This window comes from Streptomyces sp. NPDC006711 (assembly GCF_042869775.1).
Taxonomy (GTDB): Bacteria; Actinomycetota; Actinomycetes; order Streptomycetales; family Streptomycetaceae; genus Streptomyces.
Genome location: NZ_JBIAGO010000010.1, coordinates 163,462 through 219,559, shown reverse-complemented (window position 1 = coordinate 219,559; position 56,098 = coordinate 163,462). Strand labels below are relative to the sequence as shown.

Below are 56,098 nucleotides of genomic sequence, written 5' to 3'. Positions count from 1 at the left end.
GGTGCGGGACTGTGGACGGCGCAGGGGGTGCTGCGACTTCCGTACGCCACGCGGGCCAACCCGTGCGCGGTGCACGAGCTGGCCGCGCCGGCCGACCCCGCGCCGGCCCCGCCCGCGCCGCCGCCTGCGGCCCACACCAAGCCCGTACCCCTCGGTCAGGCGCCCCTGACCGGCCGTCGGCCCCCGTCAGGAGATCGTTAGAATCGGCGCCCTGTACGAGCGATACGTGTGAAGACGACTACGGGGTGACCACAGCTCATGTCCAACCAGACCGACATCCGTCCGCAGGAGACGGGGAACGACCACGGGGGCCGGCACCGGGGGGGTGCGGCGTCCACCGAGGATTCGGTGACGCCGCCCCACGGGCGCCACCGGCGCGAGGAAAACGCGCCCAGCACCGCCTGACCCACCACGGAGCCCGGGCCCTCGCCGGTCCCACACCCACCCCGGGCTCCGCCCCAGACCCTGATCGGCCTGAACCGCCTCGTCCTCAAACGCCGGACGGGCTGAGGTTGCCGATGCGGGCCAGCACCGACCCCGCCAGGGGCTGAGGTTTCCCACGCGGGCCAACACCAACCCCGCCAGGGGCGCGGGGAACTGCGCGAGGAGCGACCACGGCCCGCACCCGAGCCCCCTGGGGCTCCGCCCCAGACCCCGTATCGCGCCTGAAGGGCGCTCGTCCTCAATCGCCGGACGGGCTGACTATGCCGCTGCGGGCCAGCACAGCCCCTGCCAGGGGCTGAGGTTTCCCACGCGAACCAACACCGACCCCACCAGGGCGCGGGGAACTGCGCGAGGAGCGACCACGGCCCGCAGCCAAGCTCCCTGGGGCTCCGCCCCAGACCACGATCGGCCTGAACGGCCTCGTCCTCAAACGCCGGACGGGCTGAGGATGCCTGGCTGGGCCGGCATGAACCCTGCCCCGGGTCGCCCACGGGGGCCAGCACCAGCCCCGCCAAGGGGCGCGGGGAACTGCGCGCCGAGCCACCCACGGCCCGCACCCGAAAGCGCACGGGGCCGGGCCTTAAGGGGCGCGGGGAACTGCGCACCCGGGCGTGCGCCGGGGCCGCGCACGGGTGGGAACCCCGGCGCCACCTCACCCGTGGCGCAGCCCCAGTACCTCCGTCGCCGCGAACGTCTCGTCCTTGGGACGGCCCGCGTAGTACGGAGAGATCAGCTCGTCCAGCTCCTCGTACGAGAAGACCTCCTTCGCCGTGTCGAACCGCGCGGCCACCCGCGGCCGCTCCATGACCGCGACCATCCCGCCGTGCACCACCAGGAGCTGCCCGTTGACCCGGGCGGCCGCGGGTGAGGCCAGGTAGCCGACCAGGGGCGAGACGTGCTCCGGCGCCAGCGGGTCGAGTTCGCCCTCACCCGGTTCCGCGAACCCCGCGAACACGTCCTCGGTCATCCGCGTCCTGGCCCGCGGACAGATCGCGTTGGCCGTCACCCCGTACTTGCCCAGCGCGAGCGCCGTTGAGGTGGTGAGGCCGACGATGCCGCCCTTGGCCGCCGCGTAGTTGGGCTGGCCGGCCGAGCCCGCCAGGAAGGCCTCCGAGGAGGTGTTCACGACGCGGCCGTAGACCGGGCCGCCCGCCGCCTTGGCGCGCTCGCGCCAGTGCGCGGCGGCGAAGTGGGTGGTGTTGTAGTGCCCCTTGAGGTGCACCTGGATCACCGAGTCCCACTCGGCCTCGCTCATCGAGAAGATCATCCGGTCCCGCAGGATGCCCGCGTTGTTGACCAGGATGTCCAGCTTGCCGTAGGTCTCGATCGCCAAGTCGACCATGGCGCGCGCCTGTTGGTGATCGGCCACGTCACCGGTGTGGGCCGTCGCCCGGCCGCCCGCCGCGCGGATCTCGGCGGCGACCTCCTCGGCGGGGCCCGCCGAGGCCTGCCCAGAACCGTCGCGGCCCGGCTGTCCGAAGTCGTTGACGACGACGGCCGCGCCGAGCCGGGCGAGTTCGACCGCCTCGGCCCGGCCGAGCCCGCGCCCGGCGCCGGTGACGATCGCGGAAAGCCCTTCAAGTGGCAGTGCTGGTGCTGTCATGCCGGTTGGGTCCTCTCACAGAGGGGAAAAGGGGGCGGGCGCCGGAGAGCGACCCGTGCCGGACGGCGACCCGTGCCGGACGGCCACCGGCATCGGGCGGCGACGGGTTCAGAGCTCCACGCACGTCCGCAGCGCCTCGCCGCTGCGCATCTGGTCGAGCGCGTCGTTGATCTCGGCCAGCCGTACCCGGTGGGTGATCAGGCCCTCCAGGTCGATGCGGCCCGCCCGCCACAGCGCGATGGCCCGTTCGTAGGAGCGCAGCACGTCGCCGCCGCCGTACATCGACGGCAGGATGCGCTTCTCGTCGAAGAACAGCTCGAACATGTTGACCTGGAAGAAGTCGTCAAGGGCGCCGGCGCCGACCACGCACAGGGTCCCGCCGCGCCGGGTGTTCTCGTACGCGGTGCGCGCGGTCGCCGAGCGGCCGACCACTTCGAAGACGTAGTCGAAACCCTCGCCCGCGGTGATCCGCTGCTTGGCGTCGGCGAACTCCTCGGGCGAGACCGCCTCGGTGGCGCCGAACCGGAGCGCCGCCTCGCGCCGCGAGGCGACCGGGTCGACGGCCACGATCTGGGCCGCGCCCTGCACCCGGGCGCCCTGGACGGCGCTGATGCCGACCCCGCCGCACCCGATGACGGCGACCGACGAACCCGCCTCCACCCGCGCGGTGTTGATGGCGGCCCCGAGTCCGGTGGTGACCCCGCAGCCGATGAGCGCGGCGATCTCGTACGGCACGTCGTCGGGGATCGGCACCGCGCAGCCGGCCGCGACCACGACCTCCTCGGCGAAGGTGCCGGTGCCGGCGAAGCCGAACACGTCGCCGCCGGGGCGGCGGAAGTTGGGGGTCCCGGCGTTCATGAACCCGGCCAGGCAGAGCTGGGTCTGGCCGCGCTTGCAGGACGGGCACGCCCCGCACGCCGGCAGCCAGCACATCAGGACCCGGTCGCCCGGCGCGATGCCGCTCACGCCGTCACCGACGTCGACGACCTCGCCCGCCCCCTCGTGGCCGGGCACGAACGGCGCGGGCTGGGGCAGCACCCCGCTCATCGCCGACAGGTCGGAGTGGCACAGGCCGGTGGCGCGGACGCGGAGCTTGACCTTGCCCGGCCCGAACCCGGTGGCCTCCATGTCGTCGACCACGTCCAGCTTGTCCTGGCCGATCTCGTGCAGTACGGCTGCGCGCATGGTGCGGCTCCCCTCGGGTTCCCTCACGTGCCGGAACAAGTCCTTGACCACTTACGGGACAGGCGGGCCCGGTTGCGGGCGGGCTCAGTTGAGTGCTACGACCGTGTCGGCCAGTACCGGCGCGTCGTCCCGCTCGACGGCCGTCACCGTCACCTGGACGCGGCCGGGCGCCGGCCACATCCGGATGCGCAGGGTCTCGCCCGGGAAGACGATCCCGGTGAAGCGGGTGGCGTAGGACCGCACCCGGGTCACGTCGCCGTCGAGCAGGGTGTCCACGACGGCCTTGAGCGTCATCCCGTACGTGCACAGGCCGTGCAGAATGGGCCGCTCGAAGCCGGCGAGCTTGGCGAAGTCTGGATCGGCGTGCAGCGGGTTCCAGTCCCCGGACAGGCGGTAGAGCAGGGCCTGTTCCTCGCGCACCGGGCGCTCCACCACGTGGTCGGGGTCCCGGTCGGGCAGCTCGGCGCGGGTGGAGGGCCCTCGCTCGCCGCCGAAGCCGCCCTCGCCGCGTACGTAGATCTGCGCGTCGCTCGTCCACAGGGGTCCGTCCGCGTCGGCGGCCTCGGTGCGCAGGACCAGGACGGCGGCCTTGCCCTTGTCGTGGACGGCGGCGACCTTGGAGGTCGAGGTGGCCTCGCCGCGCACCGGCACGGGCCGGTGCACGGTGATGGACTGGCCGCCGTGGAGCACCGCCGCGAGGTCGACGTCGATGCCGGGCGCGGAGAGGCCCCCGACCACGCCCATGCCGGCGCCCGCCACGGTCGCGAAGGAGGGCAGCACGTGCAGCTTGGACTCCAGGGTGTAGCGCAGTTCGTCGGGGTCGGTGGCGGGCCGGCCCGCGCCGAGCCCCAGGTGGTAGAGCTGTACGTCCTTGTGGTCCCAGGTGATGGTGGTGGACCGGGGCTCGGCGGCGAGCGCCTTCGCGGCATCGATGGGCATCGGGATGCTGCTCCTTGAGCGTGGTGCGGGCACGGGGCGAAGACCTCGGCGCGGCCGTCCGCACCGTCGGCCCCACCGAGGTCGTCCTGGACCGGACCGAGGACGCGCTCCGGGCCGGTCCGCCCGGTGCGGGACCCGTTCTAGAACGCGTTCTAGGCCGACGGCCCCCAGGTATAGCGCACGCCCCGGCCGTTGGGAAGGCTTCTGACGCCGCGTCAGCTCCCTTGCCCGTACGGCCTCCTCGCCCTCCTCGCCGGGGGCACCCAGGACATTTGTCCCGCCCAGCTCCGTACAAGCGCATCTGGGGCGGCCCCCCGGAGGCTCCGTAGCGTTCGGGACATGACGCAGACGACGACACAGAGCGCCACCGCGGTCCGCTTCAGCGGGGTGGTGAAGTCCTACGGGGCGGTGCGGGCCGTGGACGGGGCCGAGCTGGCCATCGGGCGCGGCGAGACCGTGGCGCTGCTCGGCCGCAACGGCGCCGGCAAGTCCACCACCATCGGCCTCCTGCTCGGCCTGAACGAGCCCGACGCCGGCGAGGTGCGGGTCTTCGGCCGGACCCCGGAGCGGGCGGTGCGGGACGGGCTCGTCGGGGCGATGCTCCAGGAGGGCAGCCCGATTCCCCGGGTGACCGTGCGCGAGCTGGTGTTCTTCATCGCCAGCATGTATCCGAAGCCGATGCCGGTCGCCGAGGCGCTGGCCCTCGCCGGGCTCACCGAGTTCGCCGGGCGCCGGGTCGACAAGCTCTCCGGTGGCCAGACCCAGCGGGTGCGGTTCGCGATGGCGCTTGCGGGCAACCCGGAACTGCTGCTCCTGGACGAGCCGACCGCCGCCCTCGACGTGGAGGCGCGCCGCGCGTTCTGGGAGTCGATGCGCGTCTACGCCGGCCGGGGCAACACCGTCATGTTCTCCACGCACTACCTCGAGGAGGCCGACGACAACGCGGACCGCGTCGTCGTCATCGACCGGGGCCGCGTCGTCGCCGACGGGCCCGGCGAGCAGATCAAGCAGGCGGCCGGCGGCAGCCTGGTCTCCTTCGACCTCGCCGGCGCCTCCAGCGCCGGCCTCGCGCTGCTGCCCGGCGTGGTCGGTGTCGAGACCGACGGCGACCGGGCCCGGCTGCGCACCTCCGACTCCGACGCCACCGTCATGGCGCTGGCGTCCATGGGCGCCGTACGCCGCCTCGAAGTGGCCCCCGCGAGCCTGGAGGACGCCTTCCTCTCCCTCACCGCGCACGAAAGCGAGACCGTCCGATGATCGAGTACATCAAGCTGGAGATGCGGCGCACCCTGCGGGACGCCTCATTCGTGATCTTCGGCATCGGGATGCCCGTCCTGATGTATCTGCTCTTCACCAACATCGGCGGGGCCGGCAACGGCGACGACTGGAAGGTCCAGTCGATGATCGGCATGGCGGCCTACGGCGCGCTGGGCGCCGCCCTCGGCGTCGGGACCGGGGTCGCGTCCGACAAGTCGATCGGGTGGCTGCGCCAGCTGCGGATCGCCCCGCTCTCCCCGGCGAAGGTGGTGACCGGGCGGGCCATCAGCGGCTCGGTGACCGTACTGCCCGGCATCCTCGCCGTGTTCCTGGCCGGCGCGCTGGTCGACGGGGTGCGCCTGGACGCCTGGCAGTGGGCCGCGCTCACGCTGCTGCTCTGGCTCGGGGCGCTGCCCTTCACGATGTTGGGCCTCGGCAACGGCTACCGGCTCTCCGCGCAGGCCACCGGGGTCGTCAACGTGGCCTGTCTGATGGGCCTGGCGATCCTCGGCGGCCTGTGGTTCCCCGTCACCGCCTTCCCCGGCTGGCTGCGTAGGATCGCCGAGTACACTCCGACCCACCGCTTCGCCGACCTCGGCTGGGCCACCTCGCGGGGCCACGCCCCGGGGGTCGCCACCATCGCCCTGATGGCGGCCTGGCTGGTGGTCTTCGGTTCGTACGCCGTGGTCTCCTACCGCCGGTCCGCCCGGACCGTGTGAGCGCCGGGACCGGGTGACCTCATGTGCCTTCGGGCCGTCGGACCGTCGGACCGTAAAAACGGGGAGAACGCGATGCCATCACTGCTGCCGAAGCTGCCCGCGCGGGGAGCCAAGCCCGACGAGTTCCCCGGTCCGCCGGCCAACGCCCACACCTTCCTGCCGTGGCTCCTGATGGGCACCGGCGCCGCGATCGACGTGGTCAGGGGCGATGTGGCTCACCCGGTCCTCGGCGGCCTCGGCATCGTCGCCTTCGTCGTCCTGTACGCGCTGGTCGCCTACCGGGCCTTCGACAAGCCGCGCCGCGAGGAGCGGGCCACCCTGGTCCTGCTCGGCGCGCTCGGCGCCGTCACCTACGCCCTCGGTCTCGGCTACGGCGGGAGCTGGCTGCTCTTCTTCCCGCTGTTCTCCCTGACCTGCGGGGCGGTGCTGCGCGACCGGCGCCTGGGCGTCGTGATCCTCACGCTCGCGGGTTCGGTCGGTGTCATCTCCGGCATCAAGACCGGCGACCCGTGGGACAACATGACCATCGCGTACGGGACGTTCCTGTCCGGCATGGTGATCGCGGCCCTCCTCTCGCTGTCCGAGACCGTGCGCGAACTGCGCGACACCCGCCAGGAGTTGGCGCGTACCGCCGTGGAGAAGGAGCGCCTGCGTTTCTCCCGCGACCTGCACGACCTGCTCGGCCACACCCTCTCGGTCATCGTGGTGAAGTCGGAGGCCGCCCGCCGGATCGCGCCGCGCGACCTGGACGCGGCGCTCGGCCAGGTCGCCGACATCGAGTCGGTCGGCCGCCAGGCGCTCACCGAGATCCGCGAGGCCGTCACCGGTTACCGCGAGGGCAGCCTCGCCACCGAACTCGACCGGGCCCGCTCGGCGTTGGGCGCCGCCGAAGTGGAGCCGCTGGTACGCCAGTCGGGCCCGCCGCTGCCCGCGCAGGCCGAGGCGCTGCTGGGCTGGGTGATCCGCGAGGCCGTCACCAATGTCGTACGCCACAGCGCCGCGACGCGCTGCGAGATCGTGATCGAGGGCACGCCGGAGCGGGTGCTCCTGACGGTCACCGACAACGGAAGGGGCGTCCCGGCCGCGCCCGCCCCGTCGCCCCGGACCGGCGGCAACGGGCTGAAGGGCCTGACCGAACGGCTGGCCTCGGCGGGCGGCTCCCTGCGGTCGGGCCCCGCGCCCCGCGCCGGTTTCCAGGTCAGCGCCGAACTCCCGGTGGACCCGCAGGACACGGCACTGGACGCCGAACTGAGTACGGCGCAGGAGTACGGGGTGGAGCGGGCGGCGGGCTGACGCGGCGGCCGGCGTGCCGCCCCCTCGGCCGTGCGGGGTGGGTCCGGCCGTGCGGGGTGGGCTCAGCCGTGCAGGGTGGGGCGGTAGACGAGTTCCTGGATGCGGCCGTCGAGCGTACGGCTCTCGATCAGTTCGAGGTCGAAGTCGGCCGCGCCCCGGAAGACGGGGGCGTCCCCGGTCCGGCCGGTGATCACCGGGAAGAGCGTCACCTGGACGCGGTCGACCAGGCCGGCGGCCATCAGCGCCCGGTTCAGGGACAGGCTGCCGTGCGAGCGCAGCGGCACCGCGGACTCGCGCTTGAGCCGGGCGACGGCCTCGACGGCGTCGCCGCGCACGACCGTCGCGTCCGGCCAGTCCAGCGGTTCGCTCAGCGTGCTGGAGACCACCGTGGCCGGCATGTTCCGCATCCGCGCCACCCACGGGTCACGCACCCCGGACTCCTCGGTGCTCTCGGCCAGCATCCGCGCGAACTGCCGGTAGGTGGTCGCCCCGAACACCATCCGCTGCTCCTGGCCGAACAGGGCGAGCCGGTGCGCCAGCAGTTCGGGCCCCTGCTTGCCCCAGTACCCGCCCCAGTCGGCGCTGGTGACGCCGCCGAAGCCGTCGAGGCTGGAAAAGACGTCGAAGGTGTAGGTGACGGTCATGACGCGCGCTCCTTGATCGGGTGGGTGGTTGCCCCCCCACGACCAGACAGACCCCGCGCCGTCCCCAAACTCATCGCCGCCACGCCACGAGCCCCCGGGCGCGGCCCGGACCGGGCGGCGATGGCGACCGCGCCCGTGGCCGTAACCTGAGCCCATGGACGAGATGCCCCAGGACCACCGACCCGCCGCATCCGTGCGCGTTCTGCTCGCCGAGGACCAGGGCATGATGCGCGGCGCGCTCGCGCTGCTGCTCGGTCTTGAGGAGGACATGGAGGTCGTCGCACAGGTCTCGGCCGGCGACCAAATCGTCCCGCAGGCCCTGGTGTCGCGGCCGGACGTCGCGCTGCTCGACATCGAACTGCCGGGCAAGAGCGGTCTTGACGCGGCCGCCGAGCTGCGCGAGGAAGTGCCGGACTGCCGGGTGCTGATCCTCACCACGTTCGGCCGGCCCGGCTATCTGCGCCGGGCCATGGAGGCGGGCGCCGCGGGGTTCCTCGTGAAGGACGGGCCGGTGGAGGAACTGGCCGAGGCCATCCGCCGGGTGCTGCGCGGCGAGACCGTCATCGACCCGGCGCTCGCGGCCGCCGCCCTCAGCGCGGGCCCCAGCCCGCTGACCGCGCGCGAACGCGACGTCCTGAACGCGGCGGTGGACGGGGCGACGGTCAGCGACATCGCGGGCAAGCTGCACCTGTCGGAGTCGACGGTCCGCAACTACCTGTCCTCCGCCATCGGCAAGACCGGCACCCGCAACCGCATGGAGGCGGTACGGTCCGCCCGTCAGCAGGGCTGGCTCTGAGGCCCCGGCGTCAATCCGGCCTCAGCCCCGCCGGGCCGGGCCCGTCGCCCTCGGCAGCCACACCAGGCCGAGCGCCACGCTCGCCAGCAGGACGAAACCGCCGACCCGGAAGGCCAGGGCGTACCCGGCGGTCAGGTTCTCCGCGCTCTGGACCGCGCCGGTCCGGGACGCCGCGACCGTGGACAGCACCGCGAGGCCCAACGCGCCGCCCATCGTCCGGGACGTGTTGATCAGGCCCGACACCAGGCCCGCCTCACCCGGCGCCGCCCCCGAAGTGGCCAGTGAGGCAAGGGGAGTTGTGGCCAGTCCCGCGCCGGTCATCATCAGTACGCCCGGCACCAGGATGGAGAGCCAGTAGGGATCGTCGGCGCGCATCGTGGACTGCCAGCCGAACCCGGCCGCCGTCACCAGCATGCCGAGCACGGCCAGGTTCCGCGCCCCGGTCCACGGCATGAGGCGCGGGGCCAGCTTCGAGCCGAGGACGACGCTGAGCGAGCTGGGGATGAAGGCGAGGCCCGCGTCCAGGGGGGTGTAGCCGAGCACGTTCTGGGCGTACAGGGTCATCAGGAACCAGGTGCAGAACATCGCCGAACCGCACACGAACATCACGGCGTTGGCGCCCGAGACGGCCCGTAGCCCAAAGAGCCGCAGCGGCATCAGGGGCGCGGCGGTCCTGCGCTCCACGACGAGGAACGCGAGCAGCAGGCCGAGGCCGCCGAGCAGCGGGACCAGCGTCGCGGGCGCGCCCCAGCCCGACTCCTCGGTCTGCACGATGCCGTACGAGAGCGTCGCGAGCCCCGCCGTCACGAGGACCGCGCCCGGCAGGTCGAGCCGGTGGCGCTCGCGGGCCCGCGACTCGGTGACCCAGAGCACGGCGCCGAGCAGCACCAGCGCGCCGACGGGCACGTTGATGAGCAGCACCCAGCGCCAGGACAGGGCGTCGGTGAGCACGCCGCCCACGAGGCCGCCCGCCGCGCCGCCGCCCGCGCCGACCGCCGCCCAGGTGCCGATCGCCCGGGTGCGGGCGGCGCCCTCGGGGACGGCGGCGGTCAGGATGGTCAGGGTGGCCGGCGCGAGGACCGCCGCCCCGAGCCCCTGCGCGGCCCGCGCCGCGAGCAGCTGCCAGCCCTCCTGGGCGAGGCCGCCGCCGAGGCTGGCCAGCGTGAACAGGCCCAGGCCCACGAGGAACATCCGCTTGCGTCCGTACAGGTCGCCCGCGCGGCCGCCGAGCAGCATGAACCCGGCGAAGGCGATGGCGTACGCGTTGACCACCCATTGCAGGCCGCCCGCGCTCATGCCGAGGCCGGTGCGCATCGAGGGCAGGGCGACGTTGACGACGGACACGTCGAGCACGACGAGGAACTGCCCCGCACACGCGGCCGCGACGACCGGCCAGGTGCGGGGGGTTTTGGCGGGGGCGGCTATGTGGGTGTCACTGGAGGCGTGGGCCATGCGAGTCATGGTCGCACGGGGTTTCCCGTCCCGAAGGCTGCCCCGACCCCGCGCCTGGCAGGCTCCGCGCTGGCCCGCATGCGCATACCCAGCCAGTCCCTCGCGCCCCTGGCGGGGGCCGCGCTGGCCCGCAGCGGCAACCTCAGCCTGTCATGGGGGTCCCCCCTGGCCCTTAAGGCCTTGGGGGAGATTGAGGACGAGGCCGTTCAGGCCGAACGGGGTCTGGGGCGGAGCCCCAGGGACTCCGGCTGCCGACCGTGCGTGGCTGAGCGCGCAGTTCCCCGCGCCCCTGGCGGGGTCGGTACTGGCCCGCATGGGCATACCCAGCCTGCCCCCGCGCCCCTGGCGGGGTCGGTACTGGCCCGCATGGGCACACCCCGCCTGCCCCCGCGCCCCTGGCCGGGTCGTGCCGGCCCGCGTGGAAACCTTCGCCCGCACGTGGGGGTCAGCGGCGCAGGAGCGTGACCACTGCCGCGCCGCCGAGGCCTATGTTGTGCGCGAGACCCACCCGCGCGCCCTCGACCTGCCGCGCCCCCGCGACCCCCCGCAGCTGCCACACCAGCTCCGCCACCTGCGCGAGTCCCGTCGCCCCCAGCGGGTGGCCCTTGGAGATCAGGCCGCCGGACGGGTTGACCACCCACCGGCCGCCGTACGTCGTCGCCCCGGACTCCACCAGCTTCCCCGACTCCCCCGGCGCGCACATCCCCAACGCCTCGTACGTCAAGAGCTCGTTGATCGAGAAGCAGTCGTGCAGCTCGATGACGTCGACGTCGTCGATCCCGAGCCCCGCCCGCTCCAGCGCCCTCCGCCCCGCCTCCCGCGACATCGGCGCCCCCACCGCGTCGACGCAGCTGCCCGACGCGAACGACTCCTCGGTGTCGGTCGTCATGGCCTGGCCGGCCAGCTCGACCGCCCTGTCGCCGAGCCCGCGCCGCTCCACGAACCGCTCCGACACGACGACCGCCGCCGCCGCGCCGTCGGACGTCGGGGAGCACTGGAGCTTGGTCAGCGGCCGGTGGATGGTCTTCGCGGCCAGCACCTCCTCGACCGTGTACGCGTCCTGGAACTGCGCGTTGGGGTTGTGCACGGAGTGGCGGTGGTTCTTGGCGCCCACCGCGGCGAGCTGCGCCGGGGTCGTCCCGTACCGCTCCATGTGCTCGCGCGCCGCGTTGCCGAAGATCTGCGCGGTGGGCGGCGTCGTCTCGAAGCCGTGGCGGGCCGCCATGACCCCGTAGTGCCGGGCCACCGGCGAGGTCGCGAAGTCGCCGCCGTCGGAGCCCCCGCCGAGCGCGCCCCGCTTCATCTTCTCGAAGCCGATCGCGAGGACGCAGTCGCTGACGCCGCCCTCGACGAACTGCCGCGCCAGCATCAGCGCGCTCGCCCCGGTCGCGCAGTTGTTGTTGACGTTGTAGACGGGCACGCCGGTCAACCCCAGTTCGTACACGGCCCGTTGACCGGCCGTCGAGGCCTGGAAGCAGTAGCCGACGGGGACCTGTTCCACCGCGCCGTAGTCGATCCCCGCGTCCGCGAGCGCCGCGCCCCCCGCCTCCTTCACCATGTCCCAGTACTGCCAGTCGCGGGACTGCGGCTTCTCGAACCTGGTCATGCCGACACCGACGACGTAACTCTTCATCGCCCTCTTCATCGCACTGTTCACGGCAGCGGGACCCTTCAGTCTCGGGGGCGGGCCGAGGACGCCCTCGGCGACGGCATGGAGCTGGATCCGGAACGGCGCAAGAGTAGAACACGTTTCAATCTGATGGAAGGTCAGGTGACCGGAAGCCCGGCACCCCGGCGCGGTCCGCCCCGCCCGCCCCGCCCGCCCGGCGCCCCCCGCCCGCCGGGCAACCCCCGCGCGGCGTACGGCACCATGGAGCGCCCATACACCCCACACCCCAAGGAGCCCGGCCGTGGCCACTCCCAAGCCGCAGATCCTGGCCGCCTTCGAGGCGGCCAAGGGCTTCATGCCCGTACGGGAAGGACTGGCGCTGTACGCGGCCGCGACCGCCGCCGGGGCGCTCGGCCTTCCCCTCCTGGAGGTCGGCACCTACTGCGGGCGCTCCACGATCCTGCTCGCCGAGGCGGCCCGCGAGTGCGGCACGCTCGCCGTCACCGTCGACCACCACCGAGGCAGCGAGGAGCAGCAGCCGGGCTGGGACTACCACGACCCGACCGTGGTGGACCCCGAGGTGGGCCGGATGGACACGCTGCCCACCTTCCGGCGGACCCTGCACGCGGCGGGCCTCGAGGACCACGTGATCGCGGTGGTCGGGCACTCCCCGCAGGCGGCCCGGGTGTGGGGCGGGCGGCTCGGCCTCGTCTTCATCGACGGCGGCCACACCGACGAGCACGCGAGCGCCGACTACGAGGGCTGGGCGCCCAAGCTCGCCGAGGGCGGCCTGCTTGTCATCCACGACGTCTTCCCCGACCCGGTGGACGAGTTCACCGGCCAGGCCCCCTACCGCGTCTATCTGCGGGCCCTGGAGTCCGGCGCGTTCACCGAGGTCTCGGCGACCGACTCGCTGCGGGTCCTGCGCCGGACGTCCGCCGCGCTGTGACACGGGGCCCGCGACGGCGCGGGCGGGCGTGACACTTCGGGGTGTCGCGTGCCCGGGCCGGGCGGGGTGGCCCGGCTAGCATCGCGTGCGTGTCGTACGACAGCGAGTCATCGAATCCGGACAGCCGGTCGCGCCGCGTGCGCCGCCGGGCCCTCATCGCCCTCGCGGCGTTCGCGCCGGCCGCCCTGGCGGGCTGGCTCGGGTGGCAGGCGATCGGCGCCGCCGGCGGCCGGGACGACAAGCCCGCCAGGGCGCTGCCCCTGCCCAGCCGCACCGAGCAGTCCGCGCGCCCCGGGACCGGCACCGCGACCCTGACGGTCACGGGCACCCCGCGCCCCGCCTCCCCAAGCCCCTCCGCCCCGCCGCAGGGCGGACCGGGCGCCGGGCCGCTCGCCGGGAAGACGGTCGTCATCGACCCCGGTCACAATCCGAATAATTTCCGGCATACAAAAGAGATCAATGAGCCGGTGGACATCGGAACGAACAAGAAGGAATGCGACACCACCGGCACCGAGACCAACGACGGTTATACGGAAGCCGAGTTCACCCTCGATGTGGCGCACCGGATCAGGACGATCCTCGAAAAGCAGGGCGCGAAGGTCGTGTTCACCTACGACAACGACCGGACATTCGGGCCGTGTGTGGACGAGCGGGCCAGGATCGGCAATCAGGCCAAGGCGGACGCCGCCGTATCGGTGCACGCGGACGGCGCGGCCGAGGGCCAGCGCGGCTTTCACGTCATCCTGCCCGCGAAGGTGAAGGGCGGGGCCGCCGACACCGCGCCCATCGTGGGTCCCTCGCGTGAACTCGGTGTGCGGATCGCGGGGAAGTTCGCCCAGGACACGGGCATGAACGCCTCCAACTACGTGGGCGACGGCACCGCTCTCGACGTGCGCAGCGACCTCGGCGGGCTCAACTTGTCGACCGTTCCGAAGGTGTTCATCGAGTGCGGCAACATGCGTGATTCCCGGGATTCGGCGCTTCTCAAGAGCGCGGACTGGCACCAGAAGGCCGCGCAGGGGATCGCCGACGGCATTATGGCGTTCCTGGCCGGGTAGGCTCCCGACCCGCCGTACGGCCCGCGGATCCAGACGATAGATTCTTCCGCACAGGGGGAACCACCTAGAGCTTCACGCCGTGTGCACGTACACCGGCGGCAGCGATGACCGCCCCGACGAGACGACACAAAAGAGGACTTTTACGTGAACATCCGCTCCCTCACACGAGGCGACGGCGTGGTGATCGGTGCAGCGGTGTTGCTGTTCATCGCCTCGTTCCTGCATCTTTCGTCCGCGTCGAGTTGCAACGAGCTGTCCTGCGCGCGCGTCGACGAGGCGAATGCTTGGGATGCGCTCCCGCAGTTGATGAGCATCTTCCTCGCGGGCATCATCGGCGCGGTGCTGGTCGTCGTCGGCCGCTCGCTGCCGCAGCCCAAGAAGGTCGCCGGCCTGGACCTCACGCAGTTCGGCGTGGCGTTCACCGTCTTCGCCGCGTGGACCACGTTCTGGACGATCATCGACGCGCGCGACTCGGGCGCCGGCATGATCCTCGGCCTCATCGCCACGCTGGTGCTCGCTGCGGCCGCCGTGGCCTCGCCGCTGGTCGGCGCCCTGAAGGCGCCGCTCATGGGCACCCCGAGCCCGGCCGCCCCGCAGGGGTACGGATACCCGGGCGCGGCCCAGCCCGCAGGCGGCTACGGCTACCCCGGCGCCGCCCAGCAGCCCTACGGCGCCCACCCCGGCGACCCGAGCCTCGGCGGCCAGCCGGGTGCCCAGGCCCAGCCGTACGGCGCGCAGACCCCGGCCGCCGAACCGGCCAAGGACACCCAGGCACAGCCCGCCGCCGCCGGCGCCCCGGCCGGTGACTTCGCCCCGTTCTGGTTCGCGGTCCCCGTCGCCCGCCCGCTGTACGCGGAGGACGGCTCGCCGACCCCGATCGCCGAGCTCGCCCCCGGCACCTGGTACCTGGCGGTCGACCAGCGCGGTCCCGGCCTGGTCGCCCAGACGCAGGACGGCCGCCGCGGCGTCCTTCAGGACACCACCGGCATCCAGCGCGGCTGATCCGCCCGCACCGCTCCACGACGGCCCCCCGCCCCTTCCGGGCGGGGGGCCGTTGCCCTACAGTCCCCTGACGGCCCGTCAGGTTCGGGCGCCCGGACACGGGAGGGGACGCGCATGCGCCTGGGACTCGCACTGGGCTACTGGGGGCGCGGGCCCAACCCCGCCCACCTCGAACTGGCCCGCGCGGCCGAGGAGTTGGGCTACCACTCGGTGTGGACGGCGGAGGCCTGGGGCTCGGACGCCTTCACCCCGCTGACCTGGATCGCCGCGCACACCTCCCGCATCCGCCTCGGCACCGCCGTCGCGCAGATGGCGGCCCGCACCCCCACCGCGACCGCCATGCACGCCCTGACCCTCGACCACCTCTCGGGCGGCCGGATGATGCTGGGCCTCGGGCTCTCGGGGCCACAGGTCGTCGAGGGCTGGTACGGGCGCCCCTTCCCCGCGAGCCCGCTCACCGCGACCCGCGAGTACGTCGACATCGTCCGCCAGGTGCTGCGCCGCGAGGGGCCGGTGGAGCTGGCGGGCCGCTTCCACACCCACCCCTACGCCGGCGCGAACGGCACGGGCCTCGGCAGGCCCCTGCGGGCCATCACCCACCCCCTGCGCCCGGACCTGCCCGTACTCCTGGGCGCCGAGGGCCCCAAGAACGTCGCCCAGACCACCCGCATCGCGGACGGCTGGCTCCCGCTGTACTGGTCGCCGACCCGCACCGAGGCGTACGCCGACGCCCTCGCGGGGCTGCGCGAGGGCTTCATGGTGGCCCCTCTGGTGCGGGCCCAGGTGTGCGACGACATCGCCGACGGGCTGCTCCCGGTCAAGGCGATGCTGGGTTTCTACATCGGCGGCATGGGCCACGCCACCCGCAACTTCCACGCCGATCTGATGGCGCGCATGGGGTACGAGGAGGCGGCGCGCCGCGTGCGGGAGCTGTTCCTCGCCGGCCGCCGCGAGGAAGCGGTCGCGGCCGTGCCGGACGCGTTCGCCGACGAGATCTCCCTGGTGGGGCCCCGTCAACGCATAGCGGAGCGGCTGGAGTTGTGGCGCCAGGGCCCGGTGACGGACCTCCTGGTCACCTCACCGGACCCCTTGACGCTCCGCACGCTCGCGGAGCTGAACGCCTAGCCGCGCCGCTCAGCGGCCGCTCAGCCGCCGCTGAGCTGACCGGCCGACGGCACCTGGTCCTTGACCGGCGCGCCCGCCTTCTGGCCCGCGCCCTTGACGCTGTCGATCACGTTCTGGAACATGCCGACGTCCTGGTCGTTCGCGTCGCCCTTGCGCAGCTTGCCGCCCAGGTTCTTGAGCGAGTCGATGCCCGAGCTGAGGGGCGCGACGGCCTTGGAGAGCAGCGGGTCGCCCTTGGCGTTCTCGGACGCGGCCTTCAGCCGGTTGTACGTGAACGCGCCGGCCAGGCCCGCCTTGACGAGGGCGAACGTACGGCCCTTGGCGCCCTTCTTGAACTTGCCGGCCTTGTACGGCTTGACGATCCACTGGTAGGCGGCGCCCGCCGCGAGTCCGGCGTTGGCGACGAAGCGCGTCTTGGCGAGCTTCTGCCGCTCGGCCGACGCGCTCGGCGACGGGGCGCTCTCGGCCGCGGCGAGCGCGGCGCTCTGGGTGGAGCTGGTCGCTCCGCCGCAGGCGGTCGTCGGCACCAGAACGGCGCAGGACAGGACGACCGCCACGATTATGCGGCGGATGGGGAAGGTAGTGGGCACGATGACCTCCGGGGATGTTCGGCCTCCCCGGCAGCCTCACCCGCACCGCCGCACTGCGCCACCCGGGCGACTCCGTACGGGTCGTCCCAGACACCCCCTAGACGCAGCAGGACGGCGCCAGGCCCCTGGGGAGCCGGTCGCCGCCGAAGACGGCTCCGGTCGCCTCGTCGCCGCCGAGCGCCGCCACCGCGAGCAGCAGCGACCCCGCCGTCCACGTCGTCAGCTCCTCCGGCCACACCGCGCGGTCGCCCTCGAAGACGTACCCCGTCCAGTACATGCCCGTCGCCCCGTCCCGCAGGTGCTGGATGGACTGGAGGACGTCCAGGGCGCGGTCGGACTCCCCCATCGCCCACAGCGCGAGCGCCAGTTCGCAGCTCTCGCCGCCGGTGACCCAGGGGTTGGGCAGCACACAGCGCACGCCGAGCCCCGGCACCACGAAGTCGTCCCACAGCGACTCGATGCGGGCCTTGGCGTCGGCGCCGGTGAGCGCGCCGCCGAGGACGGGGTAGTACCAGTCCATCGAGTAGCGGGACTTGTCGAGGAAGCGCTCGGGGTGGCGCTGGATGGCGTGGGCGAGCGCGCCGGTGGCCAACTCCCAGTCGGGCTGCGGCTCTTCGAGCTGGTCGGCGATGGCCAGCGCGCAGCGCAGCGCGTGGTGCACGGAGGAGCTGCCGGTGAGCAGCGCGTCGGTGACGGCGCTGCCGTCCTCCTCGCGCTTCCAGCCGATCTGTCCGCCGCTCTGCTGAAGGGCCAGGACCCACTCGACGGCGCCCAGCACGACGGGCCACATCCGGTCGAGGAAGGCGTCGTCGCCGGTGGCGAGGTAGTGGTGCCAGACGCCGACGGCGATGTAGGCGACGAAGTTGGACTCACGGCCGTGGTCGGTGACCTTGTCGTGGGCGCCGTCGTGGTAGGCGGCGTACCAGGAGCCGTCCGCGTTCTGGTGGCGGGCCAGCCAGTCGTAGGCGCGCTCGGCGGCGGCGTGTTCGCCCGCCGCGTCCAGCGCCATCGCGGCCTCGGTGTGGTCCCAGGGGTCCAGGTGGTGGCCGCGGAACCAGGGGATGGCGCCGTCGGCGCGCTGCGCCGCGAGCAGCGCCGCGACCGTCTGGCGCGCCTCGGCCGCGGTGAGCACCCCGGGCAGCACGAGGTGTTCGGTGCGCTCCGGAGAGGTCACTTGGCGGCGCTCTCTTCCGCGAGCACGGGCAGGTGCGGCTTGGTCGCGTACGCCACGAAGCTCTTGCCGACGACCGGGTTGAGCGCCCGCTCGGCGAGCCGGGTCAGGGTGCTGATGCCCGGGGTCTTCATGATGTCCCAGACCAGGAGCTGGTGGTACGCCTTGACCGGCAGCGCCTTGTCGTTGTCCACGCCGAAGGCGCACTTGAGCCACCAGTAGGGCGAGTGCAGCGCGTGCGCGTGGTGGCTGCCGTACGGCTTGAGACCGGCCTGCTTCATCTTGGCGACGAGCTCGTCGGCCTTGTAGATGCGGATGTGGCCGCCCTCGACCTCGTGGTAGGCGTCGGACAGCGCCCAGCACACCTTCTCGGGCCCGTAGCGCGGCACGGTCACCGCGATGCGGCCGCCGGGCCTGAGGACGCGGACCATCTCGGCGAGCACGCCCTTGTCGTCGGGGATGTGCTCCATGACCTCGGAGATGATCACGACGTCGAAGGACTCGTCGGGGAAGGGCAGGTTCAGCGCGTCGCCCTCCATCGCGGTGGCGGTGGCGCCCTGGGGTGCCTCGCCCGCCTCCTTCATCGCCGCGAACCACTTGGCGACCTCGCGGATCTCCTCGCCGTTCTGGTCGAGGGCCACGACCTGGGCGCCGCGCCGGTAGCACTCGAAGGCGTGCCGGCCCGCGCCGCAGCCCAGGTCGAGCACGCGGTCGCCCGGGGCGAGCGGGAAGCGGGAGAAGTCGACGGTCAGCACGGATGCCTGCTTTCGCGGACGGGGGGATGGGGTCGGGCGTGGTCTTGGGGGCGCCGCGTCACCAGGCACCCCCCTGGGCCGCGGCGGCCGGACGCCGGGCGTCCGGCGCTCGCGCTCCGGGTCACCTGGCCGCCTTCCGGGCCGGGCGGCCCTGGGCGGCGATGGCCTCGCGGTAGAGCCGGGCCGTGCCCTCGGCGGCGCGGGCCCAGGTGAACCGCTCCAGGACGCGTTCGCGGCCCGCCGCGCCGAGCCTGGCCCGCAGCTCCGCGTCGCCGAGCAGCCGCGTGAGTCCGGCGGCCAGCGCGCCGGCATCGCCGGGCGGCACCGCGAGGCAGGTCTCGCCGTCGGGGCCCGCGACCTCGGGGATGGCGCCGCCGGTCGTGGCGAGCAGCGGGGTGGCGGTGGCCATGGCCTCGGCGGCGGGCAGCGAGAAGCCCTCGTACAGCGACGGTACGCAGGCGACCTGCGCCGAGCGTACGAGGTCGACGAGTTCGGCGTCGGTGATGCCCTTGACGAACGCGACGGCGTCGGCGAGCCCGTACTTCTCGATGGCCTGGGCGACCGGTCCGTCCTCGGCGCGTTTGCCGACGACGACGAGGTGGGCGTCAAGGCGCTCGGCGCGCACCTTGGCCAGGGCTTCGACGAGGAAGACCAGGCCCTTGAGGGGGACGTCCGCGCTCGATGTGGTCACGATGCGGCCGGGCACCTCGGCGACGGCGGGATCGGGCGACCACAGGGTGGTGTCCGCGCCGATGTGCACGACCTCGATGCGGTCCTCGCGGACCCCGAGGTGGTCGACGATCTCACCCTTGGAGGTGCCGGAGACGGTGAGCACGGAGGGCAGCCGGCGGGCGACCCGCTTCTGCATGTGCGTGAAGCCGTACCAGCGGCGCACCGAGGCGCGGCGCTTCCAGTCGGGGGCCGCGTCCAGTTCGAGCCTGCGGTCGACGGTGATGGGGTGGTGGATCGTGGTGACCAGGGGCGCGCCGAGGTCGCCGAGCAGGCCGTAGCCGAGGGTCTGGTTGTCGTGCACGACGTCGAACTCGCCCCGGCGTCCGGCCAGATGGCGCCGGGCGCGCAGCGAGAACGTCAGCGGCTCGGGAAAGCCGCCGGTGCGCATGGTGGCGACTTCCAGGTGGTCGATCCAGTCCCGGTACTCCTCCCGCGCCGGGGTGCGGAAGGGGTCGGGCGAGCGGTAGAGGTCCATGCTGGCGAGCTCGGTGAGCCGGACGCCCTCGTCGAGCACGGGGTAGGGCTGGGCGCCGATGACCTCGACGTGGTGGCCGAGCCGGGCCAGTTCGCGCGAGAGGTGACGCACGTAGACGCCCTGGCCGCCGCAGAACGGGTTCCCCTTGTAGGTCAGGAGCGCGATGCGCAGCGGGCGTTCGTCCGCGCGGTCGGCGTCCCCGGTGCGGGGGCTTGCTTCTATGGCCTCAGCGGTCACTCGCGGCCCCCTTCATCACTGCGTTTCGCCGGAGCGTAACCGCTCGCGCTAATCTAGAACAAGTTCCAGACTTGATCCTTCTTGAGCGTGCTTTGATCACTCAAGGAGCATCGAATCTACCGGCAGGTAGTGCGACTGTAAGGGCCGGATCAGGTGATTCGCGCCACCACGGGGCCCCTGCCATGCTGGGCCGCCGAAGACCGTGGCAGAGAACGCCGGAGAAGCCGGAGAAGCCGGAGAAGCCGACAAACGGAACGGTACATATGACAGCGGAAGTCAAGGCGGCCACCTCGGCCTCCCCTGCCCTGACCGAACGCCAGGAGGCCCGGCGCCGCCGCATCCTGCACGCGAGCGCCCAGCTGGCCGGCCGGGGCGGCTTCGACGCGGTGCAGATGCGCGAGGTGGCCGAGGCCGCGGGGGTCGCGCTCGGCACCTTGTACCGCTACTTCCCTTCCAAGATCCACCTGCTGGTCGCCACGATGCAGGACCAGTTGCAGCACCTGCACGGCACGCTGCGCAAGCATCCGCCGTCCGGTGCCGGTTCGGCCGAGCGGGTGGCCGAAACCCTCATGCGGGCCTTCCGCGCGCTCCAGCGCGAGCCGCATCTGGCGGACGCGATGGTGCGGGCGCTCACCTTCGCGGACCGCTCGGTCAGCCCCGAGGTGGACACGGTCTCGCGACAGACCACGGCGATCATCCTCGACGCGATGGGGCTCGACCGGCCGAGCCCGGAGCAGCTTTCCGCCGTCCGGGTCATCGAGCACACCTGGCACTCGGCCCTGATCACCTGGCTCTCGGGCCGGGCCTCCATCGCACAAGTCAAGATCGACATCGAAACGGTCTGCAAACTGATCGACATCACCGCCCCGCCGAGCCCCTGACCGGCTGCCGGAGCCGCCCGGGGTCGCCGGGACTCACTCCTCGGGCGGGAAGACGCTCGCGCCGGTGCCGAGCAGAGTGACCGAAATGGCCTCCACCGGGCAGCCCTCGGCGGCGGCCAGGACGTGCTCGTCGGCGTCGGAGTCGGGCGTACGGGGATGGGACTGGCGCGCGGCGTCGAGCCGGAAGCCGTCCGGGGCGTGATGGAGGCACATGCCGGAGCCGATGCACACGCTCCGGTCGACCTCGACGTGCCAACGGTCGCCCATCACGCGCCCCCGTGCCCGGCCGGCAGATGGATCATCTTGTGCTCCAGGTACTCCCCGAAGCCCTCGGGCCCGAACTCCCGCCCCAGACCTGAGGACTTGTAGCCGCCGAAGGGGCCGAGCATGTCGAGGCTGAAGGTGTTGACGTTGAAGGTGCCGGTGCGCACCCGGCGCCCGAAGTCGATGCCGTGCTCCACGTCGGCGGTCCACACGCTGCCGCTGAGCCCGTACGCGGAATCGTTGGCGATCCGCAGCGCCTCGGCCTCGTCCTCGTACGGCAGCAGACAGATCACCGGCCCGAAGATCTCCTCGCGGGCCACGCGCATCGTGTTGTCGACCTCGCCGAAGAGCGTCGGCTCGACGTACCAGCCCCGGTCGAGCCCGGCGGGGCGGCCGCCGCCCGCGAGGATCTTGGCGCCCTCCTCCTGGCCGATGCGGATGTAGTCGAGCGAGCGGCGGCGCTGGCGCTCGGCGACCAGCGGCCCGACCTGGGTGGCCGGGTCCATCGGGTCCCCGACGACCAGCGCGTTCGCGGCGGCGGCGAATGCCTCGGCGTACTCGTCGTAGCGGGCGCGCGGCGCGAGGACGCGCGTCTGGGCCACGCAGGCCTGCCCGTTGTTCATCCAGGCGGCGGGGACGACACCGGCGACGGCCGCCTCCGGATCCGCGTCCGGCAGGATCACCGCGGCCGACTTGCCGCCGAGCTCCAGGGTGACCCGGGTCAGGTGGCGCGCGGCCACCTCCATCACGCGCTTGCCGGCGGCGACGGACCCGGTGAAGGCCACCTTGTCGACGCCGGGGTGCCCGACCAGGTACTCGCTGACCTCGCGGTCGGCGGGCAGGATGGACAGGACGCCCTCGGGCAGCCCGGCCCCGGCGGCGATCTCGCCCAGGATGTAGGCGTCCAGCGGCGTCTCGGGCGACGGCTTGAGGATCACCGAGCAGCCGGTGAGCAGCGCCGGGGCGAGCTTGGCGGCGGCCACGAACTGGGGCACGTTCCACGGCACCACGGCCGCCACGACACCGACCGGCTCACGCCGCACCAGGAGCGGGCCGAGCGCGCCCGTTCGCCTTTCCTCGTACGGGAATTGACGGGCGACGGTGATGGCCGAGTCCCACACCATCATCGCGCCGAGCGCCTGGGCGAGCACGCTCCAGGAGTACGGCGAGCCGTTCTGCGCGCTGATCGTCCGGGCGATCTCCTCGTGCCGCGCGAGGATCGCGTCCTTGATCCGCGCCACCACCTCGATGCGCTCCTCGGGTGTGGCCCGCGCCCAGGGTCCCGACTCGAACGCCGTGCGCGCGGCGGCGACGGCCCGGTCCACGTCGGCCGGCGAGGCGTGCGGGACGCGGCCGATGACCTCCTCGGTGTGCGGCGAAATGACCTCGATGACGCCGGAGCCGAGGGGGTCGGTCAACTCCCCGCCGATGAAGAGCTGTCGGTGTTCCACGAGTTCGGTCATGACCTGGTGCCTCCCGGGACCTGACGCTGTTTCAGAACTGATACCAGTTCCTGTTGCAGGAGTCCACGGCGGGGGCGGGGGCGCGGGGCGTTTGCGGATGTTTCGGCGTCGGCGGGCTGACGATGCGTCAGTTCTCGTTATAGTGACGGCGGGACGGCGAGATGTTGAGGCGTTGAGGCGTTGAGGCGTTGAGGCGTTGAGGCGTTGAGAGCGTGATACGTGCGGTCGGCCGTACGTCCGCAGGACACCGAGGAGACGAGGACTCCATGTCGCAGGAGCCGGCCGCGCCTCAGGTGACCGACCACGGGGGCGGCGTCCACTCCATCAAGGTGCCGATACCGGACAACCCGCTGGGCCACACCCTGGTCCACCTCCTCGACACCGACCGGGGTCCGGTCCTTGTCGACACCGGGTGGGACGATCCCACGTCCTGGGACACCCTCACGGCCGGGCTGCGCGCGCTCGGTACGGAGGTCGGCGACGTCCACGGCGTGGTCATCACCCATCACCACCCCGACCACCACGGGCTCTCCGGCCGGGTCAGGGAGGCGTCCGGGGCCTGGATCGCGATGCACGCCGCCGACGCGGCCGTCGTACGCCGCACCCGGGCGTCCGAACCCGGGCTCTGGCTCACCTATCTCTGCGCCAAGCTCGCGGCCGCCGGGGCGCCCGAGGAACACCTCGCTCCCCTGCGGGAGGCCCGCGCGTCCGGGCGCACGGGGACCCTGCCGGGGCTGCGGGCGGCGCTGCCCGACCGCGAGATCGCGCCCGGCGAGCTGCTGCCGCTGGCCGGGCGCCGGCTCCGCGCGATCTGGACGCCCGGGCACACGCCCGGTCACGTCTGCCTCCACCTGGAGGAGGCGCATCCGTCCCAACTCCCCGGTAACGGCCGCTTGTTCAGCGGCGACCACCTGCTCCCCGGCATCACGCCGCACATCGGTCTGTACGAGGACCCCGACGACGCCGCCTGCACCGATCCGCTGGGCGACTATCTCGACTCCCTCGAACGGGTCGGGCGGCTCGGGGTCGCGGAGGTGCTGCCCGCGCACCAGCATCCCTTCACGGGCGCGCGGGCTCGGGTGGCCGAGTTGCTGGCCCACCACGAGGACCGCCTCAACGGGCTGCTCGCCCTGCTGTCCACGCCGCTCACGCCGTGGCAACTGGCCGAGCGCATGGAGTGGAACCGGCCCTGGGAGCAGATTCCGTACGGGTCGCGCACGATTGCCGTCTCCGAGGCGGAGGCGCATGTGCGGCGGCTGGAGAAAACGGGCCGCATCGAACGACTCGCCCCCCTGGATGCGAGTCCCATCCAGTACCGGTCCCTGTAGCCCGTCCCGCACCCGTCCCCCTGGGGCTCCGCCCCAGACCCCGTTCGCGCTGAACGCGCTCGTCCTCAATCGCCGGACGGGCTGGGTATGTGCACACGGGCCAGCACGGACCCCGCCACGGGCACGGCGACAGGCCGAGGATGCCCGCGCCGGCCAGCACCGGACACTCAGGGGCGCGGGGAACTGCGCGACCAGCCACCCACGGCCCGCAGCCGGGACTCCTGGGGCTCCGCCCCAGACCCCGCGCGCGCCTAAAGGGCGCTCGTCCTCAAACGCCGGACGGGCTGGGGTATGCGTATGCGGGCCAGCACGGCCCCCGCCAGGGGCGCGGAGACACGCTGAGGTTGCCTGTGCGGGCCAGCACGGACCCCGCCACGGGCACGGCGACAGGCCGAGGATGCCCGCGCCGGCCAGCACCGGATACTCAGGGGCGCGGGGAACTGCGCGACCAGCCACCCACGGCCCGCAGCCGTGAGCGGGCCGGGTTTCGGTCAGGGGCCCGGGCCCCTGAACCCCCGCTACTGAACCCCACCGGTAAGGTGGACGCGTCGTCGTCATGCCCGTACGGGGGGAACCCGGCGCGACCCCGGCGCCGCCCCTTCCCCAGGGCTCTCGGCTCCGTGAACCACCCCCACCGGGGGCAGGCCGGAATGCCCCGTCACCGCATGACCGGCTCACCGTCACCCGCACACCGCAGGTGACCCGCACCGTCGAGGTACACGGAGCCGGAGCCGGGTGCAGCGTGCGCCCGTGCCCGTGCTCCCCCGCAGGAGAGGCACCGCCCGCCATGACCGTACGCCGCCGCGCCACAGCAGTCGCCGCAGCATTCGCCGCAGCCACCGCCGCCATCGGCGCAGCCGCCCCGGCCGCCTTCGCCGACGGCACGCCGCCCCCCGCCGCGATCCCGCCGGGCCTGTACGGCACGAAGGACCCCCAGTTCGACGGGGTCTTCCGGCAGTCACTCGCCTTCCTGGCCCAGGAGAAGGCCGCCGTCACCCCCGCCGACCAGGCCATCGCCTGGCTCGCCGGGCAGCAGTGCGCCGACGGCTCCTTCATGTCCTTCCGCGCCGACCCCGCCAAGGCGTGCGACCCGGCCAAGCTGGACACCAACGCCACCTCCGCCGCCGTGCAGGCACTCGTCGCGGTCGGCGGCCACACCGACGCCGTCAAGAAGAGCGTCACCTGGCTGAAGTCCGTGCAGCAGGACGACGGTGGCTGGCCGTACACGCCCGGCATGGGCGGCAGCGACGCCAACTCCACCGCGATCGTGATCGGCGCCCTCGCCGCCGCCGGCGAGAAGCCCGCCGACGTGAAGTCCGCCAAGGGCGGCAAGTCCCCCTTCGACGCGCTGCTCACCTTCGCGCTGCCCTGCGACGACCCCACCGGCGCGGGCGCCTTCGCCTTCCAGCCCGACCCCAAGACGCAGAAGCTGTACGCCAACGCCGACGCGACCGCCGCAGCCGTGACCGGCTCGCTCGGCAAGGGCCTCGCCGCCACCGCCGGCGCCGCCGACACCAAGGGCGCCGCCTGCGAGAAGGCCGCCACCCCCGAGCAGGGCGCGCACAACGGCGCCGCCTACCTCGCCAGGACGCTGGCACCCACCGGATTCCTGAAGTCCGCGATGCCGGGCGCCACCGACCAGCCCGACTACGGCAACACCGCCGACGCGGTCGTCGCCCTCGCCGCCGCCGGCCTGCCCGACCAGGCCAAGAAGTCCGCCGACTGGCTCGCCAAGAACGCCACCGCCTGGGCCAAGGACAACGGCCCGGCCGCCTACGCCCAGCTCGTCTTCGCCGCCGACGCGGCCGGCGCCGACCCGAAGAACTTCGGCGGCACCGACCTCGTCAAGGCCCTCAACGCCACCGGCCCCGCGCCCAAGGCGGCCGCGTCCTCCTCGGCCCCGGCCGACGAGACCAAGAAGAAGGACGACGAGAAGAAGGACGACGGCATCTCCATCTGGTGGATCGTGGGCGTCGGCCTGCTCGCCGGCATCGGCGTCGGCTTCCTGATCAGCGGCCGCAAGAAGAACCAGCGACTCTGATGCGTACGCGACTCGCTTCCCTGGCCGCGCTGCTCCTCACGCTGGTGGCGCTGACCGCCGGCACGGGCCAGGCTCAGGCCGCCGGGTACCGGTACTGGTCCTACTGGGACCTGGCGGGCGACGCCTGGACGTACGCCACCCAGGGCCCGGCGTCCGCGCACCCCGGCGACGGCGCGGTGGAGGGTTTCCGCTTCGCGGTGAGCGCGGACTCCCAGGACGCCACCAAGCCGCGTTCCGCGCCGTCCTTCGAGGCGGTGTGCGGCTCGACGCCGACCAAGGACAACACCAAGCGGGTCGCGCTCGTCATCGACTTCGGTACGCCGCAGGACGCCGCGCGGGGCGAGACCCCGCCCGCGCCGCGCACCGCCTGCGCCCAGGTCGCCCCGGACGCCACCACGGCGGACGCGCTCGCGGCCGTCGCCAAGCCGCTGCGCTACAACAGCGCGGCCCTGCTGTGCGCGATCAACGGCTACCCGCGCGCGGGCTGCGGCGAGCAGGTGGGCGACACGGCCCCCGCGCCAAAACCCGCCGCGAAGGACAACGCCGGCGGCGGCCCCTCGGTCGGCCTGCTCACCGGCGCGGCCGCGGTCGTGGCCCTGGCGGGCGCGGCGATCTGGCAGTCCCGCCGCCGCCGCGGGAACTGACGCGGCATGCCCCCCAACCCCCCGGGCCTCCCCCATCCCGCCGTCCCCCCGCCGGCCTCGGACGACCAGTCGCAGGCGCCGACGGTGAGCGCGCCCCACGGGGCAGGCGGCGACGAGGGCCCGCCCGGGACCCGGCCGCTGACCACCCCGGCCGGGACCCGGCCCTCGACCACCCCGGCCAGGACGCGGCCCCTGACCACCCCGGCCGGGCCCCGACGCGTACCCAAGGTCCCGGCCCTGGGGCTCGCCCCGCCCTCCGCGTCCCGGAGCAACGCCGTGCACCCCGGCGCCTGGTGGCTCTGGGCGCTCGGTCTCGCCACCGCCGCGTCCCGCACGAACAACCCCCTCCTGCTCGGCCTCCTCGTCGGCGTCGCCGGCTACGTCGTGGCCGCCCGCAAGACCGACGCCCCCTGGGCCCGCTCCTACACCGCGTTCCTCAAGATCGGCCTGTTCGTCGTCGGCGTACGCCTCGCCTTCAACCTGGTCCTCGGCTCGCCGGTCCCCGGCAGCCACACCCTGTTCACGCTGCCCGAACTCCCGCTCCCCGCCTGGGCTAAGGGCATCCGCGTCGGCGGCCGGGTCACCGCCGAGGGCATGCTCTTCGCCCTGTACGACGGCGTACGCCTGGCCACTCTGCTGATCTGCGTCGGCGCGGCGAACGCCCTCGCCAACCCCGCCCGCCTCCTCAAGTCACTGCCCGGCGCCCTGTACGAGGCCGGCGTCGCGGTCGTCGTCGCGATGACGTTCGCGCCGAACATGGTCGCCGACGTCGTACGCCTGCGGACCGCGCGCAGACTGCGCGGCCGCCCCACCGGCGGCATCAAGGCGATCGCCCAGATCGGCCTGCCCGTGCTCGAAGGCGCCCTGGAACGCTCCGTCGCCGTCGCCGCCTCCATGGACGCCCGTGGCTACGGCCGCAGCGCCGAGGTCCCCGTCCCCGTACGCCACACCACCACCGCCCTGACCCTGGGCGGCCTGCTCGGCGTGTGCGTCGGTACGTACGGGCTGCTCGGTTCACAGGGCGCCACCTACGGCGTCCCGGTCCTGGTCGCCGGACTGCTGGCCTGCCTCGCCGGACTGCGCTTGGGCGGCCGCCGCCAGATCCGCACCCGCTACCGCCCCGACCGCTGGGGCGCACGCTCCCTGCTCGTGGCCGGATCGGGCGTCGCCGTCGCCGCGCTGACGCTCTGGGCGGGTACGTACGCCTCCGAGGCCCTGACCGTCGGCGTCGTCCCGCTGACCGCGCCGGGCCTGCCGCTGTGGCCCGCGCTGTCCCTGCTCGCCGGCCTGCTCCCCGCCTTCGTCGCACCCGTACCTCCCAAGGAGTCCACGTGATCCGGTTCGAGAACGTGTCGGTCACCTACGACTCCGCCGCGCAGCCGACCGTCCAAGGGGTCGAACTGACCGTCCCCGAAGGGGAGTTGGTGCTCCTCGTCGGACCGTCCGGGGTCGGCAAGTCGACCCTGCTCGGTACCGTCTGCGGCCTCGTCCCGCACTTCACCGGCGGCACCCTGCGCGGCCGGGTCACCGTGGACGGCCGCGACACCCGCACCCACAAGCCGCGCGAACTCGCCGACGTGGTCGGCACGGTGGGCCAGGATCCGCTGGCGCACTTCGTCACCGACACCGTCGAGGACGAACTGGCCTACGGAATGGAGTCGTTGGGCCTGGCTCCCGCCGTGATGCGCCGCCGGGTGGAGGAGACCCTTGACCTGCTGGGCCTCGCGGAGCTGCGCGACCGCCCGATCGCCACGCTCTCGGGCGGCCAGCAGCAGCGCGTCGCGATCGGCTCGGTGCTCACGCCGCACCCGAAGGTCCTGGTCCTCGACGAGCCGACGTCGGCGCTCGACCCTGCGGCGGCCGAGGATGTCCTGGCGGTCCTGCAACGCCTTGTGCACGACCTGGGCACGACGGTCCTGCTGGCCGAGCACCGCCTGGAACGGGTGGTCCAGTACGCCGACCAGGTCATCCTGCTCCCCGCCCCCGGCGCCCCGCCGGTCATGGGCGCACCCGGCGACATCATGAAGATCTCCCCGGTCCACCCGCCGGTGGTGGCCCTCGGCCAACTGGCTCGCTGGTCCCCGCTCCCCCTGTCGGTGCGGGACGCCCGCCGCCTGGCCGCCCCCCTGCGCGAGCGGCTGTCCGCCCACACCCCCGGCGGGCGACCCCCACTGCCGCACGCATCGGGAGCGGCCCCCCTCCCGGGCGGCGCCGGGCGGCCCGCCCCCGCCGCGCCGAGGCGGACCCTGGCCACGCTGTTCCGGCGGCCCCCGCACACCGCTGCCCGGACCGCCGTGGCCACCGTCACCGCGCTCGCCGTGCGCCGCGCCCGCGTGGAGGCCCTGCGCCAGGTGGACCTCACCGTCGCCCCTGGCGAGACCATCGCCCTGATGGGACGCAACGGCGCGGGCAAGTCCACCCTGCTCAACACCCTCATCGGCATGATCGAGCCCACCTCGGGATCGGTCACCGTGGGCGGCCGCACCCCCCACCGCACCCCGCCGCGCGACCTGATCCGCGAGGTCGGCCTCGTACCGCAGGAGCCGCGCGACCTGCTGTACGCCAACACGGTGGCCGCGGAGTGCGCCGCCGCCGACGAGGACGCGGGGGCCGCCCCGGGAAGCTGCCGGGACCTGGTCCGCGAGCTGCTTCCCGGCGTGGCCGACGACACCCACCCCCGCGACCTGTCCGAGGGCCAGCGCCTGGCCCTGGCCCTCGCACTCGTGCTGACCGGCCGGCCGCCCCTGCTCCTCCTGGACGAGCCGACCCGGGGCCTCGACTACGCGGCGAAGGGCCGCCTGGTCACGGTGCTGCGCGCGCTCGCCGCCGAGGGGCACGCCATCGTCCTGGCCACCCATGACGTGGAGCTGGCGGCCGAACTCGCCCACCGGGTCGTGATCCTCGCGGGCGGTGAGGTCGTCGCGGACGGCCCGACCGCCGAGGTGGTCCTCTCCTCGCCCGCCTTCGCCCCCCAGGTCGCCAAGATCCTCGCCCCGCAGCACTGGCTGACCGTCCCGCAGGTACGCGAGGCGCTGGCATGACCCGCGTCACAGGGCCCGCGCGGCGGCCTCGCGCCACCGGCGCGACCGCGTCCGCCCGCGCCGCCCGCCCCGTCCGCCTCGGCCCGCGCGCGGTCGTGGCCCTCTGCCTCATCACCCTCATCGGCGTCGCCGCCTTCGGCTGGCCCCTGCTCGCCGACGCGGGCGCCGGGCTCGCGCACGCGCGGGACACCCCCTGGCTCTTCGCCGCGCTGCTCCCGCTCCTGGTGGGTGTGGTGGTCGCCACCATCGCCGACGGCGGCCTGGACGCCAAGGCGGTGGCGATGCTCGGGGTGCTCGCCGCCGTGGGCGCGGCGCTGCGCCCGCTCGGCGCGGGCACGGCCGGTCTGGAGCCGATGTTCTTCCTGATGGTGCTGAGCGGCCGGGTGCTCGGCCCGGGCTTCGGCTTCGTCCTCGGCTCGGTGACGATGTTCGCCTCGGCCCTGCTGACCGGCGGGGTCGGCCCGTGGATGCCGTTCCAGATGCTGGCGATGGGCTGGTTCACGATGGGCGCGGGCCTGCTCCCCGGCCCGCACCGGCTGCGCGGCCGCGCCGAGATCGCGCTGCTCGCCCTGTACGGCGCGCTCGCCTCGTTCGCGTACGGCACGGTCATGAACCTCCAGGGCTGGACGTTCATCGGCGGCATGTCATCGGGCATCTCCTTCCACCCCGGTGCCGCGCTCCAGGACAACCTGCTGCGCTTTTTCGCGTACTGCGCGGCCACCTCGCTCGGCTGGGACCTGGGCCGGGCCGCGCTCACCGTGGTCCTGACGGTGGCGCTCGGCACGACGGTCCTCAAGGCGCTGAGGCGGGCCACGCGGCGCGCCGCCTTCGAGGCCCAGGTCACATTCGAGGGCTCATAAGGGTCCCGTGAGGGTGAGGCCCCCCACAGGGCCTTGGTCCTCTACGAGCGGACTTAGTGGGCCCACGCCATGATCCAAAGGCCCCCCGATACCCGCCCTGAGCTGGCCTTTCCCCTCCCTCGCACGGTGGGGGGCGTTGCGCCCCGGGTGCGACTCCCACTAGTAACCGGGGTCGTTGCGGCCGCCCCCCGGGGCCAGCTACAACTGTTCGAGTCGCCGGAACCGCCCGGTCCGCTCACCGGGCCGACTCCTTACGGGTTCCCCCGCCGTCGAAGTCCTCGAGACGTCCGGCTGAGCGCGACGACCATGTCCCCGAAGTTAGGTTTCGTGTTGTCTTTCGCCGCCCGTTTCACCGCTCGTAAGAAGTCCATCGCCGCCGCCGGCGCCACTGTGCTCGCCGCCGCCGGTGTCGCCATGGCCGCCGTCCCGGCCCAGGCCGCACCGTCGAGCGCCCAGGCGATCGCGCAGAAGATGATGCCGGCCGGGCAGTTCCAGTGCTTCAGCAAGATCGTGAACCACGAGTCCGGCTGGAACCCGTCCGCCACCAACTCCTCCTCCGGCGCCTACGGCCTGGTCCAGGCCCTGCCCGGTTCGAAGATGGCCTCCGCCGGTGCCGACTGGAAGTCCAACCCGGCCACCCAGATCAAGTGGGGCCTGAACTACATGAACGAGCGCTACGGCAGCCCGTGTGGCGCGTGGAACTTCTGGCAGCAGAACAGCTGGTACTAAGCCCTGCCGGCAACGGAGTCGAAGAGCCGCACGATCGCCGGCGCCGACTTCATGAAGGCCCCGTCGTGGCCGACCGCTCCCTGGTCGGTCACCGGGGCCTTCTTGCCGTGTGCGGCCAACTGCCGCGCGCAGCTGAGCGTGTTGCCCATCGGTACGTCGGTGTCGCCGCTCGCGGTGTAGAGCCGGACCGGCACGTCGGGCTTCCAGTCGCAGCTGTGGTCGTTGACGCGCATGGCGTCCAGCAGCGGGCCCCTGGGGTGCTGGAGGCTCGCGTAGAACTCCGGCGTGAGCATGTCCTTGACCGTGCCGGGCAGGGCCGCGAGCACGTCCTCGGTGGTGTGGCGGCTGTCGAAGAGGCCGTCGACGACACCGGCGTACGGCGCGCGGAAGACCTTGGCCGGGTCGGTGTAGATGGGGTGCAGCCGGTTCTGCGCGGTGAGCCAGTACGCCATGTACAGCACCCCGCTGGTGTCGTTGACCCGTCCGTCGAAGAGCGCGGGCATCTCCTGCCCCTCGATGTCGTACGGTCCGGACACCGGCGCGAGTGCCTTCAGCCGGAAGTGGGCGTCGTCACCCTGGCCCAGCGCCCGGCCGAGCGCCATGGCGACCTGGCCGCCCTGCGAGAACCCGGTCCCGTACACGTCCCCGGTCAGCGGGCGACCCAGCTCGCGCGCGGCGGTGCGGGTGGCGCGCAGCATGTCGAGCGAGGCGGACACGGCGGAGGCGGTGTCCATGTACGGATGCCGGCCGGGCCCCTCGCCGAGGCCCAGGTAGTCCGGCGCGGCGACGGCCCGGCCGGCCGCGGCGTGCAGATAGGGCGAGAGCCGTCCGTCGTCCTCGCTCGCGGAGGGCGCGTAGTCCCGGTCGACCATGGTCCCGTGGGTGTCGGCGACGAGGTCGAGCGGGGTGTGGCGCCCGTCGTCGGGCAGCACGAGCAGGCCGGTGGCGGTGGTGCGGGTGCCCTGCGGGGTGATGGTGCGGTAGGTGAGCCGGTATCCGCGTACGCCGTGGTGGACGTCGGCGCCCTCGATGCCCGCCGCCTTCAGGAAGTCGGAGACCTGGGTGGGGGTGCGGGTGGCTACGGCCTCCACGGACAGGAGGTCGCCCCGCTGGGGGGTGGGGTGGGCCTGGGCGGCCGGGGCGTATGCCCCAACGGCCCCTGCGAGCACGGTGGTTACGGCGGCTACGCGAAGGCGTGTGCTGTTCATGCCCCGACCGTAACCAGCCCGGCCCCGGGGCCCCATCCGACCACCCCCCGCCCCCCGGGTTCCCCCAAACCCACCCCGAGGTAGGGCTACCCCCACCATCCCCCCCCCACGCCCCGGGCAGGGTGCGTGCTGGCCCACACCGGCAACCTCAGCCCGTCCGGCGATTGAGGACGGGTCTGGGGCGGAGCCCCAGGGGCCCCGGCTGCGGACCGTGCGTGGCTGAGCGCGCAGTTCCCCGCGCCCCTGGCAGGGCTGGTGCCGGCCCGCGCGCATCCCTGCACCCCTGGCAGGGTCCGTGCTGGCCCGCACATGCATGGTCAGCCCGTCCGGCGATTGAGGACGAGCGCCCTTTAGGCGCGATCGGGGTCTGGGGCGGAGCCCCAGGGAGCTCGGCTGCGGACCCCGGTCGCTCCTCGCGCAGTTCCCCGCGCCCCCTGGCAGGGTCGATGCTGGCCCGCACCGGCAACCCCAGCCCGTCCGGCGTTTGAGGACGAGCGCGTTCAGCGCGAACGGGGGCTGGCGGGGGCGGGGCATCCCGCACGGTTCAGCCCAGGCGTTGGATGATCGTGGCCGAGGCCAACGCCCCACCCGCACACATCGTGACCAGCGCGAACTCCGCGTCCCGCCGCTCCAGTTCGTGCAGCGCGGTCACGATGAGCCGCGCCCCGGTCGCCCCCACGGGATGCCCCAGCGCGATCGCACCCCCGTTCACGTTCACCTTCTCCAGGTCCTGCTCGAAGACCTGCGCCCAGCTCAACACCACCGAAGCGAACGCCTCGTTGATCTCGACGAGGTCGATGTCCCGCAACGACATCCCCGCCTTCCCCAGCACCGCCCGCGTCGCGTCGATCGGCCCGTCGAGATGGAAGTGCGGATCCGCCCCGACCAGCGCCTGCGCCACGATCCGCGCCCGGGGCCTGAGCTTGAGCGCGCGGGCCATCCGCTTGGACGCCCACATGATCGCGGCCGAACCGTCGGAGATCTGCGAGGAGTTGCCCGCCGTGTGCACCGCCGTGGGCATGACCGGCTTGAGCCGCCCCAGCGCCTCCATGGACGTGTCGCGCAGCCCCTCGTCGCGGTCCACGAGCCGCCACATGCCCTGCCCGGCCGCCTGCTCATCCTCCGTCGTGGGCACCTGCACGGGATACGTCTCCCGCTTGAAGCGCTCCTCGCCCCACGCCGCCGCCGCCCGCTCCTGCGACAGGAGCCCGAGCGCGTCGACCCGCTCCCGGCTCAGCCCCCGCTTGCGGGCGATCCGCTCCGCCGCCTCGAACTGGTTGGGAAGGTCCACGTTCCACTCGTCGGGCCAGGGCTTGCCCGGCCCGTGCTTGGAGCCGGAGCCGAGCGGCACCCGCGACATCGCCTCCACCCCGCAGCTGATGCCGACGTCGATGACCCCCGCCGCGATCATGTTCGCGACCATGTGGCTGGCCTGCTGCGAGGACCCGCACTGGCAGTCCACGGTGGTCGCTGCGGTCTCGTACGGCAGCCCCACCGCGAGCCAGGCGGTGCGCGCGGGGTTCATGGACTGCTCGCCGGCGTGCGTGACCGTACCGCCGACGATCTGCTCGACGCAGTCGGCGTGGATGCCGGTGCGGCCGAGGAGTTCGCGGTAGGTCTCGCCGAGCAGGTAGGCGGGGTGCAGATTGGCGAGCGCGCCTCCGCGCTTGCCGATGGGCGTGCGTACGGCTTCGACGATGACAGGTTCCGCGGCCATGAGCTCGTCCTCTCCCGACACAGCCGCTGGGTGTCCCGGCACCGCACGGCCACGAACTGATACGCGTTCTAGTTCTGAGTGCAGTCTTATGAGAGCTACCCCCGGTACGCAAGGGTTGCGCACGACTCCGGTGGGCAGTTCGGTGTGCGACAGATCCTGCCGCGAGCCTTGCTTGTTGTAGAACCCGTTACTACCTTTCCGGACACCTTCTGATGGACCGTCAGTCATCGTCAGTCATGACCGTCAGATCTGGAGCGGCCGATGCGTTGCCCCCACCTGCCCGAGGGGTTCGACTTCACCGACCCCGACCTGCTCCAATCCCGCGTGCCTCACCCGGAGTTCGCCGAGCTGCGGCAGACGGCGCCGGTGTGGTGGTGCGCCCAGCCGGCCGGCGTCGCCGGCTTCCAGGACGACGGCTACTGGGCGGTGACGCGGCACGCCGACGTCCGGTACGTCTCCACGCACCCGGAGTTGTTCTCCTCCACCACCAACACGGCGGTGATCCGCTTCAACGAGTCGATCAGCCGCGAGCAGATCGACGTCCAGAAACTGATCATGCTGAACATGGACCCGCCCGAGCACACCCGGGTCCGCCAGATCGTCCAGCGCGGCTTCACCCCGCGCGCGATCCGCTCCCTGGAGGGCGCCCTGCGCGAGCGCGCCCGCTCCATCGTGGACGCGGCGCTGTCGGAAGCCGACAAGAGGGACGGCTCCTTCGACTTCGTCACCCGCATCGCCGTCGAGCTCCCCCTCCAGGCCATCGCCGAGCTCATCGGCGTCCCCCAGGAGGACCGGACCAAGATCTTCGACTGGTCCAACAAGATGGCGGCGTACGACGACCCCGAGTACGCCATCACCGAGGAGATCGGCGCCGAGGCGGCGATGGAGCTGGTCTCGTACGCGATGAACCTCGCCGCCGCCCGCAAGGAGTGCCCGGCCAAGGACATCGTGTCGCAACTGGTGGCGGCGGAGGGCGAGGGCAACCTGCTCTCCGACGAGTTCGGCTTCTTCGTCATCCTGCTCGCGGTGGCCGGCAACGAGACGACCCGCAACGCGATCAGCCACGGCATGCACGCGTTCTTGACCCACCCCGACCAGTGGGAACTCTACAAACGCCGGCGCCCCGCCACCGCCGCCGAGGAGATCGTGCGCTGGGCGACCCCGGTCGTCGCCTTCCAGCGCACGGCGACCCGGGACACCGAGCTTTCCGGCCAGCAGATCAAGGCGGGCGACCGCGTCGGCCTCTTCTACTCCTCCGCCAACAACGACCCCGACGTCTTCGAGGACCCCGAGCGCTTCGACATCACCCGCGACCCCAACCCCCACCTCGGCTTCGGCGGCGGAGGCCCGCACTTCTGCCTGGGCAAGTCCCTCGCGGTCCTCGAAATCGACCTGATCTTCAACGCCATCGCGGACACCCTGCCCGACCTCCGCCTCACCGGCGCCCCCCGCCGCCTCCGCTCGGCCTGGCTGAACGGCATCAAGGGCCTCCCCGTCACCCGCGGTTGACCGCCCCGGCCGCGCACCCCCTCGAACCAGGAGACAGGATCCGCCCCCACGCCCCGGCCCCTGTCTCCTCCCCTTCCGGTCCTCTTCCGGTGCCCTTCCGGGCGACGCGTCCGGCTCGTTACGCTCGCTCCGTGATCGATTCGGTCGGCACGGGGAAAGACTGGGACGCGACCCGGCTGTGGGTGCAGAGGAGCCTCGGCGGGGGCGCGACCGTCGAGAGGGCGGTCGCGCTGCGCGGCGGGTGGAGCTCCGAGATGCGGCGCCTTGACGTGCGCGGAGAGCGGCCGCGCTCGGTCGTTCTGCGCTCCTTCGTCAAGGAGTTCTACGTCCGCCACGCCCCCGGGCTGCTCGGGCGCGAGGCCGCCGTCCTGACCCTGCTCGCGGGCACCCCGGTCCCCGCCGCCGAGCTGATCGCCGTCGACCCGGACGGCACCCACTGCGACCACCCCTCGCTGCTGATGTCGCTGCTCCCGGGCGAGGTACGCCTCGACGACGCCGGCGCCCCCGAGCGCGCGCCGCTCCTGGCCCGCCAGCTCCTCGCCATCCACCGCGTCGAGGCCGGCGCGGCGGACCGGCCGCGCGACTACGAGGCCTGGACCGACCCGGACGAGGTGGAGGTGCCCGAGGCCACCCGCAGACCCGAGGTCTGGGAGCGCGCCGTCGAAGTGATCCGGCGTCAACCCCCGGCGCACCGGCCGGTGTTCCTGCACCGCGACTTCCACCCCGGCAACGTCCTGTTCACCGGCGCCGGAGCCCAGACGCGCGTGAGCGGCGTGGTCGACTGGGTCGAGACCTCCTGGGGTCCGGCCGATCTCGACGTGGCCCACTGCTCGACCAATCTCGCGCTGCTGCACGGCGTCCCGGCCGGCCTCGGCTTCGCCGGCCGGTACACGGCGGCGGGCGGCCGGCTCTCGCCCGACCCGGACGACCGTCTGTACTGGCGGCTCCTCGACGCCCTCGCCTTCGCCCCGTACGCCGAGGAGGTCGCCGTGCCCTGGCGCGCCCTCGGCCGCGCCGACCTCACCGACGACCTCGTCGGGCGACGCCTTGAGGAGTACATCGCGGCGGTCCTGCGCGAACACGCCCGCGCGTGAGGGGGCCCGCGCGTGAGGGAGCGGCGACCTCTTGTCGGCCGGCCGTCCCGCTGAAACAGTTGCCTCGGCACCCTCTCGCGACGGAATCGGCAGGACCATGGACGTACAGCGACCGGATCAGTACCCGCACCGCCGCCAAGCCCCGGCGGAGCCGGACACCCCGGCCCGGCAGGACGCGGCCGAGCCGGGTGGCTCCGAGCCGGGCGGCGCGCGGCTCGCCGTCACCGAGCGGACCCGGCACCGGCGGCTGCGGGAGCAGGGCAGTACCCGGGTCGCCGAGCTCGACGCGATCCTCGGAGCCGGCTTCGTCTGCCACCTCGGGGTCCTCGTGGACGGCGTCCCCATGGTGGTGCCGACGGTGTACGGCGTGGACTTCGCGACCCGGACGCTGTTCACGCACGGATCGGTCGCGAGCCGCAGCGTGGTGCGGGCGCCGGGGGCCACGGTGTGCGTGACCGTCACGCACGTCGACGGGCTGGTGCTGGCCCGGTCGGTCTTCGAGCACGGGGTCAACTACCGCAGCGCGATGATCTACGCCGTGCCCCGGCTCATCACCGACGGCGACGAGCTGCTGCACGGACTCAAGGTCCTGACCGAGCACTGCGCGCCGGGCCAGTGGGAGTACGCCCGCTCCCCCAACTCCAGGGAACTCGCGGCCACTTCACTGCTCGCCCTCTCGCTCGACGAAGCATCGGTCAAGGTGGCGTCGGGACCGCCCGACGACGCGGAAGGGCCCGACGGACAGCTCCGCCTGTGGGCCGGGGTGATACCGCTCAGGACGCACTTCGCCGCCCCCGAGCCGGACCCCGCCCTGCCCGGGAACATCCCCGTGCCCCACCACATCGCGATGCTGGCCGCAGGCGGCGCCACCGGCTGACTCCCCGCGAACCCCCTGGACCGCGCCTGGACGGAACCGAAGGCACCGCGACATCGTCGTAGCTCCCGGCGACCGGCCGTACGGGCCGCCGGCTGCCGGCTGCCGGAACGAGCACACGGGGAGGCATGGGGATGCGGCACGCTGAACGACTGTGGCGGCGGGCCCTTGTGGTGGCGCTCGCGCTGGTGGCGCTGCAACTGGGCTCGCTGATGGCGCCCGCGTACGCCTGCGGCTGCGGGGCGATGGTGCCGCAGAACGGGAGCCGGCTGAGCGTGCGCCAGGAGACGTCGGCGGTCCGCTGGGACGGGCACAGCGAGCAGATCGTCATGCGCCTCACGGTCGACGGCAACGCGCCGCGCGCCGCGTGGATCATGCCGGTGCCGAGCCGGGCGACGGTGAAACTGGGCGACCGGCACCTCTTCGACGAGCTGGAGCAGATCGCCGCGCCCGTGCACCGCACGCGCTCCCACTTCTGGCCGAGGGACGGCGACTGGCCGTTCGCCAAGGACCGCGGCGTGGGGGACGGCGCGCCGGGTGCGGCGGCGAAGCCACCCGTGGAGGTGGTCGGCAGGCAGCGCCTCGGCCCGTTCGACGTGGCCCGCCTCACCGCGTCCGATCCCACCGCGCTGCGGAACTGGCTGGCGGACAACGGCTTCCAGCTGCCGCCCGCCCTCGCCACCGAACTGAAGCCGTACGTCGCGCGGAAGTGGGAGTACGTGGCGATCCGGCTCGCCCCCGATCAGGCCGGCCAGACCCTTGGGGGCCCGCTCGATCCGCTGAGTCTGACCTTCGCCAGTGACAGCCCGGTCTACCCGATGCGGCTCTCGCGCCTCGCGAAGAATCCGCAGACGCTGAACCTGTACGTGCTGGGCGCGCACCGGATGGAGACCGCGTCCGCCATCGGGGGCGAGGAGCCCCGGACGCTGTTCGCGGGCCGGGTCACGGACCCCGGCGGCGCGCTGGGCGACCTGACGGACCACGCGCCGTCGGTGTACGTGACGGCCCTGACCCAGTACTTTCCCCGGCCCGCCGAGATCACCGCCGACCACGACATCCGCCGGGCACCCGGCGACGCGGGCTTCCAACGGGCCTGGTACACCGAGCAGTTGATGACGGTGGGCGGCGTACCCGTCTGGCTCCTGACGGTGGGGGCCGTCCTGGTGGTGCTCGCCTGCGCGGGCGCGCTCACGGCGCGTCGGACACGGGCACGGCGGACTGCCAGGCGGTGAAGAGGGGAACCTCACCGAAGGCGTCGAGGACCACGATCCCGAAGGGACGGTCGAAGGCGATCGTCTCGACGCGGACGGGCTCCTCCTCGCCGCTCATCCAGTCCATGGTCGCCACCGTCACGGCGGCGGCCTCGACGCCCTCCTCGGCGACGGCGAGAACGGCCTCCTGCACCACCTGACCGACATACAGCGGCTCCGGTGACATCCCGGAGAAGTCGGCCAGCACTTCGTCCGTCGCGAACTCCACGCCCAGGGCGGGCAGTTGGCGCGTCACGTTGACGCGGGTGCGCAGCGTCAGCCGGGGCAGCGCAAGGCGTACCTCGTCGGCGCGGACGGCGGCGCGCTCCTCGGCCCAGGCGGCAGGCAGCACCTCGCCGGGGCCGGCGCCGGGCGGGCCGAGCAGGAACCGCACCCTGGCACCGGCGGCGCCCGCGGTGCGCAGTTCGACGACGCGTACACCGCCCGGCGCCCGCCACGCGTCCGCCGGGTCGACGGCGCCGTGCATGGTCGCCACCTCGTGCTCGACGCCCTGGGCATCGGTGAACGGTTCCGGACGCGTGTCCCACTCGTGGAACGGATGCTCCCAACGCGCCTTCAAGGCAAGGACGTTGACGATGGTGAGCGCAGAGCCCGGGTCGAGTGTGACGGGCAGGTTCGCGATGAGCCCGCCGGTCACCTCCCGCACCCACGTGTCGGCCTCCGCCTGATCCGGGACGCCGCCGAGGGCGAGGCCCGGGAGCGCGTCTCGGTAGGCGCGGTTCAGCGGCGCGGTGGCCCATGCGCGGGTCGCCACGGCGAGCGCGTCGGTGGCCCGCAGGTCACGGGTGGCCGCGGTGACCGCGTCGGCGGCCTCGTCCCCGGCCACGCCGAGCAGCGCGCGCAGTTCGTCGGCGGTCTCGGCGCGCGCCCCTGCCGCGACCGCGCCGAGCGCCAGCCACAGCCCGGCCGGCGAACTCACGAAGTCACCGGCGACACCCTCGCGCCCCACGCCCTGCCCGCCGCCGTGCCCGTCGCCGAGCTGCGGCAGCCAGCGGACGGCCAGTTCCCGTATCGCGTGGGCGTGCCCGGTGAATCCCTCGGCTTCGACCCCTGTCAACGCGACCTCCCGTACCGCCGCGCCGCCCCTTGCCGCGCGCGAGAAAGCTGTGTAGCACACTGATCGCGATGGACAAGGCGAAGGCGCCACCCTGGCGTCTTCTGACGAGAGGTGTCACGTGCCAAGCGTCGTAAAGATCAACGTACTGACCGTGCCGGACGACCAGCGCGAGGTGCTGGAGAAGCGGTTCGCCTCGCGTGCGGGGTCGGTGGAGAACTCCGACGGGTTCGAGTGGTTCGAGCTGCTGCGCCCGATGGAGGGCACCGACCAGTACCTCGTCTACACCCGCTGGCGCAGCGAGGAGGACTTCCAGAACTGGATGGCCACCTCGATGCGGGGCGCGGGCGCGCACGGCGGCCAGGGCGAGGGCGGCGAGCGGCCCAAGCCGGCGGCGTCCGGGTCCACGCTGTGGTCCTTCGAGGTCGTCCAGCAGGCGGCCCCCAAAGCCTGAGCCGGGCCGCCCGTAGAAATCCTGAGCCAGACCGCTCGTAGCCTGAGCCAGACCGTCCGCCGAAATTCGGTGGCCGGCGCCCGGGCCCTCGGGATAGGCAGGCGTCCATGAGTTGGATCATGACCGCCGAGCGGCCCGACACCCCCGACGCGAGCCTGCTGCGCCGCGACTACTACGACGAGGTGGCGAGCCGGTGGTACGGCCGGCCCGCCACCGATGCCGAGATCGAGCAGGGCCTCACCGACGACGGCGCCGGCCAACTGGCGCTGCCCACCGGCCACTTCGTGGTCGGACGGTACGAGGGGCGGCCCGCCGCGTGCGGGGGTGTGCTGCTCTGCTCGCCGGCCCCCGTGATCGACGGGACGTCCCCGGCGACCGCCGAACTCACCCGGATCTACGTGCGCCCCTTCGCGCGCGGAACCGGGGGCGGCTGTGCGCTCCTGAGCGCCCTGGAGGACGCGGCCCGTTGCCTGGGCGCGCGCCGGATCGCCCTCGACACCCGGCACGATCTGGTGGAGGCGCGGGGCCTGTACGCCAAACACGGCTACCGGGAGGTGGCCCCGTACGGCGAGGGGCCCTACCGCGAGCGCTGGTTCGCCAAGGAGCTGTAACGGGCAGGCGGCCCGAGCCCCCCTACGCCTCACCGCGTCCGCGCGTCCTGAGGTCCTGGCGGGCCACGGGCGAGTTCGGCTGTTCCTCGTCCGAGCCCGAGAGCTCCGAGCAGAGCTCCCGCACCAGCTTCACCAGGTCGGTGGGGCGGTGGGGGCCCCACCAGTCGCCAAGGAGCTCGGCCAGGGACTCCTCGCGCGCCGTCGAGAGCCGCATGGCGATCCGGCGGCCCTCGTCCGTCAGGACCATCGGCATGCCCTCGCGCCGGGCGAGCCCGCGCTCCTCGACCTGGCGCGCCGCCTCCGTGATCACATGCAGCGGCACGGGGCTGCGCTCGGCGAGCATCCCGGGTTCGGCGGATCCGTACTTGTGGATGCGCAGGAGCAGCCAGCTCGCCGCCGGGAGCAGATCGAGATCGGCCTTCTTGGTGATCGTCACGTAGATCTCGCGTCGGCCCTCGCGGGTGCCGAGCACCGAAAGGGCCCGCGCGCACTCGTCGTAGGAGGACCGTTCCACCGGGTTGGAGGCGAGGGTCTGGCTGGTGTCGGGCGCGGTGACCGCGCCCCGCAGCTTGTCCTCCTTGAGGAACCACGCGGTCACGAAGGCGAGCAGGACGACCGGGGCCGCGTACAGGAAGACGTCCGTGATGGAGGAGGAGTACGCGTGCAGGACGGGCCCGCGCGCCGCCGGGGGGATGCGGGCGATGGTGTGCGGGTCGGCCGCGATCGTGCCCGGGCCGACGCCCGGCGGGAGCTGCTGTCCGGCCAGCGCGTCGGAGAGCTTGCCGGTGAGCCGGTTGGTGAAGATCGTGCCGAAGATGGCAACCCCGAACGAGGCGCCGATGGAGCGGAAGAACGTGGCGCCCGAGGTCGCGACGCCGAGGTCCGCGTAGTCGACCGCGTTCTGCACGACCAGGACGAGGACCTGCATCACGAGGCCGAGGCCCGCGCCGAAGACGAAGAAGTAGACGCTCATCTCCCAGGTGGAGCTCGTCTCGGTGAGCCGGTGCAGGAGCAGCAGGCCGACCGTGGTGACCGCCGTGCCCGCGATGGGGAACGCCTTCCACCGCCCCGTACGCGACACGATCTGGCCGGACGCCGTGGAGGTCAGCAGCATGCCGAGGACCATCGGCAGCATGTGCACCCCGGACATGGTGGGCGAGATGCCCTGGACGACCTGGAGGAACGTCGGCAGGTAGGTCATCGCGCCGAACATGGCGAAGCCCACGATGAAGCTGATGAGGGCGACCAGGGTGAACGTGCGGATGCGGAACAGCTTCAGCGGCAGGACCGGCTCGACGGCCCGCCGCTCCACCGCGACGAACGCCACGAGCAGCACGACGCCGAGCACCGCGAGTCCGATGATCTGCGCCGAGGCCCACGGCCAGGTGGTGCCGCCGAGCGAGGCGACGAGGACCAGGCAGGTCGCGACGGAGGCGATGAGGAAGGTGCCCAGGTAGTCGATGGTGTGCCGGGTGCCGCGCGCGGGGATGTGCAGCACGGCGGCGATGACCAGGAGCGCGACCACGCCGATGGGCAGGTTGATGTAGAACACCCAGCGCCAGCTGAGCTGTTCGGTGAAGAACCCGCCGAGCAGCGGGCCCAGGACGCTGGTCGCGCCGAAGACCGCGCCGAACAGGCCCTGGTACTTGCCGCGCTCACGCGGCGAGACGAGGTCGCCGACGATCGCCATCGACAGCACCATCAGACCGCCGCCGCCCAGGCCCTGGAGCGCCCGGAAGCCGATGAGCTGCCCCATGTTCTGCGCCACGCCGCACAGCGCGGAGCCGATGAGGAAGATGACGATCGCCGCCTGGAACAGCTTCTTGCGGCCGTACTGGTCGCCGAGCTTGCCCCACAGCGGAGTGGCGGCGGTGGAGGCCAGCATGTACGCGGTCACGACCCACGACAGGTGCTCCATCCCGCCGAGGTCGCTGACGATGGTCGGCAGCGCGGTCGACACGATGGTCTGGTCGAGTGCGGCGAGCAGCATGCCGAGCAGCAGCGCGCCGATGGCGACCAGCACGGTCCGCCGCTCGTGCCCCGTACCGGGGGCGACGGTGGCGGAGGCGGTTCCCTGAGCCATGGCCACGTCCCATCCGTTTGGTCTGCGTCCGATCCGTTCGGTCCGCGTCTGGTCCGCGTCCCGGGGGGTGCTCCGACTCGCACACACCATCTTGATCGGAATGTACGGAAATGGCCTGCCGGGGCGGGCCACGCACCCCCGGGTTCCCGCGGGCCGCCCGGCATAATCGCTCGCAGTCCAAGGGGAGGGGACCGACGATGACCGGACAGGGCTGTCCCGCGTGCGGCGCGGAACCCGCGGAACGCGGGGAGGACGGAAGACCCGGCTGCGCCTGCGCCGAACGCGCCGCCCGGCCGCCACGCGCCGACCGCTCGGCCGAGACCGCGGCAGCGGAGGACTTCGACCCGCTGCGCATCCGCCCGTACGTAACGCTGCCGAACGCGCCGAACGCGCCGAACGCGCCGGGGGGCGATCCGGGGGGTGTTTGCCCGGGGGGCGAGTGCCTGGGTGGCGCGTGCCCGGGGGGCGTTTGCCGGGATGGCGAGGGCCGGGGTGGCGTTTGCCGGGATGGCGCGGGCCCGGGTGGGGCCGCCCTACGTGAAGGCGGCTCGCAGGGCGTCGGCCCGGGGGTGGGCGGCCCGGGGCGGGACCCGTATGGCACCGGCCCGGGTGCAGCTGGCCCGGGTCGGGACCCGTACGGCGTCGGCCCGGACGTGAGCGGCGCGTACGAGGTCGGTTCGCGTGGCCCCGACCCGCAGGGCGGCCTGTACAAGGCCGGCCCGGGTGAGGCCGGCCCGGGTGAGGCCGGCCCGGGTGAGGCCGGCCCGGGTGAGGCCGGCCCGGGTGAGGCCGGCCCGGACGGAAACCCGTATGGCGTCGGCCCGGGGGTGATCGGCGCTTACGAGGTCAGCCCGGGTCGCCCCGACCCGCAGGGCGGCGCATACGAGGTCAGCCCGGGCCGTCTCGACCCGCAGGGCGGCGCGGGCCCGGGGTCGTACCCCGCGCGCCGCATCCCCGGCCGCCCGGCCACCACCCCGCGCCGCAGGCTCACCGCGCTGACCATCGGCGTCGCCACCGCCGTCGTCATCGCCGCGGCGGCATTCGCCAGCACGCTGTTCGCGAGTGACGCGACACCGAAGCAGGCGTTGCCGGACGCCGTGGACACCGGTGTCCCCTACAGCGGCGCCGGCGCCGACTCCGCGACGCCCTCGGCCACCGCCACGCACACCAGAAGACCCGCCCCGAGCCATTCCGCGTCCGCATCCGCCTCGGCCCCGCTGTCCCCCTCCGCGTCCGCCTCCGCCTCCGCCTCCAGGGCCGCCGCGCCGAGTCCGTCGAAGTCCGCGCCCGCGCCGTCGGCCTCCGCATCCGGGCCGGACTCCCGCACCCCGCAGGGCAAGCCGCTCGCGCCGCCCCCGCCGGGGCAGACGCTGCGCAGGGGCGACAGCGGGCCCGGGGTGCTCGAACTCCAGGAGCGGCTGGCCCAGTTGGGCCTCTACACCGGCAGCGCCGACGGCGGTTTCGGCTCGCGCACGGAGCGTGCGGTGCGGGACTTCCAGTCGTACCTGGGCATCACGGACGACCCCGCCGGCGTCTACGGGCCCGGGACCCGGCAGGCCCTGGAGTCGATGACGGACCGGCCGTAGGCGCTCCGGTCCGCAGCCCCCGCCGGCGCACGGTCCAGCCCGGCAGGAGGGGGGCGGGTGGCACAACCCCCGACTCGTTTTGTATCGTGAAGGAACAAAGTGATCCCTGCCTGTACTCCCTGACCGGCGGGCGGGGATCACCTTTGTTTTTTCGCGCCGCAACCGCGCCGCCCCCGCACCACCCGCTCCCGCGCACTTGGAGTCCGCCGATGCCGGCCAGCACCACGACCCCCACCGTCCTGACCGCCCGTGCCTTCCTGCTCGACATGGACGGCACGATCGTGAACTCCGACGCCGTGGTCGAGCGCTGCTGGCGCCGCTGGGCCGAGCGGCAGGGCCTCGACCCCGACGCCGCGCTCAAGGTCGTCCACGGCCGCCAGGGCTACGCCACGATGGCGCTGCTCCTGCCGGACCGGCCGATGGAGCAGAACCACGCCGACAACAAGGTGATGCTCGCCGAGGAGACGGCGGACACCGACGGCGTGGTGCCCGTCCCGGGCGCCCCCGCGTTCCTGGCCGCCATCGCGAAGGCGCCGCACGCCCTGGTGACCTCCGCCGACGCGGCGCTCGCCCGGGCCCGTATGACCGCCGCCGGCCTGCCGATGCCCGAGGTGCGGATCACCGCCGAGTCCGTGGGCGCGAGCAAGCCGGACCCGGAGGGCTTCCTCAAGGGCGCCGCCGCGCTGGGCTTCGCCCCGGCGGACTGCGTGGTCTTCGAGGACTCGGAGGCGGGGATCGCGGCGGGCCTTGCGGCGGGGATGCGCGTGGTGGGCGTGGGCCCGCGCGCGGGCGCCCATGAGCCCACCGTCCACGTGCCCGACCTCACCCACCTCACCGTCACCACCGAGGCGGACGGCGGCCTGCGCCTGGAGATCACCGGCTGAGCCGGACGCGACAACGACCGCCCCGGGTGAGGGCGGCCACCACGAGCTGCGGCCACCACGAGCAAACGGCCCCCGTCCTACCACGGGGGCCGTTTCCATCGGTGGAGCCGGGCCGGGGCCCGGCAGCCCGGTCGGGGGCTGAGCCCGACCCTCCGGGCTCAGCCCGCGATCGCCTCGAACAGGCTGAACCCGGCCAGGGCCAGCATCAGGCAGGCCGCGACCTTGGTGATCAGGCGCAGCGGCACGTGCTTCATCAGGGTCCGCCCGCCGACGATGCCGAGCCCGGCGACCGCCCAGAGGCCGAGCGCCGCGCCGATGCCCACGGAGAGCGGGCTGTCGTAGCGGGCGGCCAGGTTGGCCGTCATGATCTGGGTCAGGTCGCCGAACTCGGCCACCAGGATGAGCATGAAGCCCGCCCCCGACACCTTCCAGAACGACTGGTCGGCCGGCGCCTTCACTTCCTCGTCGTCCTCACCCTTCTTGAAGAGCAGCATCGCCGCGCCGGCGAGGAAGAGCACCCCGACGATCGCCTGGAGCAGCCGGTGCGGCAACAGGGTGAGCACGCTGCCCGCCGCGATGGCGAGGACGACGTGGACGGCGAAGGCGGCCGCGACGCCGACGAATACGTACGACGCCTTGTAGCGGGTGCCGAGCATCAGGCCCGCGAGCGCGGTCTTGTCGGGGAGTTCGGCAAGGAAGATCACGCCGAAGGTGATCGCCATGATCGTGAAGCTGAGCACGGAAGGGTTCCTCTGTCGGTCGGGCGCGCCGCACCGAGAGCAAGTCCGAGCTGAATCCGGGGTCGCTTCGGCACGGCGGCGCCATGATGGGTCATGGTCACTGCGGCCGAAGGTCTCGCTGGCGGGTCCCTCACGGGCACTCGCCTCCGGGCGCCGGCCGAGGACCCCTGAGGGATTCGGCAGTATGTCGACGTTCCGGCGAAGAGCTACTCCCCTTCTGCGCCCTCAAGGGTACGGCATGCCGCGCGCCCCTCAGGGACGGAGTTCCCGGACGTCACGGTGCACTCTGCCGCGCGCGACCAGTTCAAGCACCACCGACACGGCGACCGCCTGTACGGCCATGAGCGCGACCAGGACGAAGAGCTGGACCGCGCCCGCCTGCACGGGGGACGCGCCGCCGAGCAGCATGCCGACGAACGCGCCGGGCAGCGTGACCAGGCCCACGGTCCTGGTCTGGTCTAGGCCGGGCAGCAGCGCGTCGGACGCGGCGGGCCTGGCGACCTCCAGGCGCGCGTCGCGGTCGAGCAGCCCGAGCGCCATCGCGGCCTCCACCTCGCCGCGCCGCGCGGTCAGCTCGTCCAGCGCGCGGCGCCCGCCGAGCACGGTCGCGGTGAGCGCGCCGCCGATGAGGATGCCGGTGACGGGGATCAGCGCGATGCCCTTGACGGGGACGAGCCCGGTGAGCAGCAGTGCCGAGACGACCGGGACCACGCCGGCCGCGATGGGGGCGGCCGCCCACCACCAGGTGCGGTTGGCGGTCATCCGGCGTCCCGCGGTGCGGGCCGCGACCGCGAACATCAGCGCCAGGAAGGCGAGCAGCAGCGGCACGGAGCCGACCACCCAGTGGATCGCGAGGGCGACCACGGCGAGCTGAACGGCCGCCCGCACCCCGGCGACCAGGATCTCGCGGTGCCGCCCGAGGCGCGCGGCGGCGGCGACGCCCGCGGCGGCGACAAGCAGGGCCGCGAGCACGACCCCGAGCGTGACATTCACGGGCAACAACACGCCCCCAAGGTACGACCCCCACCCCCCCAAACCCACCCCGCCACCTCCCACTTGCCCCGGCGTCCCCCACAGACCGACCCCGCCCTGGGCCGGTGTCCCGCGCGGGCTGGTTTCCCATGCGGGCGAGGCGCCAGGCGGGTCGCCTTCCCACGCGGGCGGGGTGCCAGTCGGGCGGGGCGCCAGGCGGGCGGGGCGCCAGGCGGGCGGGGCGCCAGGCGGGCCGGTGTCCCACGCGGGCCGGTCCCCCGGGGAGCCGGTGTCCCACGCAGGCCGGGTGCCACGCGGGTCGCTTTCGCTGGCGGGCCGGATCCCAGACGGGTGGTCTTCCCATGCGTGCCGGTCCCCAGGCGCCCCGGTGTCCCACGCAAATCGGTGTCCCACGCAGACCGGGTGCCACGCCGGCCGCCTTCCCACGCGTGCCGGTCTCCGGGCGGCTCGCGATCCCACGCAGACCGGTGTCCCGCACGGGCCGGGTGCCACGCCGGCCGCTCTCCCACCGGGGTCGGTCCCTAGGCGGGAGCCGGTGTCCCGCACGGGACGGGCGCCAGGCGGGCCGATGTCCCACGCGGGCCGGGTGCCGCACCGACCGGGGGCCACGCGGGCCGGGTGTCGCGCGGGCCGGGTGTCGCGCGGGCCGATTTCCACGCGGGCCGGTGTCCCGCACCTGGCCGGGTGCCGCACCTGGCCGGGTGCCGCACCGACCGGTTGCCACGTGGTCCGGGCGCGCGGTCCGGGTGCCACGCGGGCCGCCTTCCCACGCGGGCCGCTTTCCCACGCGGGCCGGTTCTTGCCGGAGGGGCGCACGCAAGCTCCTCGCAAGCGGAGGGGGCGGAGGGACCGGCCCGGGGGCCTTTCGGGGCGAGGGCCGCGTGCGTGGGCGCGCCCGCAGACGCGGCCCCGGATGGTTCGTCACATCCCGCTCCCACCGGTCTCGTCCGGACCCTTGATCTGACGTGACCATGTCGCCACGCTGTTACCTGGCGCCCATCCCCAGGCAACCCGGCGCCGACACGCTGGCCGAGCCGCCCCCCTTCGCGGCCGGTCGAGTCCCCCCACACCAAGGGAGTTCGCATGGCAGGCTCCACCGCACCCCGCATATCCCGCGTCTACGCGCGTCACGCAGCCGTCTTCGCCGCCACCGCCCGCACGTATCCAGGCGAGCCGACGGCGCAGGCGGAGGGCTCGCTCACCGGTCGCAGCCGGGACGAGTTCCGCACTGGATCACCCGGTCCGGCACCCGCGACACCCGCGAAGTGGCCCGCAAGCACGACGGCGTGAACGTCACCCCCCACGCCAACTGTGCTGCCACCAGCGACAGTTGGCACCCGGCGTGCGGCGACGGCGCCACCTGGACCGCGTCGCCCGACGTGGACATCGTCCGCATCGCATCCGCGCCGGCGCCGAACGAACCCGGCTGACCCTCACTTCAAGGCGTCGGCCGCATCCCGCCGACGAAGCCACAGCGCTCCGGACCGGCCGCCCCCTCGACCGGAGGACGCCACCTCCCCGAGCGCTCATATGTCATGCGCATGACCTACGAGGAGAAACCCATGCACTCCATTCCCCGACTCGCCGCCGCCACCGCCTCCGCTTTCTGCCTGGCGGTCAGCGGCCTCGTTCTCAGCGCCGGCAGCGCCCAGGCCAGCACCTGCTCGACCGCCTACCTGCCGCTGCCCGACGCGTCCTGCACCCCCGGCTCGTACAACCCGGACGTGACGCAGTCGACCATCGACTCGACCATCTGCGTCCCCGGATGGACCGCCACGGTCCGCCCCTCCACCAGCTACACCAACGGCCTCAAGGCCCAGGGCATCATCGACTACGGCTACTCCGACACCAGCATGTCCGACTACGAGGAAGACCACCTCGTGCCCCTGGAGCTCGGAGGTGCGCCCAAAGACCCGGCGAACCTGTGGCCCGAGCCGCACTACGGCAGCCAGACGGCTTACAGCAAGGACGGCGTCGAAACCAAGCTGAAGAACGCGGTGTGCGACGGCCGGACCACGTTGTCCGCGGCGCGTGCCGCCATCAGGACCGACTGGACCACCGCGCTGCGGGTCACCGGCGTGGGCTGAACGCGACGGCATTGATCGGCGTCGCCCGCCTCAGGGCCCCTCCAGCAGTGCCGCCGCAGGCGTTCTCGTCATCCGCCATCGTCAACGGCCGCTGATCCAGGCCCTGTTGGCGGCGCGCGCGGGGTCCGTCGCGAGACCTGTCGCGCCCGGGCGGCGTTCCGTACCGGTACGTACGGACCGGCGACGAAGGGGGCACCCCATTGCCGGGCTCCGCCCGGGTCCGCCGCTGCGGCATCTGGATCCGCGCGGCGCCGCCACGGTCTGGGTGGAGACCGACCGGCCGTGCGTGGCCCGGGTGCGCTGCGCCGACGGGGCCCAGGGCAGCGCGCCCACGTTCCAGATCGCGGGGCACCACTACGCCCTGGCCCCGGTGACGGGTCGGACGCCGGGCGCCAGCACCGCCTACGAGGTGCTGCTGCGCGAGCGGCCGGTCTGGCCGCCGCCCGGCGCACGCTTCCGGGTGTATCAGCACCTGGGCAACCTCTCCCCCGCCGAACTCGCCACCGACCCCCTGTACGCGGCGGTGACCGGCACCCCGGACGGCACGGAGGCGCCGCGTTCCTTCGCGGCCCGGGCCGACGCGGATCCGGCGACCGTGCGCTGGAGCTACCGACGCGACTTCGGCCGGGTGCGGCCGCTAATGGTGGACACGAGGGCGGCTGCACCGGTGAGTGGCCGCGCCGGCGGGCGGACCTGGAGCACTGGGCCGCGTTCCCCGCCTCGTTCGCGCTGCTCGGCGAGTTGGTCGCCTGCGCGGGCACGGGCACTGGCGCGCCGGCCACCATCAGCGTCCTGTCGGGTGATGTGCACCACGCCTACGTGGCGGAGCCGTTCTGGCCATATAACGTCCCTCAACCCGCCTCTCGGATCGCCCAGTTGACGTGTTCGCCTCTGCACAACACGGTTTCGGCCCCCGTGCGGGCCGGATTCCGCTTCGGCTGGAGCCGGATCGGGCGGGGGCTCGGACGGCTCCTGCTGCGGCACGGCCGAGCGGCGCGACCCGTCGTCGACTGGCGCAGGACGGGCGGGCCCTGGTTCGGCCACCAGCCCATGTCCCTTACGCTGCACGGCCGTTCGGCGCGCCTGAGGTTGCGACGCACGCGCCTGACCCGCCGTCGGCGCGGCGGCCCGGGCCACCTGTCGACCGTCCTCGATCTCCCCCTCACTCCGCGCACCCCCCTGGCTTGATTCAGCCGCCTGAAACAAGAATTTAAATATGTTGAACTTGCAAGCACTACTGAGGGCTGCCTAACCTGTGGACCCCATCGGTCCCGTCCCCAACCGAAGGAGCCCGCCATGGCCTCCCCCACGCTCGACACCGACAGCGCGCGCCCCTACGCGCTCGGCCTGTTCCGCATAGTCATCGGCTTCCTCTTCGCCTGCCACGGCGCGGCGTCCCTCTTCGGCGTCTTCGGCGGCGCGGTGGGCGGCGGCTCGATCCCCGCGGGCACCTGGCCCGGCTGGTACGCCGCGGTGATCCAGCTCGTCGGCGGTGTCCTGGTGCTGGCCGGCCTCTTCACCCGCCCCGTCGCCCTGATCTCCTCGGGCTCCATGGCGTACGCCTACTTCAGCGTCCACCAGTCCCACGCGCTGCTCCCCCTGCAAAACGGCGGCGAGGCGTCCGCGATGTACTGCTGGGCCTTCGTGCTCCTCGTCTTCACCGGTCCCGGCGCGCTCGCCCTCGACCAGTTCCTGGGCGCCCGCCGCACCGCCCGGCCGGCCCCGGACACCCAGCGCGAGACCGTCGCGGCCTGAGCCCCGCCCCTCGCCCACCGCTCACGCTGCCCGGAGTTCAGCCGCCGAACTCCGGGCAGCGGCATGCCGGTCCCTCCCGCGGCCGACCCCTCGCGCGGACCCGCGCGGGCCCGGGCGTACGCTGTACGGCTGTACCGCCGCCCCTGCCGCTTCCCCGCGACACCGCGGTATTCACGTCCCGGGGAACCGACAAGCCGCAGAGGAGCGAACGTGCTGGAGAGTGTGGGGGCGCTCACGTCGAGCCCCTGGATCTACGCGGTGGTCGCGCTCTCCGTGCTGCTCGACGTCTTCCTGCCCGTACTGCCCAGCGGCGTACTCGTCATCACCGCGGCGACGACCGCCGCCGGGTCGGCGACCGCCGCCGGAGCCGGTGACGCCACCCGGACCGGCCACGCCGACCTGCTCGCCCTGGCCGCCTGCGCCGCCACCGCCTCCGTCGTCGGGGACCTCATCGCCTACCGCCTGGCGCGGCGCGGCGGGGCCCGCCTGGAGCGCGCGATCGCCCGCTCGCGCCGCCTGACCCGGGCGCAGGAACGACTCGGCATCGCGCTCAGCCGGGGCGGCGGCGGCCTCGTCGTCATCGCCCGCTTCGCCCCCGCCGGACGCTCCGTGGTCTCCCTCGGCGCGGGCGCCGCGCACCGCGGGATCCGCGAGTTCCTGCCGTGGTCGGCGCTGGCCGGGGTGGCCTGGGCGACGTACAGCGTGGGGCTCGGTTACTTCGGCGGCCAGTGGCTCGGCGCGACCTGGCTGGGCACGGCGGTGTCCCTGCTCGCCCTGTTCGCAGCGGGCGCCCTCGCGGCGTACGTCGTCAAACGCCCGGTGCCCGCCCCGACGCCCGCGTCCTGACGAGAGCGCGGGGCGCGCCCGGGCCCGGGCGACCCGGCCTGCCCGGCCCACTCGGCCCGCGCGGCCGTCAGGCCCGGCTCGCGGCGGCTCCGGAGCCGCGCACCTCGATCCCGGCCAGGAGCGCGCGGGTCGCCTCGGCTATCTCCTCCACCGCCCTGTCGAAAACCTCCTTGTTGTGCGCGGCCGGCACCCGGAACCCGGACACCTTGCGCACGTACTGGAGGGCCGCCGCCCTGATGTCGTCCTCGGTGGCCTTCTCCGGCATGGCCGGTGGCCGCAAAGTTTTGATACTTCTGCACATGCCCCCAGTGTGACCGACACCACTGACAACGGCCCGGGACCGGACGCCCCGGCCGAAATCCGCGAGGCTCCGCCGGGGCCGCCGACTAAAGTCGACACCATGGCGGAAGCAGCGAACGGCCCAAGCACCGGCCCCGTACGCGTCGACAGCTGGATCTGGTCGGTCCGGCTGACCAAGACGCGCTCCCAGGCGGGCACGGCCTGCCGGGCAGGACACGTCCATGTCAACGGCGAGCGCGTGAAGGCCTCCCACCAGGTGAAGGCCGGCGACGAGGTACGGGTCCGCCTTGAGGGCCGGGAGCGGATCGTGAAGGTCGTCCAGCTGCTGCGCAAGCGGGTCGGCGCCCCGGTGGCCGTCGAGGCGTACATCGACATGAGCCCGCCGCCGCCCGCCCGCGCGGACGTCCTCGCGGCGGGCGTCCGGGACCGGGGCCTCGGCCGCCCCACCAAGCGCGACCGGCGCGAGATGGAGCGCCTGCGCGGCCTGGCGGAGAGCCGCCGCGCCGCGGGCTGAACCCGGGGCTCGCGGCGGGACCGGGGCTCGCGACGCGACCGGGCTGCGGCAGGGAGCCGGGACTCGCAGCAGGGAGTCGGGGCTCGTAGCAGGAGCCCGAGCCGTGCGCGGGCCGGATCCGCGCGGGGCCCAAGCCGTGCGCGGGGCTCGCGGCCGGGGCCGGGGCTCGCCGCAGAGCCCGAGCCGTGCGCAGGGCCCGAGCCGTACGCGGGGCTCGCGGCGGACCCGAGCCGCGCGGCGCTCGCGGCGGCGGGGCACGCCGGACCCTCGGCCGCCGGCTCCGAGCGGGCCCCTCGGCCGACGGCTCCCAACCGGCCCGCGTCACCGCCGATCCACACGGAGCCCACACCCCCCGCCGCGCCATTAACTCGCGCGCCAACTCCCTTTGCCACGGAGTAGCTTGAGGGTCTGACCCGGGAGCTGGGGGAAGCTCCCGATCTGCCTCAAGGACCCATCATGATCCTCTGGATGATCCTTCTCGCCCTATTGCTCCACGGACTCGGCCTGGGCCCCGTCGCCATCGTCTTCTGGGTCGCCATCGCCGCCGCGCTGGCCGGCACCCGGCGCCGGCCGGGTGGGGACCGGGCCCCCGGCGCGGGCAGCGGGCCCGCGCGTACGGACACCACCTACCGCGCCTACCGCGCGCGGCGGGACCGGATGGACCGCTGGGAGCGGCGCTACCAGCGCGAGTGCCAGGGCCCCTTCTCGCGCCACCGCGACTGAGATGACCGTCGGGCCGGCCGCGCGCGACCTCGCGCCGGCCGGCCCGTCACAGCCAGCCGTTGCGCCGGAACCCCCGGTGGATGACGAAGCAGGCCACCGCCATGACCCCGAGTGCCATGAAGTACCCGTAACGCCAGTGCAGTTCGGGCATGTTCTCGAAGTTCATGCCGTAGATGCCGCACACCATCGTCGGCACGGCGACGATGGCCGCCCAGGCGGTGATCTTCCGCATGTCCTCGTTCTGGGCGACGGTGACCTGCGCCAGGTGCGCCTGGAGTATGGAGTCGAGCAGCCCGTCGTAGGCGGTGATCTGCTCCACGGTACGAAGGAGGTGGTCGGCGACGTCGCGGAAGTACGGCCTGACCTCCGCGTCCACGGAGGGCACCGGTTCACCGGCGAGCTTCTGCAAGGGCCGGGCGAGCGGCGCCACCGCCCGCTTCAGTTCGAGCAGTTCGCGCTTGAGCTGGTAGATCCGGCCCGCGTCACCGCGCGCGGCGTTCTCCGCGAAGACGGCGGCCTCGACGGCGTCCATGTCGCCGCGCATGGCGTCGGCGACCTCCAGGTACTCGTCGACGACATGGTCGACCAGGGCGTGCAGCACCGCCGACGGGCCCTTGGCCAGTTGCGCGCGCTCGCCCTCAAGCGCCTCCCGCAGCGGGCCGAGCGAGCCGTGCATGCCGTGGCGCACGGTGATGACGAAGTCCCCGCCGGTGAAGACCATCAGCTCACCGGTGTCCACCACCTCGCTGCTCGCGGTGAGTTCTTCGTGCTCGACGTAGCGGCACGTCTTGAAGACGGAGAAGAGGGTGTCGTCGTACGGCACGACCTTGGGGCGCTGGTGCGCGGTGACGGCGTCCTGGACGGCCAGCGGGTGCAGCCCGAACAGCGCGGCGATCCCCGCGAACTCCTCCTCGGTCGGCTCGTGCAGCCCGACCCAGACGAACGCCCCATCCCCCAGTTTGCGCACCCTGCGCAGCGCCTCGTCCACCGGGCAGTCCTCCGGCCGGCGCGCGCCGTCGACGTACACGGCGCAGTTGACCACGGCGCTTCCCAGCGGCGAGCGCGCCGGGTGGCTGAGATCGACGCTCCTGCGGTAGGCGCGGCGCACCGCCCTCCGCAGATTCCGCATCATCGCCACGACAAGCTCCCTTTCCCCGCCTTCACCGAACGAGCGGCCAGTGTGCCACCGCCCTCGTCACGTCCACGCACTCCCTGAGGGACGTGATCCACCGCTCTCGCGTTCCCTCAGCGGCGTACGGCTGCGGCCACCGCCCGCAGGTAGCGGCGGGTGGCCAGATCCTGGAGCAGGCGGGTGAGGGGGCCACCGAGGCGGGCGTACCAGAGCTCGGGCCGCGAGAACGCGGCGACCTCGAACCAGACGCGTCCGTCGGGGTCCCGGCCCACGACGAACGACTCCTCGCCGCGTTCGGGGTGCCCGGGCAGGGTGCCGTAGGCGAATCCGACGCGCTCGGCGGTGTTCACGGTCCAGATGACGCGGCAGGGGATGACGAGCCGGGGGAACGCGGTGCCGGGCAGGCGCAGGACGACCAGGGTGGTCGCGCCGGGGGTGACGGGTGCGCCCGGGTACACGCCGAACCCGGCGCCCCGCTGGGTCCCCCAGTCCAGCACGTACGCCCCGGCCCGCTCGAACGCCTCCGGCCCGTGCCCGACCGTGATCCGCCGCCGGAACACGCGGTAACCGGCCTCCGGCCCCGGCAGTACGGGGCCCGCGGTGGCGCCGACCTCCCCGTATCCGGGCCCGGCCGCACACGCGCGCTCGTACGCGCCCCGCAGGCCCGCCCGCCGTCTCCACTCCACACCCATGGCTCCTCGCCTTCCCGGCACGGCGTTCCCCCGGCTCGTCATCCCCTTCCGCAAAGGGGTTACTTTTCAGCCAACCACAGGCGTACTCTCGGCCATCCGGCGGTACCTCCCCCCGCTCCCGGCCCGCCGGACCCGGCGTCGAGCGACCCCGAGCCCCGCTACGGCGCCACCGCGAAGCCCCGTCCTCGTGCGACGGGGCTTCCGGCCGTGGGGGCGGACCCCGGCCGACGGCGCGAAGTGACCGCCCGCACCGGCGAGTTGAGGGGGCACGGGTACGCCGCGTGGTCTGCAACCCGGGCACGACGAAGCCCCCGGCCAAGATCGCCTGAGAGCCTTCGCACCGGTGGGGCGTCGTGGACGGGCCCGAATTCGAAGCGCGGCAGCGGCCGGCGACGGCCCGAACCGCCGCGCCGACGGTGAACGGCCCCGGCCCCGAACCACCGGGCCAACAGTGACGGGGGCCCGATTCCGAACCGCCGGGCCAGCAGTGCACGGGGCCGGCCCCGAACCGCCGCGCCAGCGGTGAACGGGCCCGGCCCCGAACCGCCACGCCGGCGACGGCCCTGGTGCCGAGCCGCCGGGCCGGCAGTGCACGGCCCCGATTCCGAACGGCCGGCACCCGCTGGGCGCGAGTTCGCCGGGCGCCCGGCGACCAGGGCTCGGCGCCAGCGCTCGGCGTCCAGTG

Annotated in this window: 52 protein-coding genes and 1 pseudogene (1 of these 53 cut by a window edge); 32 read left to right on the top strand and 21 right to left on the bottom strand. The window is 73.5% G+C overall.

Going from position 1 to position 56,098, the window contains the following annotated elements:
- Positions 1–201 carry the 3' end of a hypothetical protein gene (locus tag ACFYM2_RS21755; protein WP_388457907.1) on the top strand. It extends 921 nt beyond the left edge of the window, so only the last 201 of its 1,122 coding nucleotides appear in the window; its start codon lies beyond the left edge, outside the window; it ends in the stop codon at positions 199–201.
- Positions 202–1,096: 895 nt separating this feature from the next.
- On the opposite strand, the gene ACFYM2_RS21750 is transcribed toward ACFYM2_RS21755, so the two are convergent.
- The 3 genes from ACFYM2_RS21750 to ACFYM2_RS21740 all read right to left on the bottom strand — a co-directional run bounded on the left by ACFYM2_RS21750 (position 1,097) and on the right by ACFYM2_RS21740 (position 4,171).
- A complete protein-coding gene (locus tag ACFYM2_RS21750) occupies positions 1,097–2,047 on the bottom strand; it encodes a 3-oxoacyl-ACP reductase (RefSeq protein WP_359008559.1) in 951 nt (316 codons plus the stop codon).
- A 108-nt stretch (positions 2,048–2,155) separates the two neighbouring features.
- Positions 2,156–3,232 carry a Zn-dependent alcohol dehydrogenase gene (locus ACFYM2_RS21745; protein WP_359008557.1) on the bottom strand — a complete coding sequence of 359 codons (1,077 nt, stop codon included), beginning with the start codon at positions 3,230–3,232 and terminating at the stop codon, positions 2,156–2,158.
- An 84-nt stretch (positions 3,233–3,316) separates the two neighbouring features.
- Entirely contained in the window at positions 3,317–4,171 is an 855-nt protein-coding gene (locus ACFYM2_RS21740; protein ID WP_388838352.1) for a MaoC/PaaZ C-terminal domain-containing protein, read from the bottom strand.
- Positions 4,172–4,510: 339 nt separating this feature from the next.
- On the opposite strand from ACFYM2_RS21740, the gene ACFYM2_RS21735 reads away from it, so the two are divergent.
- The 3 genes from ACFYM2_RS21735 to ACFYM2_RS21725 all read left to right on the top strand — a co-directional run bounded on the left by ACFYM2_RS21735 (position 4,511) and on the right by ACFYM2_RS21725 (position 7,440).
- Positions 4,511–5,428, top strand: a complete 918-nt coding sequence (locus ACFYM2_RS21735) for an ATP-binding cassette domain-containing protein (protein WP_388838349.1) — start codon at positions 4,511–4,513, stop codon at positions 5,426–5,428.
- On the top strand, positions 5,425–6,147 hold the full coding sequence (locus ACFYM2_RS21730) for an ABC transporter permease (RefSeq protein ID WP_388838346.1): 723 nt from the start codon (positions 5,425–5,427) through the stop codon (positions 6,145–6,147). Before ACFYM2_RS21735 ends, ACFYM2_RS21730 begins: the two co-directional genes overlap by 4 nt.
- A 72-nt stretch (positions 6,148–6,219) precedes the next feature.
- Complete coding sequence (locus ACFYM2_RS21725) at positions 6,220–7,440, top strand: histidine kinase (protein WP_388838343.1); 1,221 nt, start codon at positions 6,220–6,222, stop codon at positions 7,438–7,440.
- Between the two features lie 62 nt (positions 7,441–7,502).
- On the opposite strand, the gene ACFYM2_RS21720 is transcribed toward ACFYM2_RS21725, so the two are convergent.
- Positions 7,503–8,084: a dihydrofolate reductase family protein gene (locus tag ACFYM2_RS21720; protein WP_359008547.1), complete on the bottom strand. Its 582-nt coding sequence runs from the start codon at positions 8,082–8,084 to the stop codon at positions 7,503–7,505.
- A 154-nt stretch (positions 8,085–8,238) separates the two neighbouring features.
- On the opposite strand from ACFYM2_RS21720, the gene ACFYM2_RS21715 reads away from it, so the two are divergent.
- Positions 8,239–8,880, top strand: coding sequence for a response regulator transcription factor (locus ACFYM2_RS21715; protein WP_359008545.1), 642 nt, complete (start codon positions 8,239–8,241; stop codon positions 8,878–8,880).
- Positions 8,881–8,901: 21 nt separating this feature from the next.
- Here the strand turns inward: ACFYM2_RS21715 and ACFYM2_RS21710 are convergent, their stop codons facing one another.
- Positions 8,902–10,341, bottom strand: coding sequence for an MFS transporter (locus tag ACFYM2_RS21710; protein WP_388838340.1), 1,440 nt, complete (start codon positions 10,339–10,341; stop codon positions 8,902–8,904).
- Positions 10,342–10,777: 436 nt separating this feature from the next.
- Positions 10,778–11,965 carry a beta-ketoacyl synthase N-terminal-like domain-containing protein gene (locus ACFYM2_RS21705; RefSeq protein WP_388838337.1) on the bottom strand — a complete coding sequence of 396 codons (1,188 nt, stop codon included), beginning with the start codon at positions 11,963–11,965 and terminating at the stop codon, positions 10,778–10,780.
- Between the two features lie 331 nt (positions 11,966–12,296).
- Between ACFYM2_RS21705 and ACFYM2_RS21700 the strand changes: the two genes are divergently transcribed.
- The 4 genes from ACFYM2_RS21700 (at position 12,297) to ACFYM2_RS21685 (ending at position 16,075) form a co-directional block, all read left to right on the top strand.
- Positions 12,297–12,890 carry a class I SAM-dependent methyltransferase gene (locus ACFYM2_RS21700; RefSeq protein WP_388838389.1) on the top strand — a complete coding sequence of 198 codons (594 nt, stop codon included), beginning with the start codon at positions 12,297–12,299 and terminating at the stop codon, positions 12,888–12,890.
- An 89-nt stretch (positions 12,891–12,979) separates the two neighbouring features.
- Complete coding sequence (locus ACFYM2_RS21695) at positions 12,980–13,948, top strand: N-acetylmuramoyl-L-alanine amidase (protein WP_388838334.1); 969 nt, start codon at positions 12,980–12,982, stop codon at positions 13,946–13,948.
- Positions 13,949–14,092: 144 nt separating this feature from the next.
- Positions 14,093–14,950, top strand: coding sequence for a hypothetical protein (locus ACFYM2_RS21690; RefSeq protein WP_388457925.1), 858 nt, complete (start codon positions 14,093–14,095; stop codon positions 14,948–14,950).
- A 114-nt stretch (positions 14,951–15,064) separates the two neighbouring features.
- On the top strand, positions 15,065–16,075 hold the full coding sequence (locus ACFYM2_RS21685) for an LLM class F420-dependent oxidoreductase (RefSeq protein ID WP_388838331.1): 1,011 nt from the start codon (positions 15,065–15,067) through the stop codon (positions 16,073–16,075).
- A 20-nt stretch (positions 16,076–16,095) separates the two neighbouring features.
- On the opposite strand, the gene ACFYM2_RS21680 is transcribed toward ACFYM2_RS21685, so the two are convergent.
- From ACFYM2_RS21680 to ACFYM2_RS21665, 4 genes are all read right to left on the bottom strand, one after another.
- Positions 16,096–16,665 carry a hypothetical protein gene (locus ACFYM2_RS21680; protein ID WP_359006040.1) on the bottom strand — a complete coding sequence of 190 codons (570 nt, stop codon included), beginning with the start codon at positions 16,663–16,665 and terminating at the stop codon, positions 16,096–16,098.
- 97 nt (positions 16,666–16,762) lie between these two features.
- On the bottom strand, positions 16,763–17,839 hold the full coding sequence (locus ACFYM2_RS21675; protein ID WP_359006038.1) for a prenyltransferase: 1,077 nt from the start codon (positions 17,837–17,839) through the stop codon (positions 16,763–16,765).
- Positions 17,836–18,591 (bottom strand): class I SAM-dependent methyltransferase, encoded by a 756-nt coding sequence (locus ACFYM2_RS21670; protein WP_388457930.1) that lies wholly within the window; start codon positions 18,589–18,591, stop codon positions 17,836–17,838. Before ACFYM2_RS21670 ends, ACFYM2_RS21675 begins: the two co-directional genes overlap by 4 nt.
- Positions 18,592–18,712: 121 nt before the next feature.
- The gene (locus tag ACFYM2_RS21665) at positions 18,713–20,035 is read right to left on the bottom strand and encodes a glycosyltransferase family 4 protein (RefSeq protein WP_359006034.1); all 1,323 of its coding nucleotides are present in this window, start codon (positions 20,033–20,035) and stop codon (positions 18,713–18,715) included.
- 263 nt (positions 20,036–20,298) lie between these two features.
- Between ACFYM2_RS21665 and ACFYM2_RS21660 the strand changes: the two genes are divergently transcribed.
- Entirely contained in the window at positions 20,299–20,916 is a 618-nt protein-coding gene (locus tag ACFYM2_RS21660) for a TetR family transcriptional regulator (RefSeq protein WP_350230041.1), read from the top strand.
- 33 nt (positions 20,917–20,949) lie between these two features.
- Here the strand turns inward: ACFYM2_RS21660 and ACFYM2_RS21655 are convergent, their stop codons facing one another.
- Both ACFYM2_RS21655 and ACFYM2_RS21650 read right to left on the bottom strand, forming a co-directional pair.
- On the bottom strand, positions 20,950–21,183 hold the full coding sequence (locus ACFYM2_RS21655) for a ferredoxin (RefSeq protein WP_388838328.1): 234 nt from the start codon (positions 21,181–21,183) through the stop codon (positions 20,950–20,952).
- Positions 21,183–22,643, bottom strand: coding sequence for an aldehyde dehydrogenase (locus ACFYM2_RS21650; RefSeq protein WP_359006028.1), 1,461 nt, complete (start codon positions 22,641–22,643; stop codon positions 21,183–21,185). The genes ACFYM2_RS21655 and ACFYM2_RS21650 overlap by 1 nt, the downstream gene beginning before the upstream one ends.
- Positions 22,644–22,909: 266 nt before the next feature.
- Between ACFYM2_RS21650 and ACFYM2_RS21645 the strand changes: the two genes are divergently transcribed.
- The 7 genes from ACFYM2_RS21645 (at position 22,910) to ACFYM2_RS21615 (ending at position 31,286) form a co-directional block, all read left to right on the top strand.
- Positions 22,910–23,971 (top strand): MBL fold metallo-hydrolase, encoded by a 1,062-nt coding sequence (locus tag ACFYM2_RS21645; protein WP_388838325.1) that lies wholly within the window; start codon positions 22,910–22,912, stop codon positions 23,969–23,971.
- A 787-nt stretch (positions 23,972–24,758) separates the two neighbouring features.
- The gene (locus ACFYM2_RS21640) at positions 24,759–26,012 is read left to right on the top strand and encodes a prenyltransferase/squalene oxidase repeat-containing protein (protein WP_388838322.1); all 1,254 of its coding nucleotides are present in this window, start codon (positions 24,759–24,761) and stop codon (positions 26,010–26,012) included.
- Positions 26,012–26,656, top strand: a complete 645-nt coding sequence (locus tag ACFYM2_RS21635; protein WP_388838320.1) for an SCO2322 family protein — start codon at positions 26,012–26,014, stop codon at positions 26,654–26,656. Before ACFYM2_RS21640 ends, ACFYM2_RS21635 begins: the two co-directional genes overlap by 1 nt.
- Positions 26,657–26,848: 192 nt before the next feature.
- A complete protein-coding gene (locus tag ACFYM2_RS21630) occupies positions 26,849–27,991 on the top strand; it encodes an energy-coupling factor transporter transmembrane component T (RefSeq protein ID WP_388838386.1) in 1,143 nt (380 codons plus the stop codon).
- Positions 27,988–29,697: an ABC transporter ATP-binding protein gene (locus tag ACFYM2_RS21625; protein WP_388838317.1), complete on the top strand. Its 1,710-nt coding sequence runs from the start codon at positions 27,988–27,990 to the stop codon at positions 29,695–29,697. Before ACFYM2_RS21630 ends, ACFYM2_RS21625 begins: the two co-directional genes overlap by 4 nt.
- The gene (locus ACFYM2_RS21620) at positions 29,694–30,557 is read left to right on the top strand and encodes an ECF transporter S component (protein ID WP_359006010.1); all 864 of its coding nucleotides are present in this window, start codon (positions 29,694–29,696) and stop codon (positions 30,555–30,557) included. Before ACFYM2_RS21625 ends, ACFYM2_RS21620 begins: the two co-directional genes overlap by 4 nt.
- 306 nt (positions 30,558–30,863) lie before the next feature.
- Positions 30,864–31,286, top strand: coding sequence for a transglycosylase SLT domain-containing protein (locus ACFYM2_RS21615; RefSeq protein ID WP_359006007.1), 423 nt, complete (start codon positions 30,864–30,866; stop codon positions 31,284–31,286).
- On the opposite strand, the gene ACFYM2_RS21610 is transcribed toward ACFYM2_RS21615, so the two are convergent.
- Together ACFYM2_RS21610 and ACFYM2_RS21605 are read right to left on the bottom strand one after the other, a co-directional pair.
- On the bottom strand, positions 31,283–32,494 hold the full coding sequence (locus tag ACFYM2_RS21610) for an alpha/beta hydrolase (protein WP_388838314.1): 1,212 nt from the start codon (positions 32,492–32,494) through the stop codon (positions 31,283–31,285). The two genes, ACFYM2_RS21615 and ACFYM2_RS21610, sit on opposite strands and share 4 nt — an antisense overlap.
- Before the next feature lie 544 nt (positions 32,495–33,038).
- Positions 33,039–34,211, bottom strand: coding sequence for a steroid 3-ketoacyl-CoA thiolase (locus tag ACFYM2_RS21605; RefSeq protein WP_388838311.1), 1,173 nt, complete (start codon positions 34,209–34,211; stop codon positions 33,039–33,041).
- Positions 34,212–34,472: 261 nt separating this feature from the next.
- On the opposite strand from ACFYM2_RS21605, the gene ACFYM2_RS21600 reads away from it, so the two are divergent.
- The 4 genes from ACFYM2_RS21600 (at position 34,473) to ACFYM2_RS21585 (ending at position 38,920) form a co-directional block, all read left to right on the top strand.
- Positions 34,473–35,720, top strand: a complete 1,248-nt coding sequence (locus ACFYM2_RS21600) for a cytochrome P450 (RefSeq protein ID WP_359005999.1) — start codon at positions 34,473–34,475, stop codon at positions 35,718–35,720.
- A 131-nt stretch (positions 35,721–35,851) separates the two neighbouring features.
- Complete coding sequence (locus ACFYM2_RS21595) at positions 35,852–36,814, top strand: phosphotransferase family protein (RefSeq protein WP_388838308.1); 963 nt, start codon at positions 35,852–35,854, stop codon at positions 36,812–36,814.
- 97 nt (positions 36,815–36,911) lie between these two features.
- Entirely contained in the window at positions 36,912–37,691 is a 780-nt protein-coding gene (locus ACFYM2_RS21590; protein ID WP_388838305.1) for a pyridoxamine 5'-phosphate oxidase family protein, read from the top strand.
- A gap of 131 nt (positions 37,692–37,822) precedes the next feature.
- Positions 37,823–38,920: a DUF2330 domain-containing protein gene (locus ACFYM2_RS21585; RefSeq protein ID WP_388838302.1), complete on the top strand. Its 1,098-nt coding sequence runs from the start codon at positions 37,823–37,825 to the stop codon at positions 38,918–38,920.
- On the opposite strand, the gene ACFYM2_RS21580 is transcribed toward ACFYM2_RS21585, so the two are convergent.
- Positions 38,877–40,016, bottom strand: coding sequence for a serpin family protein (locus ACFYM2_RS21580; protein WP_388838299.1), 1,140 nt, complete (start codon positions 40,014–40,016; stop codon positions 38,877–38,879). The two genes, ACFYM2_RS21585 and ACFYM2_RS21580, sit on opposite strands and share 44 nt — an antisense overlap.
- 118 nt (positions 40,017–40,134) lie before the next feature.
- Here ACFYM2_RS21580 and ACFYM2_RS21575 point away from each other — a divergent pair, with 118 nt between their 5' ends.
- Together ACFYM2_RS21575 and ACFYM2_RS21570 are read left to right on the top strand one after the other, a co-directional pair.
- On the top strand, positions 40,135–40,467 hold the full coding sequence (locus ACFYM2_RS21575) for an antibiotic biosynthesis monooxygenase (RefSeq protein WP_350230058.1): 333 nt from the start codon (positions 40,135–40,137) through the stop codon (positions 40,465–40,467).
- 107 nt (positions 40,468–40,574) lie between these two features.
- On the top strand, positions 40,575–41,078 hold the full coding sequence (locus ACFYM2_RS21570) for a GNAT family N-acetyltransferase (RefSeq protein WP_388457962.1): 504 nt from the start codon (positions 40,575–40,577) through the stop codon (positions 41,076–41,078).
- A 22-nt stretch (positions 41,079–41,100) separates the two neighbouring features.
- Here the strand turns inward: ACFYM2_RS21570 and ACFYM2_RS21565 are convergent, their stop codons facing one another.
- On the bottom strand, positions 41,101–43,161 hold the full coding sequence (locus ACFYM2_RS21565) for a DHA2 family efflux MFS transporter permease subunit (RefSeq protein WP_388457964.1): 2,061 nt from the start codon (positions 43,159–43,161) through the stop codon (positions 41,101–41,103).
- Positions 43,162–43,814: 653 nt separating this feature from the next.
- On the opposite strand from ACFYM2_RS21565, the gene ACFYM2_RS21560 reads away from it, so the two are divergent.
- Both ACFYM2_RS21560 and ACFYM2_RS21555 read left to right on the top strand, forming a co-directional pair.
- Positions 43,815–44,747: a peptidoglycan-binding protein gene (locus tag ACFYM2_RS21560; protein WP_388838294.1), complete on the top strand. Its 933-nt coding sequence runs from the start codon at positions 43,815–43,817 to the stop codon at positions 44,745–44,747.
- A 209-nt stretch (positions 44,748–44,956) separates the two neighbouring features.
- Positions 44,957–45,631: an HAD-IA family hydrolase gene (locus tag ACFYM2_RS21555; protein ID WP_350230062.1), complete on the top strand. Its 675-nt coding sequence runs from the start codon at positions 44,957–44,959 to the stop codon at positions 45,629–45,631.
- Positions 45,632–45,789: 158 nt separating this feature from the next.
- Here ACFYM2_RS21555 and ACFYM2_RS21550 read toward each other — a convergent pair whose 3' ends face one another.
- On the bottom strand, positions 45,790–46,371 hold the full coding sequence (locus tag ACFYM2_RS21550; RefSeq protein WP_388838290.1) for a TMEM165/GDT1 family protein: 582 nt from the start codon (positions 46,369–46,371) through the stop codon (positions 45,790–45,792).
- A gap of 252 nt (positions 46,372–46,623) precedes the next feature.
- A complete protein-coding gene (locus ACFYM2_RS21545) occupies positions 46,624–47,376 on the bottom strand; it encodes an ABC transporter permease (RefSeq protein WP_359005969.1) in 753 nt (250 codons plus the stop codon).
- A 1,253-nt stretch (positions 47,377–48,629) separates the two neighbouring features.
- Here ACFYM2_RS21545 and ACFYM2_RS21540 point away from each other — a divergent pair.
- The 5 genes and pseudogenes from ACFYM2_RS21540 to ACFYM2_RS21520 all read left to right on the top strand — a co-directional run bounded on the left by ACFYM2_RS21540 (position 48,630) and on the right by ACFYM2_RS21520 (position 52,052).
- Entirely contained in the window at positions 48,630–48,794 is a 165-nt protein-coding gene (locus ACFYM2_RS21540; protein ID WP_388838287.1) for a hypothetical protein, read from the top strand.
- A gap of 132 nt (positions 48,795–48,926) precedes the next feature.
- A complete protein-coding gene (locus ACFYM2_RS21535; protein WP_359005961.1) occupies positions 48,927–49,451 on the top strand; it encodes a hypothetical protein in 525 nt (174 codons plus the stop codon).
- A 199-nt stretch (positions 49,452–49,650) separates the two neighbouring features.
- Positions 49,651–50,639, top strand: a pseudogene (locus ACFYM2_RS21530) (hypothetical protein).
- A 108-nt stretch (positions 50,640–50,747) separates the two neighbouring features.
- Positions 50,748–51,206 carry a DoxX family protein gene (locus ACFYM2_RS21525; protein WP_359005958.1) on the top strand — a complete coding sequence of 153 codons (459 nt, stop codon included), beginning with the start codon at positions 50,748–50,750 and terminating at the stop codon, positions 51,204–51,206.
- Positions 51,207–51,416: 210 nt separating this feature from the next.
- Complete coding sequence (locus ACFYM2_RS21520; protein WP_359005955.1) at positions 51,417–52,052, top strand: VTT domain-containing protein; 636 nt, start codon at positions 51,417–51,419, stop codon at positions 52,050–52,052.
- 67 nt (positions 52,053–52,119) lie between these two features.
- Here the strand turns inward: ACFYM2_RS21520 and ACFYM2_RS21515 are convergent, their stop codons facing one another.
- A complete protein-coding gene (locus tag ACFYM2_RS21515) occupies positions 52,120–52,353 on the bottom strand; it encodes a DUF2277 domain-containing protein (RefSeq protein WP_388838284.1) in 234 nt (77 codons plus the stop codon).
- Between the two features lie 99 nt (positions 52,354–52,452).
- Between ACFYM2_RS21515 and ACFYM2_RS21510 the strand changes: the two genes are divergently transcribed.
- Entirely contained in the window at positions 52,453–52,866 is a 414-nt protein-coding gene (locus tag ACFYM2_RS21510; RefSeq protein WP_388838281.1) for an RNA-binding S4 domain-containing protein, read from the top strand.
- Between the two features lie 456 nt (positions 52,867–53,322).
- Positions 53,323–53,589 carry a hypothetical protein gene (locus ACFYM2_RS21505; protein WP_359005949.1) on the top strand — a complete coding sequence of 89 codons (267 nt, stop codon included), beginning with the start codon at positions 53,323–53,325 and terminating at the stop codon, positions 53,587–53,589.
- 46 nt (positions 53,590–53,635) lie between these two features.
- Here ACFYM2_RS21505 and corA read toward each other — a convergent pair whose 3' ends face one another.
- Together corA and ACFYM2_RS21495 are read right to left on the bottom strand one after the other, a co-directional pair.
- Positions 53,636–54,721 carry a magnesium/cobalt transporter CorA gene (gene corA / locus ACFYM2_RS21500; protein WP_388838383.1) on the bottom strand — a complete coding sequence of 362 codons (1,086 nt, stop codon included), beginning with the start codon at positions 54,719–54,721 and terminating at the stop codon, positions 53,636–53,638.
- Positions 54,722–54,834: 113 nt separating this feature from the next.
- Entirely contained in the window at positions 54,835–55,407 is a 573-nt protein-coding gene (locus tag ACFYM2_RS21495) for a DUF1990 family protein (protein WP_388838278.1), read from the bottom strand.
- Between the last annotated feature and the right edge of the window lie 691 nt (positions 55,408–56,098).

Coding starts and splice junctions, on each gene's coding strand:
- ACFYM2_RS21750 (WP_359008559.1), bottom strand. CDS start 2,047: ATGACAGCACCAGCACTGCCACTTGAAGGGCTTTCCGCGATCGTCACC.
- ACFYM2_RS21745 (WP_359008557.1), bottom strand. CDS start 3,232: ATGCGCGCAGCCGTACTGCACGAGATCGGCCAGGACAAGCTGGACGTG.
- ACFYM2_RS21740 (WP_388838352.1), bottom strand. CDS start 4,171: ATGCCCATCGATGCCGCGAAGGCGCTCGCCGCCGAGCCCCGGTCCACC.
- ACFYM2_RS21735 (WP_388838349.1), top strand. CDS start 4,511: ATGACGCAGACGACGACACAGAGCGCCACCGCGGTCCGCTTCAGCGGG.
- ACFYM2_RS21730 (WP_388838346.1), top strand. CDS start 5,425: ATGATCGAGTACATCAAGCTGGAGATGCGGCGCACCCTGCGGGACGCC.
- ACFYM2_RS21725 (WP_388838343.1), top strand. CDS start 6,220: ATGCCATCACTGCTGCCGAAGCTGCCCGCGCGGGGAGCCAAGCCCGAC.
- ACFYM2_RS21720 (WP_359008547.1), bottom strand. CDS start 8,084: ATGACCGTCACCTACACCTTCGACGTCTTTTCCAGCCTCGACGGCTTC.
- ACFYM2_RS21715 (WP_359008545.1), top strand. CDS start 8,239: ATGGACGAGATGCCCCAGGACCACCGACCCGCCGCATCCGTGCGCGTT.
- ACFYM2_RS21710 (WP_388838340.1), bottom strand. CDS start 10,341: ATGACTCGCATGGCCCACGCCTCCAGTGACACCCACATAGCCGCCCCC.
- ACFYM2_RS21705 (WP_388838337.1), bottom strand. CDS start 11,965: ATGAAGAGTTACGTCGTCGGTGTCGGCATGACCAGGTTCGAGAAGCCG.
- ACFYM2_RS21700 (WP_388838389.1), top strand. CDS start 12,297: ATGCCCGTACGGGAAGGACTGGCGCTGTACGCGGCCGCGACCGCCGCC.
- ACFYM2_RS21685 (WP_388838331.1), top strand. CDS start 15,065: ATGCGCCTGGGACTCGCACTGGGCTACTGGGGGCGCGGGCCCAACCCC.
- ACFYM2_RS21660 (WP_350230041.1), top strand. CDS start 20,299: ATGACAGCGGAAGTCAAGGCGGCCACCTCGGCCTCCCCTGCCCTGACC.
- ACFYM2_RS21655 (WP_388838328.1), bottom strand. CDS start 21,183: ATGGGCGACCGTTGGCACGTCGAGGTCGACCGGAGCGTGTGCATCGGC.
- ACFYM2_RS21650 (WP_359006028.1), bottom strand. CDS start 22,643: ATGACCGAACTCGTGGAACACCGACAGCTCTTCATCGGCGGGGAGTTG.
- ACFYM2_RS21645 (WP_388838325.1), top strand. CDS start 22,910: ATGTCGCAGGAGCCGGCCGCGCCTCAGGTGACCGACCACGGGGGCGGC.
- ACFYM2_RS21640 (WP_388838322.1), top strand. CDS start 24,759: ATGACCGTACGCCGCCGCGCCACAGCAGTCGCCGCAGCATTCGCCGCA.
- ACFYM2_RS21635 (WP_388838320.1), top strand. CDS start 26,012: ATGCGTACGCGACTCGCTTCCCTGGCCGCGCTGCTCCTCACGCTGGTG.
- ACFYM2_RS21620 (WP_359006010.1), top strand. CDS start 29,694: ATGACCCGCGTCACAGGGCCCGCGCGGCGGCCTCGCGCCACCGGCGCG.
- ACFYM2_RS21615 (WP_359006007.1), top strand. CDS start 30,864: ATGTCCCCGAAGTTAGGTTTCGTGTTGTCTTTCGCCGCCCGTTTCACC.
- ACFYM2_RS21610 (WP_388838314.1), bottom strand. CDS start 32,494: ATGAACAGCACACGCCTTCGCGTAGCCGCCGTAACCACCGTGCTCGCA.
- ACFYM2_RS21605 (WP_388838311.1), bottom strand. CDS start 34,211: ATGGCCGCGGAACCTGTCATCGTCGAAGCCGTACGCACGCCCATCGGC.
- ACFYM2_RS21600 (WP_359005999.1), top strand. CDS start 34,473: ATGCGTTGCCCCCACCTGCCCGAGGGGTTCGACTTCACCGACCCCGAC.
- ACFYM2_RS21590 (WP_388838305.1), top strand. CDS start 36,912: ATGGACGTACAGCGACCGGATCAGTACCCGCACCGCCGCCAAGCCCCG.
- ACFYM2_RS21585 (WP_388838302.1), top strand. CDS start 37,823: ATGCGGCACGCTGAACGACTGTGGCGGCGGGCCCTTGTGGTGGCGCTC.
- ACFYM2_RS21570 (WP_388457962.1), top strand. CDS start 40,575: ATGAGTTGGATCATGACCGCCGAGCGGCCCGACACCCCCGACGCGAGC.
- ACFYM2_RS21565 (WP_388457964.1), bottom strand. CDS start 43,161: ATGGCTCAGGGAACCGCCTCCGCCACCGTCGCCCCCGGTACGGGGCAC.
- ACFYM2_RS21555 (WP_350230062.1), top strand. CDS start 44,957: ATGCCGGCCAGCACCACGACCCCCACCGTCCTGACCGCCCGTGCCTTC.
- ACFYM2_RS21535 (WP_359005961.1), top strand. CDS start 48,927: ATGCACTCCATTCCCCGACTCGCCGCCGCCACCGCCTCCGCTTTCTGC.
- ACFYM2_RS21525 (WP_359005958.1), top strand. CDS start 50,748: ATGGCCTCCCCCACGCTCGACACCGACAGCGCGCGCCCCTACGCGCTC.
- ACFYM2_RS21515 (WP_388838284.1), bottom strand. CDS start 52,353: ATGTGCAGAAGTATCAAAACTTTGCGGCCACCGGCCATGCCGGAGAAG.
- ACFYM2_RS21510 (WP_388838281.1), top strand. CDS start 52,453: ATGGCGGAAGCAGCGAACGGCCCAAGCACCGGCCCCGTACGCGTCGAC.
- ACFYM2_RS21505 (WP_359005949.1), top strand. CDS start 53,323: ATGATCCTCTGGATGATCCTTCTCGCCCTATTGCTCCACGGACTCGGC.
- corA (WP_388838383.1), bottom strand. CDS start 54,721: ATGATGCGGAATCTGCGGAGGGCGGTGCGCCGCGCCTACCGCAGGAGC.